Origin of the sequence: Ornithinibacillus xuwenensis, assembly GCF_039614845.1 — a bacterium.
GTDB lineage: Bacteria > Bacillota > Bacilli > Bacillales > Amphibacillaceae > Ornithinibacillus > Ornithinibacillus xuwenensis.
The window spans coordinates 173,015-224,329 of sequence record NZ_JBDIML010000005.1; the positions used below are offsets into that span (position 1 = coordinate 173,015).

General features: G+C 36.9%; 48 protein-coding genes and 1 tRNA gene (1 of these 49 running past the window's edge). 7 read left to right on the forward strand and 42 right to left on the reverse strand.

What is annotated here, in order from left to right; translation table 11 throughout:
* From rnr to secG, 3 genes are all read right to left on the reverse strand, one after another.
* Positions 1 to 1,642, reverse strand: the 5' portion of a protein-coding gene (gene rnr, locus ABC228_RS15000; RefSeq protein WP_427902237.1) for a ribonuclease R. The gene continues 632 nt to the left of window position 1, outside the view; the window shows 1,642 of its 2,274 coding nt (coding positions 1-1,642); it begins with the start codon at positions 1,640 to 1,642; its stop codon lies off the left edge, out of view.
* 49 nt (positions 1,643 to 1,691) lie between these two features.
* Positions 1,692 to 2,438 carry an alpha/beta hydrolase gene (locus ABC228_RS15005; protein ID WP_345825970.1) on the reverse strand — a complete coding sequence of 249 codons (747 nt, stop codon included), beginning with the start codon at positions 2,436 to 2,438 and terminating at the stop codon, positions 1,692 to 1,694.
* A 109-nt stretch (positions 2,439 to 2,547) separates the two neighbouring features.
* Positions 2,548 to 2,781, reverse strand: a complete 234-nt coding sequence (secG, locus tag ABC228_RS15010) for a preprotein translocase subunit SecG (RefSeq protein WP_345825971.1) — start codon at positions 2,779 to 2,781, stop codon at positions 2,548 to 2,550.
* 191 nt (positions 2,782 to 2,972) lie between these two features.
* Here secG and ABC228_RS15015 point away from each other — a divergent pair, with 191 nt between their 5' ends.
* Positions 2,973 to 3,890 carry an alpha/beta hydrolase gene (locus ABC228_RS15015; RefSeq protein ID WP_345825972.1) on the forward strand — a complete coding sequence of 306 codons (918 nt, stop codon included), beginning with the start codon at positions 2,973 to 2,975 and terminating at the stop codon, positions 3,888 to 3,890.
* A gap of 130 nt (positions 3,891 to 4,020) precedes the next feature.
* Complete coding sequence (gene ptsP / locus ABC228_RS15020) at positions 4,021 to 5,733, forward strand: phosphoenolpyruvate--protein phosphotransferase (RefSeq protein WP_345825973.1); 1,713 nt, start codon at positions 4,021 to 4,023, stop codon at positions 5,731 to 5,733.
* A gap of 98 nt (positions 5,734 to 5,831) precedes the next feature.
* Here ptsP and ABC228_RS15025 read toward each other — a convergent pair whose 3' ends face one another.
* The 10 genes from ABC228_RS15025 to ABC228_RS15070 form a co-directional block, all read right to left on the reverse strand.
* On the reverse strand, positions 5,832 to 6,410 hold the full coding sequence (locus tag ABC228_RS15025; protein ID WP_345825974.1) for a nitroreductase family protein: 579 nt from the start codon (positions 6,408 to 6,410) through the stop codon (positions 5,832 to 5,834).
* A 71-nt stretch (positions 6,411 to 6,481) separates the two neighbouring features.
* Positions 6,482 to 7,456, reverse strand: coding sequence for a nucleoside hydrolase (locus ABC228_RS15030; protein WP_345826020.1), 975 nt, complete (start codon positions 7,454 to 7,456; stop codon positions 6,482 to 6,484).
* Between the two features lie 244 nt (positions 7,457 to 7,700).
* The gene (eno, locus tag ABC228_RS15035) at positions 7,701 to 8,987 is read right to left on the reverse strand and encodes a phosphopyruvate hydratase (protein ID WP_345825975.1); all 1,287 of its coding nucleotides are present in this window, start codon (positions 8,985 to 8,987) and stop codon (positions 7,701 to 7,703) included.
* 16 nt (positions 8,988 to 9,003) lie between these two features.
* A complete protein-coding gene (gpmI, locus tag ABC228_RS15040) occupies positions 9,004 to 10,542 on the reverse strand; it encodes a 2,3-bisphosphoglycerate-independent phosphoglycerate mutase (protein ID WP_345825976.1) in 1,539 nt (512 codons plus the stop codon).
* Positions 10,539 to 11,297 (reverse strand): triose-phosphate isomerase, encoded by a 759-nt coding sequence (gene tpiA / locus ABC228_RS15045; RefSeq protein WP_345825977.1) that lies wholly within the window; start codon positions 11,295 to 11,297, stop codon positions 10,539 to 10,541. The genes gpmI and tpiA overlap by 4 nt, the downstream gene beginning before the upstream one ends.
* 184 nt (positions 11,298 to 11,481) lie before the next feature.
* The gene (locus ABC228_RS15050) at positions 11,482 to 12,663 is read right to left on the reverse strand and encodes a phosphoglycerate kinase (protein ID WP_345825978.1); all 1,182 of its coding nucleotides are present in this window, start codon (positions 12,661 to 12,663) and stop codon (positions 11,482 to 11,484) included.
* A gap of 187 nt (positions 12,664 to 12,850) precedes the next feature.
* On the reverse strand, positions 12,851 to 13,858 hold the full coding sequence (gene gap / locus ABC228_RS15055; protein ID WP_345825979.1) for a type I glyceraldehyde-3-phosphate dehydrogenase: 1,008 nt from the start codon (positions 13,856 to 13,858) through the stop codon (positions 12,851 to 12,853).
* 39 nt (positions 13,859 to 13,897) lie between these two features.
* On the reverse strand, positions 13,898 to 14,926 hold the full coding sequence (locus ABC228_RS15060) for a sugar-binding transcriptional regulator (protein WP_345825980.1): 1,029 nt from the start codon (positions 14,924 to 14,926) through the stop codon (positions 13,898 to 13,900).
* Positions 14,927 to 15,063: 137 nt separating this feature from the next.
* A complete protein-coding gene (locus tag ABC228_RS15065) occupies positions 15,064 to 15,324 on the reverse strand; it encodes a glutaredoxin family protein (RefSeq protein ID WP_345825981.1) in 261 nt (86 codons plus the stop codon).
* Between the two features lie 75 nt (positions 15,325 to 15,399).
* A complete protein-coding gene (locus ABC228_RS15070) occupies positions 15,400 to 15,615 on the reverse strand; it encodes a hypothetical protein (RefSeq protein ID WP_345825982.1) in 216 nt (71 codons plus the stop codon).
* Positions 15,616 to 15,747: 132 nt separating this feature from the next.
* Between ABC228_RS15070 and ABC228_RS15075 the strand changes: the two genes are divergently transcribed.
* Positions 15,748 to 15,963: a hypothetical protein gene (locus tag ABC228_RS15075; RefSeq protein WP_345825983.1), complete on the forward strand. Its 216-nt coding sequence runs from the start codon at positions 15,748 to 15,750 to the stop codon at positions 15,961 to 15,963.
* Between the two features lie 39 nt (positions 15,964 to 16,002).
* Here the strand turns inward: ABC228_RS15075 and glpT are convergent, their stop codons facing one another.
* Positions 16,003 to 17,367, reverse strand: a complete 1,365-nt coding sequence (gene glpT, locus ABC228_RS15080) for a glycerol-3-phosphate transporter (RefSeq protein WP_345825984.1) — start codon at positions 17,365 to 17,367, stop codon at positions 16,003 to 16,005.
* 797 nt (positions 17,368 to 18,164) lie between these two features.
* Here glpT and ABC228_RS15085 point away from each other — a divergent pair.
* Together ABC228_RS15085 and ABC228_RS15090 are read left to right on the forward strand one after the other, a co-directional pair.
* Positions 18,165 to 18,344: a hypothetical protein gene (locus ABC228_RS15085; RefSeq protein ID WP_345825985.1), complete on the forward strand. Its 180-nt coding sequence runs from the start codon at positions 18,165 to 18,167 to the stop codon at positions 18,342 to 18,344.
* Between the two features lie 74 nt (positions 18,345 to 18,418).
* Complete coding sequence (locus tag ABC228_RS15090; protein ID WP_345825986.1) at positions 18,419 to 19,435, forward strand: acyltransferase family protein; 1,017 nt, start codon at positions 18,419 to 18,421, stop codon at positions 19,433 to 19,435.
* Between the two features lie 458 nt (positions 19,436 to 19,893).
* Here ABC228_RS15090 and ABC228_RS15095 read toward each other — a convergent pair whose 3' ends face one another.
* The 3 genes from ABC228_RS15095 to ABC228_RS15105 form a co-directional block, all read right to left on the reverse strand.
* A complete protein-coding gene (locus tag ABC228_RS15095) occupies positions 19,894 to 20,913 on the reverse strand; it encodes an acyltransferase (protein ID WP_345825987.1) in 1,020 nt (339 codons plus the stop codon).
* Between the two features lie 530 nt (positions 20,914 to 21,443).
* Positions 21,444 to 21,950, reverse strand: coding sequence for a hypothetical protein (locus tag ABC228_RS15100; protein ID WP_345825988.1), 507 nt, complete (start codon positions 21,948 to 21,950; stop codon positions 21,444 to 21,446).
* A 198-nt stretch (positions 21,951 to 22,148) separates the two neighbouring features.
* Positions 22,149 to 22,224 (reverse strand) — tRNA-Arg (locus tag ABC228_RS15105).
* Between the two features lie 262 nt (positions 22,225 to 22,486).
* On the opposite strand from ABC228_RS15105, the gene clpP reads away from it, so the two are divergent.
* Positions 22,487 to 23,074, forward strand: a complete 588-nt coding sequence (gene clpP, locus ABC228_RS15110) for an ATP-dependent Clp endopeptidase proteolytic subunit ClpP (protein ID WP_345825989.1) — start codon at positions 22,487 to 22,489, stop codon at positions 23,072 to 23,074.
* Between the two features lie 77 nt (positions 23,075 to 23,151).
* Here clpP and ABC228_RS15115 read toward each other — a convergent pair whose 3' ends face one another.
* The 19 genes from ABC228_RS15115 to ABC228_RS15205 form a co-directional block, all read right to left on the reverse strand.
* Positions 23,152 to 23,406: an HPr family phosphocarrier protein gene (locus tag ABC228_RS15115; RefSeq protein ID WP_345825990.1), complete on the reverse strand. Its 255-nt coding sequence runs from the start codon at positions 23,404 to 23,406 to the stop codon at positions 23,152 to 23,154.
* A gap of 127 nt (positions 23,407 to 23,533) precedes the next feature.
* Positions 23,534 to 24,481 (reverse strand): DNA-binding protein WhiA, encoded by a 948-nt coding sequence (whiA, locus tag ABC228_RS15120; RefSeq protein WP_345825991.1) that lies wholly within the window; start codon positions 24,479 to 24,481, stop codon positions 23,534 to 23,536.
* A 12-nt stretch (positions 24,482 to 24,493) separates the two neighbouring features.
* Entirely contained in the window at positions 24,494 to 25,459 is a 966-nt protein-coding gene (locus ABC228_RS15125) for a gluconeogenesis factor YvcK family protein (RefSeq protein ID WP_345826021.1), read from the reverse strand.
* Positions 25,460 to 25,462: 3 nt separating this feature from the next.
* Positions 25,463 to 26,347: an RNase adapter RapZ gene (gene rapZ / locus ABC228_RS15130; RefSeq protein WP_345825992.1), complete on the reverse strand. Its 885-nt coding sequence runs from the start codon at positions 26,345 to 26,347 to the stop codon at positions 25,463 to 25,465.
* A 425-nt stretch (positions 26,348 to 26,772) separates the two neighbouring features.
* A complete protein-coding gene (gene trxB / locus ABC228_RS15135; RefSeq protein ID WP_345825993.1) occupies positions 26,773 to 27,729 on the reverse strand; it encodes a thioredoxin-disulfide reductase in 957 nt (318 codons plus the stop codon).
* A gap of 84 nt (positions 27,730 to 27,813) precedes the next feature.
* Positions 27,814 to 28,821, reverse strand: coding sequence for a tetratricopeptide repeat protein (locus ABC228_RS15140; protein WP_345825995.1), 1,008 nt, complete (start codon positions 28,819 to 28,821; stop codon positions 27,814 to 27,816).
* Positions 28,822 to 28,944: 123 nt separating this feature from the next.
* Positions 28,945 to 30,603 (reverse strand): glycerol-3-phosphate dehydrogenase/oxidase, encoded by a 1,659-nt coding sequence (locus ABC228_RS15145; RefSeq protein WP_345825996.1) that lies wholly within the window; start codon positions 30,601 to 30,603, stop codon positions 28,945 to 28,947.
* A gap of 236 nt (positions 30,604 to 30,839) precedes the next feature.
* Positions 30,840 to 31,391, reverse strand: coding sequence for a glycerol-3-phosphate responsive antiterminator (locus tag ABC228_RS15150; protein WP_345825997.1), 552 nt, complete (start codon positions 31,389 to 31,391; stop codon positions 30,840 to 30,842).
* 12 nt (positions 31,392 to 31,403) lie between these two features.
* Complete coding sequence (locus ABC228_RS15155) at positions 31,404 to 31,931, reverse strand: acyltransferase (protein ID WP_345825998.1); 528 nt, start codon at positions 31,929 to 31,931, stop codon at positions 31,404 to 31,406.
* Positions 31,932 to 31,934: 3 nt separating this feature from the next.
* Positions 31,935 to 32,570, reverse strand: coding sequence for a pyrophosphatase PpaX (ppaX, locus tag ABC228_RS15160; RefSeq protein WP_345825999.1), 636 nt, complete (start codon positions 32,568 to 32,570; stop codon positions 31,935 to 31,937).
* Positions 32,545 to 33,504, reverse strand: coding sequence for a nucleoside recognition domain-containing protein (locus ABC228_RS15165; protein ID WP_345826000.1), 960 nt, complete (start codon positions 33,502 to 33,504; stop codon positions 32,545 to 32,547). Before ABC228_RS15165 ends, ppaX begins: the two co-directional genes overlap by 26 nt.
* A gap of 25 nt (positions 33,505 to 33,529) precedes the next feature.
* Positions 33,530 to 34,390: a prolipoprotein diacylglyceryl transferase gene (lgt, locus tag ABC228_RS15170; protein ID WP_345826001.1), complete on the reverse strand. Its 861-nt coding sequence runs from the start codon at positions 34,388 to 34,390 to the stop codon at positions 33,530 to 33,532.
* Between the two features lie 12 nt (positions 34,391 to 34,402).
* On the reverse strand, positions 34,403 to 35,341 hold the full coding sequence (gene hprK / locus ABC228_RS15175) for an HPr(Ser) kinase/phosphatase (protein WP_345826002.1): 939 nt from the start codon (positions 35,339 to 35,341) through the stop codon (positions 34,403 to 34,405).
* Positions 35,342 to 35,481: 140 nt separating this feature from the next.
* The gene (locus ABC228_RS15180) at positions 35,482 to 35,844 is read right to left on the reverse strand and encodes a phage holin family protein (protein ID WP_345826022.1); all 363 of its coding nucleotides are present in this window, start codon (positions 35,842 to 35,844) and stop codon (positions 35,482 to 35,484) included.
* Positions 35,845 to 36,069: 225 nt separating this feature from the next.
* On the reverse strand, positions 36,070 to 36,735 hold the full coding sequence (gene bshB2, locus ABC228_RS15185) for a bacillithiol biosynthesis deacetylase BshB2 (RefSeq protein ID WP_345826023.1): 666 nt from the start codon (positions 36,733 to 36,735) through the stop codon (positions 36,070 to 36,072).
* A gap of 26 nt (positions 36,736 to 36,761) precedes the next feature.
* Positions 36,762 to 37,115: a YojF family protein gene (locus tag ABC228_RS15190; protein ID WP_345826003.1), complete on the reverse strand. Its 354-nt coding sequence runs from the start codon at positions 37,113 to 37,115 to the stop codon at positions 36,762 to 36,764.
* Positions 37,116 to 37,229: 114 nt separating this feature from the next.
* The gene (gene uvrA / locus ABC228_RS15195) at positions 37,230 to 40,103 is read right to left on the reverse strand and encodes an excinuclease ABC subunit UvrA (protein ID WP_345826004.1); all 2,874 of its coding nucleotides are present in this window, start codon (positions 40,101 to 40,103) and stop codon (positions 37,230 to 37,232) included.
* Positions 40,104 to 40,110: 7 nt separating this feature from the next.
* On the reverse strand, positions 40,111 to 42,096 hold the full coding sequence (uvrB, locus tag ABC228_RS15200) for an excinuclease ABC subunit UvrB (RefSeq protein WP_345826005.1): 1,986 nt from the start codon (positions 42,094 to 42,096) through the stop codon (positions 40,111 to 40,113).
* Between the two features lie 166 nt (positions 42,097 to 42,262).
* Positions 42,263 to 43,378: an MGDG synthase family glycosyltransferase gene (locus ABC228_RS15205; RefSeq protein ID WP_345826006.1), complete on the reverse strand. Its 1,116-nt coding sequence runs from the start codon at positions 43,376 to 43,378 to the stop codon at positions 42,263 to 42,265.
* Positions 43,379 to 43,475: 97 nt separating this feature from the next.
* Between ABC228_RS15205 and ABC228_RS15210 the strand changes: the two genes are divergently transcribed.
* Entirely contained in the window at positions 43,476 to 44,291 is an 816-nt protein-coding gene (locus ABC228_RS15210) for a metallophosphoesterase (RefSeq protein WP_345826007.1), read from the forward strand.
* Positions 44,292 to 44,301: 10 nt separating this feature from the next.
* Here the strand turns inward: ABC228_RS15210 and ABC228_RS15215 are convergent, their stop codons facing one another.
* The 6 genes from ABC228_RS15215 to ftsE all read right to left on the reverse strand — a co-directional run bounded on the left by ABC228_RS15215 (position 44,302) and on the right by ftsE (position 50,976).
* A complete protein-coding gene (locus ABC228_RS15215) occupies positions 44,302 to 44,844 on the reverse strand; it encodes a YkoP family protein (protein WP_345826008.1) in 543 nt (180 codons plus the stop codon).
* A gap of 138 nt (positions 44,845 to 44,982) precedes the next feature.
* A complete protein-coding gene (locus ABC228_RS15220; RefSeq protein WP_345826009.1) occupies positions 44,983 to 46,155 on the reverse strand; it encodes a PDZ domain-containing protein in 1,173 nt (390 codons plus the stop codon).
* Positions 46,156 to 46,321: 166 nt separating this feature from the next.
* Complete coding sequence (locus ABC228_RS15225) at positions 46,322 to 47,797, reverse strand: S41 family peptidase (protein WP_345826010.1); 1,476 nt, start codon at positions 47,795 to 47,797, stop codon at positions 46,322 to 46,324.
* A gap of 231 nt (positions 47,798 to 48,028) precedes the next feature.
* Positions 48,029 to 49,354: a murein hydrolase activator EnvC family protein gene (locus tag ABC228_RS15230; protein ID WP_345826011.1), complete on the reverse strand. Its 1,326-nt coding sequence runs from the start codon at positions 49,352 to 49,354 to the stop codon at positions 48,029 to 48,031.
* 52 nt (positions 49,355 to 49,406) lie between these two features.
* Positions 49,407 to 50,300, reverse strand: coding sequence for a permease-like cell division protein FtsX (gene ftsX / locus ABC228_RS15235; RefSeq protein ID WP_345826012.1), 894 nt, complete (start codon positions 50,298 to 50,300; stop codon positions 49,407 to 49,409).
* Complete coding sequence (gene ftsE / locus ABC228_RS15240) at positions 50,290 to 50,976, reverse strand: cell division ATP-binding protein FtsE (RefSeq protein WP_345826013.1); 687 nt, start codon at positions 50,974 to 50,976, stop codon at positions 50,290 to 50,292. Before ftsE ends, ftsX begins: the two co-directional genes overlap by 11 nt.
* Positions 50,977 to 51,315: the final 339 nt, after the last annotated feature.

A 51,315-nucleotide genomic window follows, 5' to 3' on the forward strand; every position in this document is an offset into this window, starting at 1 on the left:
CAAAGTGGCCAATACCTTGTGGATCATATTTTGCCTGCTTCATCGAACGTAGCATTAGCTTCGAGATAATCATTTCCTCCGGCTTACCTTCTGCATCCTCCAAAACGGTCTGCAAACTTTGCGGATGTATTTCGTTCGAAGTCCCCTTCACTTTATAGCCTAATCCAGCTAAAAATTCAAAGAAATGCTGCAGCTTACTTTGATCTGGGTCCTCGTGAATACGGTGGATAAATGGCACATCCATCCAATGGAAATGCTCTGCTACCGTCTCATTAGCCGCAAGCATAAATTCCTCAATTAATCGTTCTGCTACAGAACGTTCGCGAATCACTACATCTGTTGCTTTTCCGTTATCGTCCACAAGAACCTTAGCTTCTTTAAAATCAAAGTCTATTGCCCCTCGTCCCATCCGCTTTGAACGTAAAATGGATGCGAGTTTCTCCATTTCTTCAAACATCGGTACTAATGGCTCGTATTTTTCACGTAGGGCTTCATCCTTCTCAACTAAAATCCGATTTACATCATGATAAGTCATTCGTTCTGTTGTCTTGATTACACTTTGGAATATTTCATGATTAACAACTTTTCCAGTAGCGTCTATTTCCATTTCACAGCTCAAGGTTAATCGGTCTACCTTAGGATTTAACGAACAGATCCCATTTGATAATCGATGTGGAATCATTGGAATTACTCGGTCTACTAGGTATACACTGGTTCCCCGTTCTAATGCTTCCTTATCAATTGGTGAACCTTCTGTTACATAATAACTAACATCTGCAATATAAACTCCTAGCTTATAGTTACCATTATCCAGCTTTTTCACCGTCACCGCATCATCAAGGTCTTTTGCGTCAGCACCATCTATCGTTACGATTACTTCATCTCGCAAATCTCTTCTATTTTCTATTTCTGATTCCGCAATTGTATCTGGCGTACTCATAGCTTGATCTAATACCTCAGAGGGAAAATCCATCTTGATTCCATGTTTATAAATAATGGAAATAATATCGATACCAGGATCATTTTTATGTCCTAAGATTTGCGTAATTTCGCCTTCAGCACTCATTCTATTCTCAGGATACTTCGTAATCTTGGCAATAACCTTATGCCCACTAACTGCACCATTTATTTTTCCCTTTGGTATGAAGATATCATTAGGAATTCGTTTATCATCTGCTACAACAAACCCAAACGCCTTATTGTCCTCAAAGGTTCCAACTACTTCTGTAATCGAGCGCTCAAGGATTCTAATTACCGTTCCTTCTGGTCGACTACCAGCAGCATCTCGCTTTTCAATTCGAACAAGCACTTTATCATTATTCATAGCTGAAGCTAAATCGGAATGATGGATATACACATCTGTTTCATTCTCATCATCTGGTATAAGAAACGCAAATCCCTTTGCGTGCATTTGAATCTTTCCTCGAATTAAGTTCATTTTTTCAGGTAAGCCGAAACGATTCTTTCTCGTTCGAACTAGTTCACCATTATGCTCCATTTCATTTAACGCTTTAATTAATTCTTTAAATTCTACTACATCGGTAATTTCTAATATTTCCTCTAGCTCATCAACTGCTAATGGTTTTGAATCATATGTCTTAAAAAACTCTCTTACCTTATCAATCATTACTTCACTCATGATTACACCTTCTTTCTCTTTTTCTAATACTTGACCGAGTATTGTTATAATATTATTTTTCCCAATCTAATGATTCTAAAAACGCATAAATGTCTTCGTGAAGCTGTTCTTTTTCTTTATCTAAGGTAATAACATGGCCAGACTCTTCATACCATTTTATATCTTTACGATCCGATTCCACATTATCATAAATATATGTAGCACTCTCTGTATTGATCATTTTATCCAATCTAGCTTGCACAACCATTGTTGGTGTGTAGATGGTATCTATATTTTGTTTTACCGTTTTAATGAGTTTCCCTAGTTCTGTAAACATTGGAGTTGAATTTTCCATTAGCGCTGTAACTTCTTCTGTAATGGTTTCGTCATCTTTTCCTTCTAATTGCTTGTATTCCTTCGAAAAGACTTGAAAGCCGGATGTCAGCTGCTTTTCATTATCAAAGAACATTGGCGCACACATCGGGATAACTGCTTTAATATTTTCAGAATACGATAGCTTTAACCCAAGAACACCACCAAGAGATAAGCCAGCTACTGCAATTTCATCGTATCCTAAATCTTTTAAATGCAAAAAGGCATGCTGAACATCTTCCCACCACTCATCTGGTCTTGTGTTAATTAATTCTTCTGGTGGTGCCCCATGTCCGCGATAGATTGGTGCATGAGATGTATACCCCTTTTTCTCAAGGAAACGGCCTAACATTCTAACATCTGCTGAATGACCAGTAAAACCATGTAATAACAGAACCGCCCGAGGACCAGCTTCAAACGTAAACGGTTTTGGTTGAATGACTCTCATCTATTAAAACTCCTTTTCCTACTATATACTGTACCCTTTATACACTAAACTACACAAAAATCACAATAAAAAACCCTTACCACTAGTTTGTGATAAGGGCTATTCTAGACTATTGTAATACATATGCACTAAGGAAAGTTAAGACAAAGAAGAGGACACCTGTTACGATTGTTGCTCGGTGTAAAACTAAATCAATCCCTCTAGCTTTTTGTTTCCCAAATAATTGCTCAGCGCCACCGGAGATAGCTCCTGATAAGCCGGCACTCTTACCGCTTTGTAATAGAACTAAAATTATCATAATGATTGCATCAAGCACTAGTAGTACGTTTACAAAACTAGCCATGTTTCCATGACACCTCCTGAACATATACAGACAAATAACTATTCATACTGTAGCATAATTTCGAATACTTTATCAAGCTATTTTTCGAAAAACTCTATTATCCGATAGATTTATTCAACTTCATTCGCATTTTAAACCGCTTTCGACTATGATAAAAGTATAAATAGATAGATGTTTGGAGCGTGAAATAAGTGAAGACAACCTTTTGGATGGAATCAAAAGATAATGTACAAATCTATGTTGAAAAATGGTATGACAAAGATAAGCAGCCAAAAGCAGTTATTCAGTTAGCCCACGGAATGGTGGAGCATTTTCAGCGTTATCATCATTTTGCCCAGTATTTACTAGAGCATGATATCTTTATTTACGGAAACGATCATCGTGGCCATGGGAAGACAGGTGAAAAACAAGGGATAATGGGGTATCTATCAGACAAGGATGGATTTCAAAAAACAACAGATGATCTATTTGCAATTACACAACATATTAAACAAGACTATCCAAATACGCCTGTTTTCTTGCTTGGACATAGTATGGGATCTTTTCTTGCGAGACACTATATACAAGAGCATAGTGAAGCCATTGAAGGCGTTATTTTGTCTGGGACTGGATTTTATCCAAAAGCAACTACAATTTTCGGAAAAGCACTAGCAGCAAGACTCTCTCCAAGAAAGAAATCACCACTAATGAACAAGCTTGCATTTGGTGCATTTAATCGGAAAATAACAAACCCTCACACACGATTTGATTGGATATCTAGAGACAAACAAATCGTAGAGGCATATCTACAAGACCGATTCTCAGGCTATATACCAACGGCAAGATTTTTCTATGACCTTATGTCTGGAATACAATCGATACATAATCAAAAGCAGAATCAGAATATCCGAAAAGATTTACCCATGCTTTTCATTAGTGGTGACGCAGATCCTGTAGGGAATTACGGAAAAGGCGTCTGGAAAACTACTTCCTTATATAAGAATGTTGGTATTGAAAAGATTACAACGACATTATACGAAGGAGCTCGCCACGAAGTATTAAATGAAATCAATAAGGAAGAAGTCTATCAGTTTGTAGAAAAGTGGATTTCACAGCATTTACCATCATAATTTTCATTAAAACGTTTTCAATGTGAACAATTTGTATCATAGAGTAGAATTGCTTGAATCCATTAGTGTTAACGGGTAACATAGTATAGTAATAAAAGATTATATATTATTGAAGGGTTGGTACTATCGTATGACAAACATCCAAGGAATCGCGGCATCTTCTGGAATTGCAATTGCAAAGGCTTACCAGCTTGTTACGCCAGACTTAACATATACGAACAAACAGGTGGAAGATACAGCGAAAGAAGTAGAGCGATTAGAGCAAGCACTTGAGATTTCCAAACAAGAATTAGAGAAAATTAAAGCACATACGCTTAAGGAATTAGGAGCAGAGCATGCAGAAATCTTTTCCGCTCACTTATTAGTTCTTGGTGATCCTGAACTCGTTAATCCGATTAAGGACAAAATCCAAAACGAAAATACAATGGCCGAAGCTGCACTAGAAGAAACTGCTAATATGTTTATTCAAATGTTCGAAAGCATGGATAACGAATACATGAGAGAACGTGCTGCAGACATTCGTGACGTTACGAAGCGTGTATTAGCACATTTACTTGGCGTTTCCTTTCCAAATCCTGCACTAATTGATGAAGAGGTTATTGTCATTGCAAGTGACTTAACACCATCTGATACTGCACAGTTAAATCGTCAATTTGTAAAAGGATTTGCTACCGACATTGGTGGAAGAACTTCTCACTCTGCCATTATGGCAAGATCACTTGAAATCCCAGCAGTTGTTGGTACAAAAGAAGTTACCAAAACTGTTTCTAAAGGTGACCTTGTGATCATCGATGGTATTGATGGAAATGTTCTTATTAATCCATCAGATGAAGAAGTTAAGAAGTATGAAGAAAAACAAGCGAACTTCGCAAAGCAACAAGCGCTTTGGGCAGAGCTAAAGGACGAGCCTACGTTCTCTTCTGATGGTGAGCAAGTAGAGCTTGTGGCTAATATTGGTACTCCTGATGATGTAGCTGGTGTTATCAATAATGGTGGTGAAGGAGTTGGACTTTACCGTACAGAATTCTTATATATGGGTAAAAACGAACTTCCATCTGAAGATGAGCAATACGAGGCATATAAATCTGTATTAGAACAAATGGGCGATAAGCCTGTTGTTGTTCGTACCCTTGATGTTGGTGGAGATAAAGAGCTACCATATCTTGATCTACCAAAGGAATTGAATCCATTCTTAGGATTTAGAGCAATTCGTTTCTGCCTTGAAAATGAGCATGTATTCCGTCCGCAACTACGTGCGTTACTTCGTGCAAGTGTTTACGGAAACCTAAAAATTATGTTCCCAATGATTGCGACACTAGAAGAGTTCCGCAAGGCAAAAGAAATCTTACTGGAAGAAAAAGATAACTTAAGAAACGAAGGACATAAAGTATCTGATAATATAGAAGTTGGTATCATGGTTGAAATTCCGTCAACTGCCGTAATCGCAAAACAATTTGCAAAAGAAGTTGATTTCTTCAGTATTGGTACAAACGATTTAATTCAATATACGATGGCTGCTGACCGTATGAATGAGCAAGTGTCCTACTTATATCAACCATACCACCCAGCTATCTTAAGCTTAGTGAATAACGTAATTGAAGCTGCACATAGTGAAGGAAAATGGGCTGGAATGTGTGGAGAAATGGCTGGTGACCCTATTGCTATTCCAATTTTACTTGGATTAGGACTCGATGAATTCAGCATGAGTGCTACGTCAATTCTACCAGCACGTACACAGCTTAAAGGAATCTCGAAAAAGGAAATGGCATCTTATAAAGAGAAACTACTTTCTATGTCAACAGCTGAAGAAGTTGAAGCATTTGTAAAGGAAAAAACAGAATAACAGATAAAAGGCTGAGACCCGTCTAGGATCTCAGCCTTTTTGTTATAAATGACTTATATAAGATAGCTTATCATTCTTACAAGCTAAACACTTACTAATTACTTGATTATCTCCAGCTTTTCGTCTATTGGTGTTCTTCCCTTTGCAGAAGGTATTTTTTTAGGATAACCAATCTGCATAACCGCTGCAATCTTTTTATCCTCCGGATCTAAACCAATATCCTTGTAAAAGGTAGAATCATGCATATAAGGAGTAATCGTCCATAGCATCCCTACGCCATATTCCCAAGCAGCCAGCTGACAATTCTGAACGAAGGCACACACTGCAGCGTATTCTTCTTCATAGCGAACAGGGTCTTCCTCTCTTTCAAAGTAAATAACCGCATGGTGTGGAATAGCAAGAAGAAATGATCGCATCGAATCCATCATTTTTACTGTTTTCGGTTCTTGATTGTTTGGGATCATTCCAATACGTTGATAGCTTTTCATAATCGCATCGATTAATAAATCCTTCCCCTCACCTTGATAAAGCTTAATTTCCCAAGGCTCCTTCATATAATGAGAGGGTGCATAGCTTCCATATGTAAAGATTTCTTTCAATATATCGATTTCAACTTCTTTTTCATGAAATGAATGGATGCTTCTACGTGCCTTAATCGTATCTAACAAAGTAATCATCCCCAACCTTTTTCTGCTTTATCCCATTATAACAAGAAAAAAGAGTGCTGAATATTTAGCACCCCAGAAATTTACGTAAACTGTTGTCCTGTCATCGTGCTCAAAAAGTCTCGAAAAAACTTTGGGTATTCAAAATCAAATGCAATTCGATGTCGCTTTATTTCTTTCTCCGTTTCTTCCTCTAAGCTTCCAAAGGGTCTTATATCCGCGATGCTTTGTCCTCTCTCCGTTCCCCGTGTTGCCTGCACAACATGAACCGGTAATTTTCGATAAGTAAACATATCCTCCCGATTCACAGCCATCAATGTTAACACATCATGTAAGGGACTTCCTTGAACATTGGGATTTCGCTTTTTATAAAAATCATAATAATAATCGATCATTGGTTTTACAATTTTTATGGAATCTACCTGGTCAATATAATTCACCATTTCCGGGGTTGCAATAGCTCGTTCCGTTACATTTAATGGGATAATCGTGACATTATCAGCATAGGTCAATACAATTTGTGCAGCTACTGGATCGCCATGGAAATTAGCTTCTGAAACGGCAGTAACATTTCCTGGTACCCAAAAAGCTCCGCCCATTATATAAATCTCCTTTACCTTTTCCATCCGATTCGGATATAGAAGGAATAACGTAGCTAATGACGTTAATCTACCAATATTGACGATGATTAGCTCGTCTTCGTATTGCTCAATAATTTCACTGATTTCATAGAAATTTTCTAGCTCTGGTAATTGATCATTGGAATTACTCGGTATGATTGGACCTAATCCATATTCTCCATGAATTTCTGGCACAAATTCCGGTACTTCCGCTGTCATTGGGTTTTCTGCGCCAGCAATTATTTTTGCTTGCTGTGCTTCTGCAGACTTAAAAATCGTTTTTAAATACCGCACTGTTTTAAGAGCATTCTCTCTAGGAATATTGCCGTAATCTGTTACGACACCTACTATGTCAATATCATCATTCAGATAGCCATATATAAGTGCGATAATATCATCAATACCAATATCTCCAAATACTAATACCTTCTTTCCCACCATCTATCTTCCCTTCAAGAATATATTGTTTGTATACCATATTAATAATCTTGTTAATACGTGAAATATCATGTATTTTACATATTTCTATTTGCTACTAATTTATAGTATTCCTGTAATTGGTCTTGTTATAGAGAGGGATTAGGAAATGAGAAGAAAGAGGTAACATTACTTATTGCATAGTAATTTTCCAAGCTAATAAAAACGAATGGAGACTGCGCTTAACAGTCTCCTTCATTTTTACTTATTTTTTTAAATTGTAGAATGCATTTAATCCAGCATATTCACCCATGCCAGCTAATTCATCTTCAATACGTAGTAATTGATTATATTTTGCTACACGATCTGTACGAGATGGTGCACCAGTTTTGATTTGACCAGCATTTGTTGCAACTGCAATATCCGCAATTGTTGCATCTTCTGTTTCACCAGAACGGTGAGAAATTACTGCTGTGTAACCAGCGCGTTTTGCCATTTCAATTGCATCAAAAGTTTCTGTTAATGTACCGATTTGGTTTACTTTAACTAGAATTGAGTTACCAACACCTTGTTCAATTCCTTGTGCAAGTTTCTTCGTATTCGTAACGAATAAGTCATCACCAACAAGCTGTACTCTGTCTCCTAGACGCTCTGTAAGTAGTTTATGACCTTCCCAATCATTTTCATCTAATCCATCTTCAATCGAGATGATTGGATATTTGTTAACCATTTCCTCGTACCAATCTACCATTTCTTGAGAAGTACGTGTAACGCCTTCACCTTTTAGCACATATTTACCATCTTTGTATAATTCAGAAGATGCAACATCCATTGCAAGCTTCACTTCTTCACCTGGCTTATAACCAGCAGCTTCAATTGCTTCAATGATAGTTTGTAGTGCTTCTTCGTTTGAGCCTAAGTTTGGAGCAAATCCACCTTCATCTCCAACTGCAGTGTTGTAGCCTTTAGACTTCAATACACTTTTTAAAGAATGGAAAATTTCTGCACCAGTACGTAGTGCTTCTTTAAATGTAGGAGCAGCAACAGGCATAACCATGAATTCTTGAATATCAACGTTATTATCTGCATGCTCTCCACCATTAATGATGTTCATCATTGGTGTTGGTAACGTTTTACCATTGAATCCACCTAAGTAGTTGTATAATGGTACTTCTAGGAAGTTTGCTGCTGCATGTGCAACTGCCATGGATACTCCAAGAATTGCGTTTGCACCTAATTTACCTTTGTTTTCAGTTCCATCAAGTTCAATCATCATGGAATCAATGATGTTTTGGCGTGTAACGTCAAGACCCATTAATTCTGGAGCAATGATTTCGTTCACATTGTGTACTGCTTTTTCTACACCTTTACCTAGGTAACGGCTTTCATCACCGTCACGTAATTCTACTGCTTCGTATTCTCCAGTTGATGCTCCACTTGGAACAAGTGCAGAACCGAAAGCTCCTGATTCTGTGTATACTTCTACTTCAATTGTTGGGTTACCACGAGAATCTAATACTTCACGTGCATATACGTCTGTAATGTATGGCATGAAAAAATCTCTCCTTTTATTTTCTTATTAATGACTTTCCTGTCATTTCTTTTGGTTTTTCAACATCTAATAGATCAAGTAATGTCGGAGCTAAATCAGCTAATTTACCGCCATCACGTAGCTCAATATCGTCTTTTGTTACAATAACTGGAACAGGGTTTGTTGTATGAGCCGTCATTGGGGTACCCTCAAGTGTGACGACTTCATCTGAGTTCCCGTGATCAGCAGTAATAATCGCATTTCCGCCTAACTCGATTATTTTATCCACTATTTTTCCTAGACATTCATCAACAGCTTCTATTGCATCAATCGTAGGCTGTAGCATACCTGAGTGTCCAACCATATCAGGGTTTGCGAAGTTTAGAATTATCGCATTCACATCTTTAGCATCTAATTCTTTTAGCAAGGCGTCCGTTACTTCATAGGCACTCATCTCTGGTTTCAAGTCATACGTTGCAACCTTAGGCGAATCAATTAATACGCGCTTTTCTCCAGGAAATTCTTGTTCACGCCCTCCACTCATAAAGAACGTTACATGTGGATATTTTTCTGTTTCTGCAATACGAAGCTGTTTTAAATTATTTTGTGAAAGAACTTCTCCAACCGTGTTATCAAGATTCACTGGTTTATACGCAACAAATCCATCAACCGTTTCACTAAATTGGGTAAGCATCACAAAATCTAAGTCCTTTGGAACATTCGAACCACGATCAAAGTCTCGGAAATCTTCATTTGCAAAGGTACGAGAAATCTGAATAGCGCGATCCGGGCGGAAGTTATAGAAAATAACGGAATCTTCACTTTCCACTTTTCCTACCGCTCCACCATTTTCATCCGTTATAACAGAAGGGATAACGAACTCATCAAAGATGCCATTTTCGTAAGAATCTTCTACAACTTCTATTGCATGCTTGTAGCTAGGGCCTTCACCATAAACCATTGCATCATATGCTTTTTTCACACGATCCCAGCGTTTATCACGATCCATGGAATAATAACGACCAGAAACTGTGGCAATTTTACCAATACCAAGTTCCTTCATTTTTGCTTCAGTTTGTTCAATATATGCCTTTGCTGTCTGTGGGCCAACATCTCGACCATCTAAGAATGCATGAACATAAACCTCTTCTAAATTCTGATCCTTTGCAAGCTTTAATAGTGCAAATAGGTGCTCAATATGGCTATGAACACCACCATCTGATAGTAGTCCCATGATATGTAATGCCTTATTTTTTTCCTTTGCACGATTGATAGATTTTAGAAAGGCTTGGTTTTCGAAAAAATCACCTTCACGAATGGACAAGTTCACACGCGTTAGGCTTTGATAAACAATACGTCCAGCACCAATGTTTAAATGTCCTACTTCTGAATTACCCATTTGTCCAGCTGGTAGGCCTACTGCTTCTCCACTCGCTTCGAGTTGATTGTGCGCATATGCTTCCCAGTAACGATCAAAATTTGGCTTTTTCGCTTGCTTTACTGCGTTTCCCATTACTTCATCACGGATGGCAAATCCATCTAAGATGATTAACGCAGCTAATTTGTTTTGACTCATTTTGCTCCTGCCTCCACAAGCTGTAAGAAAGAATCAGCTTCCAAGCTAGCGCCACCTACTAATGCACCATCAATATCTGATTGTGCTAAAAGCTCATCCACATTAGCTGGTTTAACACTTCCACCATATTGAATGACCACAGCTTCAGAAGTAGCTTCATCGGTAACGGATTTTACAACCTTGCGAATATGTGCACATACTTCATTAGCATCTTCACTAGAAGCTGTTTTTCCAGTACCAATTGCCCAAACTGGCTCATAAGCAATAATCGTTTTTGTTACTTGCTCATTTGAAAGACCTTCTAAAGCCTTTTTTACTTGTGTCTCTACTAATGACATTGTTTCATTTGCTTCACGTTGCTCTAATGTTTCTCCAACACATACGATTGGCGTTAATCCATGAGCAAAAGCAGCGTGAGTTTTCTTGTTAACTGTTTCGTCTGTTTCTGCAAAATATTCACGACGTTCTGAGTGTCCTAACACAACATGAGTAACACCTAAGTCCTTCAACATAACTGGGCTAACTTCACCAGTAAATGCACCATTCTCTTCAAAGTGCATGTTTTGTGCACTTACTTTTAAGTTTGTTCCTTTTGTTTTTTCCACTAGAGAAACTAAAAAAGGAAATGGTGCACAAACAATTGCTTCGACTCTGTCATCAGCAGGAATGCTGTTCACAACGTCATCCACAAATTGATTCGCTTCCGCAATTGTTTTATTCATTTTCCAGTTACCTGCAATTACTTTTTTACGCATGGTTTCACCTCTTTAAGATTTTTACTACCTTGGCTATCTTCGTGATTTGAGCGATTCGCTGATATATACTGGTTATTCGCCGATATAATTGTCGAACCGCTGATTTATGGGTGCGTTTCGCTTATATAATCCAGAAATCGCCGAATTATATGCTAGAAGCGCTAATAAAGTGATTCCTCAACTCTTACTTATCAGTTAACGCAGCAACACCAGGTAATACTTTACCCTCCATAAACTCAAGAGACGCTCCGCCACCGGTTGATACGTGATCCATCTTGTCCGCTAAATCAAATTTTTCAACCGCAGCTGCTGAGTCTCCGCCTCCGATTACGGTATATCCGTCTGTGCTTGCTAGTGCTTCAGCAACAGCTTTTGTACCATTTGCAAATACATTTAATTCGAATACACCCATCGGTCCATTCCAAATAATAAGCTTTGATTCAGATACAATGTTGCTATAGATTTCACGAGTTTTTGGACCGATATCAAGTGCTTCCCAATCCGCTGGTATTTCAGAAATCGGAACTACTTTCGTATTAGCATCTTCCGAGAAGTCATCTGCAACAACTACATCCTCTGGTAAGACAAAATTAACACCTTTTTCTTCGGCTTTTTTCATAAATTCTTTCGCTAAGTCAATTTTATCTTCTTCTAAAAGCGATTTTCCAATTTCATGTCCTTGCGCTTTTACAAATGTATACGCTAAGCCGCCACCAACAATTAGGTTATCAACCTTATCTAATAGGTTTTCAATAACACCAATTTTATCTTTAACCTTTGCTCCACCAATGATAGCAGTGAATGGTCGATCTGGATTTTCTAAAGCTTTACCAAGAACAGAGATTTCTTTCTCCATTAAGAAGCCCGCCGCAGAAGGAAGCTTCTCAGCAATACCTGCAGTTGATGCATGTGCACGGTGAGCTGCACCAAATGCATCATTGACATAAAGATCGGCCATGCTTGCAAATGCTTCTGCTAAAGCTGCATCATTCTTCTCTTCACCCGCTTCAAAGCGAACATTTTCAATTAATAAAAGGTCGCCATCTGCTAATTGATCGATAGCTTCTTCTACTTCAGTTCCATATACTGCATCTGTTTTTACGACTTCTTTACCAATCAGGTCGCTTAAACGCTTCGCTACTGGATCAAGGCGTAATTCTTCCACAGCCTGACCTTTAGGACGACCAAGATGGCTAGCTAAAATCACCTTTGCACCCTGCTCAGAAAGATACGCAATAGTAGGTAATGCAGCTCTAATTCTAGTATCGTCTGTAACTTCTCCATCCTTCATTGGAACGTTGAAATCAACACGACAAAATACTTTTTTACCTTGTAATGAAAGGTCTTTAATCGTTTTCTTGTTCATTTGGTTACCCTCCCAAAATGTATGTAAGCATTATACAGTAGGTTTCCCTTAGTCTTTCATCATTACTCATTTTACAGGAAGCTTGAAAGGAAACAAAGCTAATCACAATTTATTTAGATTATTTTACATGAGAAAAGGAGGAGAATGTAATCCTCCACCTTCTCATGTATATTCATTAAAGCTTTTCTTATAGTCCTTTTTGTCCCATGTATGCAACTAAGTCTACAACACGAGTTGAGTAACCCATTTCGTTGTCATACCAAGAAAGAACTTTTACCATGTTATCTTCAAGAACCATAGTAGATAGTCCGTCAAGAATAGATGAATGTGTGTTACCAACGATATCACGAGATACAAGTGGAGCTTCACTGTATTCTAGAACACCTTTTAGTTCACCTTCAGCAGCTTCCTTGAATGCTTGGTTTACTTCTTCAGCTGTTACATTTTTTTCTAATTCTGCAACTAAGTCTACCATAGATCCGTCTGGAACTGGTACACGTACTGCCATGCCATTTAATTTACCTTTTAATTCAGGTAATACTAATGCAACTGCTTTTGCAGCACCAGTAGTTGTCGGGATGATGTTTTCAGCTGCTGCACGAGCACGACGATAGTCTTTATGTGGTAAGTCAAGAATTTGTTGGTCATTTGTATAAGCGTGAACAGTAGTCATTAAACCACGTTTTACACCAAAATTATCGTTAAGCACTTTTGCAAATGGAGCTAAACAGTTTGTTGTACAAGAAGCGTTTGATACGATATGGTGTTGACTTGGATCGTATTGATCATGGTTAACACCCATTACAACTGTTAGGTCTTCATTTTTTGCAGGAGCAGAAATGATAACTTTCTTCGCACCAGCATCAATATGTTTTTGAGAAGAATCACGGTCTACGAAACGTCCAGTAGATTCCACTACTACTTCAATACCAAGGTCACCCCAAGGTAGGTTTGCTGGGTCACGCTCAGCAAGTACTTTAATTTCTTTTCCGCCAACAACAATATTAGAACCGTTAACAGTTACTTCCTCTTCTAATACACCGTGAACAGAATCATATTTTAATAGGTGTGCAAGCATGTTTGCATCTGTTAAATCGTTAACTGCTACTACTTCTACATCATCTCTTTTTAACGCTTGACGGAATACGTTACGTCCAATACGTCCAAAACCATTAATACCAATTTTTACTGCCATTGTATATTCCTCCTAATTACCTTCATGAATTATATTTATTTAAAGGGAAGAATCCCTTAAAATCTGTTCTGCTGCAGCCTCATCCGTAATCAGCATATTACTTTTCCCATGCTTGAAATACGACTCGATTGCTTTTGCTTTTGATTTACCACCAGCAACGGTGATAACATATTCCATTGTTTCCAAATCCTCTAATTGTAGTCCCACTGTTCGTACCTTGTGTACAACATTACCTTCTTGATCAAAATAATAACCGAAGGCTTCACTAACAGCTTTCTTATCCCTCAGAATGCCCATTACTTCACTCGAAGTCTTTCTTCTTTCAGCCATTGTAAGTGCGTCACCAATACCGTGTAAAACGATGTTTGCATTTTTGATTAGCTGTAAGATTTCAATAATAGAAGGCTCCTGAATAATATTCTGATAAGATATTTCACTTAGTGGATCAGGAACATATAGGAGGCGATAATCGCCTTCTGCTTCTCGAGACATTTTGGCGGCAATCGTATTGGCCTGATTTTCTACCTTTTCGCCAATACCGCCACGAGCTGGTACAAATAAATAATTGTCTGCTTTTTCTAGCGGTGTCATTACATTCGCTACCGAAGCCATGGTTGTTCCACCAGTTACAGCAATGGTTGCATTTGACTGAGTGACTTTCTTCAGGAAGGAAACACAAGCTTTACCCATTTCCTGCTTTACCCATTCATAATCATCACTATTACCAGGGACAACAACAACATTCTCTACTTGTAATTTATCCTTAATTCCTTTTTCTAAAACACTTAACCCCATAATTTCACCCATGAATTGGGTTAACTGTTCTAGCACCAGTTTTCCTTGCTCTGTAATAAGCATACCCTTCGTCGTGACTTCTAATAATCCTTGTTCATGCAATAAATCAATTTCGCTACGAACTTGTCTTTCCGTCAGGTTACTACTATCAGCAAGCCCCCTTCTCCCAATTGGTTGATAAAGGTTCACACTATGCAAAAGAGAATATCTTGCTTGCAGCACATCTAACAAGTCTGGTATTAGCTTTTTTTGTATGTCGATTAATGCCCTCATGACATTACTCCTTTGAATCGGGAACAAAAATGTCCCGAGTGCATCTAAACTGTCCCACGTGTCTCAAAAAAATACACATAGAATTCTATGTACATTATTATCATACCATAATAACTAAAATATACAAATAAAATTACTTATTTTTGGGCTTCTCTCGGAAGGTATGTTTTTAACGTCTCTTCTACCGTACCAAAATCCATTTGCTCACAGTTAAGCTGTATTCCTTTTATGTCCACAACAGGAATTAATAGATGATAGGCTTCAAGCCAAGCATCATTCGTATAAATGTCTCGCTTGTCAATTTCAAAAGCGTAATCCTGTTGAAATAATTCCAATAAGGATTCTGCATCGTCACAAAGGGAACAGTTCTCCTTGGTATAAAATATTACTTTTTCCATCGCTACACCTTCTATATAAATATTGTACGAACATATATAGTATACAAAAACTGTATAACAGTAGCAAAGTTATGATTACGCTCCGACTTTTTTCTGTAAAGATCCTGCTGAGAGTATATTATCTAGTTTAAAGGTTCGTAATTTCTTTCTCCAATAGCAATAAGCCACAAGAGATTGATCCTGTATGCTGATTACACGGATATATCTCTGTGTCACTTGGTGATTTCGATCCATATAAAAGATAACAATTTTTTCTTTTCGATCAATTGAACGAAGAAATAAACCTCTCATCTTTAACACCTCACAGAACATTTGTTCTTATTTTATCATAAACGAAGCGTATGAGCAATCACACTGGATAGAATAAAAAAGATATTATTAGCTTAATCTAAGATGGACAAAACATTCATAAGGGGTAAATAAATGAAAAATTTAAATCATAAACAGGTGTTAGAACAACTTAAAACCTTATTAAATGAAGATATTACCGAAGTGTTTCATAAAGAGCAAAAGATTGCCGGAGAACATGGGGAACCAACCTTTACGGTAACGGGTAGCCAGGGTAGGAGCATCGAAGTTGGAGTGGATTGGGATAAAGAAGCTGATGAATTAATGTACGTTATCTACCAAGAAAACTAAAAAACTTCCACTCCTGATGAAGTGGAAGTTTTACTACGGTTAACCGTTTTTCACTACTTCTTGACCACGAACATTCCATGTAAATGCAAATAGAATTGTTGCAAGTAGACATGAACCAGTTAATAATGTGAATCCTGCATTCCAGCCAGCACCTTCTACAACGAATCCCATGATTGCGTTAGCTGCAACAGATCCACCTAAATAACCAAATAGACCAGTTAATCCAGCTGCTGTTCCAGCTGCTTTTTTCGGTACCATATCAAGTGCTTGTAGACCAATTAACATAACAGGACCATAAATTAAGAAACCAATAGCAATTAAGGCAATGTTATCAACTAATGGATTTCCTGCAGGGTTTAACCAATAAACTAAAACGGCAACGAATACCCCTAGCATAAAGACAAAACCAGCTGGTCCACGACGACCCTTAAACAATTTATCTGAAATATAGCCACATAATAGTGTTCCTGGAATACCAGCCCATTCATATAAGAAGTACGCTAAACCAGACTCACTCATATCAAAGCCTTTTTCTTCACTTAAATAGGTTGGCGCCCAGTCAAGTACTCCGTAACGTACGAAATAAACAAAAATATTGGCAACAGCAATGATCCAAACCCATTTATTATTTAATACATATTTGAAAAGTATTTCTTTCGTAGTTAATTCTGTTTCAAATGATTGTTTTGACTTACTAGGATAATCATTACGATGCTCCTCAATTGGTGGTAAACCAACAGATTGAGGCGTATCACGAATTAAGAAGAATGCAATTATTGCAATAACAATTGCAACTAAACCAGGTAAAATAAATACACCTTCATAGCCTATAAACCTTGCACCAAAATAGGTTGTTGTGAGTGATACACCTGCAATAGCTAGAGGTGCCATTAATCCTCCACCGACATTGTGCGCAACGTTCCAAATTGCCGTTTTTCCTCCCCTTTCACTAACACTAAACCAGTGAACGAGAACACGACCAGACGGCGGCCAGCCCATACCTTGAACCCAACCATTTAGGAATAACATAACAAACATAATAGCAACAGTAGAGGTAAAGAATGGAACAAATCCCATTAATAAATTAATAATCGCAGATAAAATTAATCCCGTTGCTAAAAAGATCCTGGCGTTACTCCTATCCGAAACAGTACCCATTACAAATTTACTTATACCGTATGCGATGGATATAGCGGATAGCGCTAGACCTAACTCACCCTTTGAAAAACCTTCTTCGGTTAAGTAAGGCATTGCCATTGAAAAGTTCTTACGAATTAAGTAGTAGCCTGCATACCCGATAAAGATACCGAGAAATACCTGAAGTCGAAGCTTTTTGTACTCAGAATTAGCCTTTTCCTCCGGTAATCTCTCCACTGCTGGAGCAGGTTTAAAAAAGTTTAACATACAAATCCCCCTAAATATGTGTAACATCTTCGTTCAATACTTCTAATTAGGTGGATTTCTCTTTTTTTGAGAAAACCACTATCAAACTTGTAATAACGATCCCCCTTTACCGTTAGTTAGATGTTTCATACTAATAGATTGACCAATATAGAAAGGCTTCCTATTCTGCTTATCATGTATACTAAGGCTCGATTTTGATTCAATCATAGTATGTGGAAAAAAGCATATTCTTCCCCTTCTAAAAAAGGCCAACTTTTAAATATTAACTGGTTGTGAAGCTATTTGTCTATTCCTAGTAGAAAGATAAAAAACTAACACCAGCTAAATGAGATAGAAGCTAATGATAGCGTACGGATTGAATACGTTTTCTATTTTTTCAAAACAACACAAAAAGACCAACTAAAAGAGACACCTTTCAATTCATGAAAAGTGTACATTTAGTTGGTCTCCTAATCTCCGCACATCAACTATTAACTTAATTTCATAATAACGCTTTCTTTCTATAAAGTCAATTTCTTAATTTAAATTCAATCTAATTTTAATAGATGATAGATTGTGTCGGGATATTTAATATATCAGCCCACACCCTATTAGTACCTCAACAAGGGAGAATCTAAATCGAACTAATAACTCTGTTTGCCAAAAAATGCTCATATTGTAATACTACATAAATATCAACGCTTATTTTCTAAACCTTTTTCCTACTCATTCCGATATTCTTATTGAAGATAAAATTTTGTCTTTAGTTATATTGGCTTATTTGAGCTTAAATCTACAACCTTTGGAGGAAAACAACTATGGAAATTATGACATTACTCCCACTTTTTATTTTTTCAATAATCCCTCTAGCTTTTTTAGGAATCGCAATTTGGTTTACAATAAGCAATTTAAACGCTCAAAAAGAACGTAATGCGATACTTAAAGAAATCGCAAAGAGATTAGTGGTTCACGAGAATAGTAAAAAGGAAGAGTTATAAACTCTTCTTTTTTCTGTATAGGAAGATGGACTATAAAAATACAATTTATCTACAAAATAAAAGGAGTTTAATAAATGTCATCATCTCGTCAAGATTGGATAGATATCGCCAAAGGAATCGGAATTATAGCAGTTGTTTTAGGACATGCAGGCTTTGTAATGGGGCATCATTATACTTATTGGTTTCATATGCCTTTATTTTTCATCTTAAGTGGACTACTATACAAACCAGTATCAAACTACAAACAACTTAAACAATGGTTAATTAAAAGAATGAAGCAATTCCTCATCCCGTATCTAAGTTTTGGATTACTAATCTTACTGTATAAAGCAATTATGCATAACACTTATTACTTCGACTATAACGTCAATAGCTTTCTTCAGGAATTATATCGTTTAGCATTTGGTGGTATGATGTTAAGAGGTATTATGACAGTATTTTGGTTTATTACTTGTTTGCTACTAACGCAAATTTTATTCGCACTATTACATTTATTTATTAAATTTACATTCACTCAAATATTTATTATTTTTATTTCCTATCTTTTCGCACATTATTATTCTATACATATTGCAAATCCTTTTGAAAACCCAGTACCTTGGAGTGCAGATGTAGTTCTAATCGCATTAGCATATTATGCATTTGGGTATTATATAAAACAACATATACAGCTTTTAATAAATATCTTTACATCTTTGATTTCCTTGACGTTTATCTTTTTATTCACCATATATGACTTTAAAAATGAGTTCTTTTACACCTTAGATCTAAAGCCAAACATTTATAATCATATTCTTTTAGATTCTATTGTTCCTATATCTATTTTTGTGATAATTGCTTACATCAGCAAACTGCTATCAAAAGTTACTCTTAGCGACATATTAATCAAGTTGGGAATGGCATCACTTACAATCATGTACCTTCATCGTGTAACAAATGAAATATTAGGAAGGTATTTAGAGTATGGCTACATATGGTACACAATAGTAGGAATTATTATCCCGCTACTATTTCATGTATTATTTGAAAAGATTAAAATAACACAGATTATTTTTTTAGGAAGAACGAATATATTAAATAAACTAAAATGAAATCATATATTAAAAAGTAAGTATAGACCTTATGATAATTAAGTTGAAAAGCTCAACTGTTTTAGCAGTTGGACTTTTTTACTTGTTATAATAGAGTGAATAATAATACTATCAGATATATAGGATGCACTTAAATAAGCAAATCATTCCAGATTCGCTATAGTGAGGTTCCTATTCTGTTCATAAATTATTATATCTTTCTCTAAATACAGAGCCATTCTTCCATTTTCTACTCGAGTATACTCTCTCAGAAAATCAGCATGTCGAGTTTTCCAGTTACTCACCACTTTTCGAGTAGTCCCCCATCTACATTGATATAGATACCCCAAAGAAGTATTGGAATAGCTAATATAAATTCTACCACATTATCAATAAATCCTTTAGTGTCTAACATCGCAACACCATTCATTTACTTGCACAAAAAAGACACCTCATTTCTGAAATGTCTTGAATAATGGTTATATTAGTTTCTTTAATCCAATAGCTCTAAATAAATACTGCCTTAGAATATCAATCATGATACATACTATAAAGGTTATCACTACAGTTATTATTAAATGTCCGATATATAGTAACCCACTATTCCAAAATCTATGAGTTTCCAATATATTGTTATATACATAGTTTCGAATTGATATATCCGTATGAATCAAATAAATAGGAAACGTAAAGCCTGCCAGATAATTTATTATTCTAGATTTGATTTTAATATTGGAAAAGAACATAAACAAGAAGAATGTACTCATTACATTAAAAATCGTGTTATAAGAGAAAAATGACCCGTGGCCGATAACCTTTAATGCTAATACAAACGTTATGGTTGTTGAAAATAGATAGCCAAGCAAGAATAACCATTTTTTATTTACCTTTAAAGGATACTTCCTTAAATAACCTCCAATGGCATAAAACATGATAAAGCTTAATACACCATAGCCTCTATCATTATAGCTAATATAATAAAAGATAGTTGGTGTAATTGAAAATAGAATTATATAGATAACTAAGAACCTTAAATACTGCTTCTTTGTTAATGATTTAAGAACCTTATTAATATAAGGAGTTAATAAGTACAAGGCAATATAAGAACCCACAAACCATTTAGCATCATAAACCGGACTAATTGCATGGGATAATGTATCTAAATTAAACCAATTACTTCCTACTTGATTGTTTATTATTCCGTTAATAACTAAAAACAATATACCATAGAACACGGTTATTACCACTAGGTTAGTTACTTTTCTAAATCTAATACTCTCTTTAACAATTAAAAAATATCCGGTAATCATGATAAAGCAATTAACCGCAATTATACTTAAACTCTCAACATAATACATAAAATAATTATTGAAAGTACCGTCATTTACATTACCAAAACCTCCACCCATTCTCGAGTTAAAATAATGTAATACGATTACCATTAAAATTGAGATTATCTTTAGTAACTCAAACTTACTCTCATGCTGACTTCTATTCATTCTGCTTATCCTCTCAATTATCATACTGCATTTATTTGTACAAAAGTATTAATGTTTAATGCCTCATATACTCCTCCGGAATAATGCTCATTTCGTTATTTCGACGAATCTTCTTGCGAATAGCTTAACAAAACGATACTACAGTAGCAGTATTTGCTCTTGCATTGAGATACTTAGAAACTTCAAGAGTGAACTCTTTTTCTTTAATCTAATCACTTGAGCACCCGAACCTGATCCACTAAGTCTTGAAATATCTATTCTCTCCTCTATTAATTAACCTACTCTTCAAATCCTACTCACCAAGCCTAGTGGAATTATCTTGCAGCAACTTAAATCAACCAATTCAAAGTCTATTCCGCTACTAACCTTTAATTCCGTTCGGATATGGTTGAAATAATTCAATTTAGTTCCCAATGGTATAATAACAATTTTTAATCCAAAAACAGCGATTCAATCTATTAATAAAATAAATAAGTTCCTGTAAAATCACTAAAATGTTCCTTCTCTATACTGCGCCATAAAAAAGAACCCTAATTGGATTCTCTAATTTGTTTTGCTTCATTTACTAAATCTATAACGCTTTGATAATCAGCAGTTAATAGCGCCTGTTCTACTTCCCTTAATTTATTAAAATATGCTTCATTGTCTATATGTTGGCTAACCTCATTAATAAATTGGTCGAGGTATATTGCAAATCCTTTAACGCTTTTTTCTTTCCTTTGTGCTAATTGTTCATTTCCTTCATCATCTCTACTAGCATCCTCAATTAAATCCCTTTCTAATGCTTCTGCGTCTGAAAACAAATATACTATTTCGCCTTCTGTTTGATACTCTGTTATCAAATTCGTTGCAAAATGTTGCCAAGGATAATTTGGTCCTGTATCTACAGTTCTTTCCGTAGGTATCACATCCTTAACGTCTTCATTTTCTATACTTGAAGATTCAGCACTTACATCCTCAACTTCGGGCTCATATTCCTGTGAACTTAATCCACACCCTGTTAGAAAGACAATACCTATTAATATTAACCTTTTCATATAGTTAAATCCTCCTACCAAATTTCGCTAAAAGTATAGCTGGATTTTACTGAATAGTGAATTTCCTTAACAATATTGATCAATTTAATATATCTTTCGAATCCTATAATTTACAATTGGTTTGCAAAACGTATTTATTTACAGAAAAAAACAAGGGAATGAAAATTTTCAAACCCTTGCCACTACCGACTTTCAAAACGCGCCCAGAGGGATTCGAACCCCCGGCAAACCTGGTACCGGAAACCAGTGCTCTATCCAGCTGAGCTATGGGCGCATATAACATTAGTATGCCCAATAAATCGGACACATAGGCTATTATAACGCCTGAATCCTGATTAAACAAGTATTTTTCGTAATGATGGGTTTAATCATTGGGCTATAGGGGTATGATGGAATATGTATTTTAGATGCTTGGACAAACTGCAATTATTGTCAAACGTTTTTGTTTGACCTTAATTGACCAATAGTATATGATGAAAATATCCAAGGATTGGATATATCCATAGAATATGAAAATGCATGAAGGAGGAATTCCAATGAATTTAATACCTACAGTTATTGAACAGACAAACCGTGGTGAACGCGCATATGATATTTATTCCCGCTTATTAAAGGACAGAATTATTATGCTAGGAAGTGCAATTGATGACAATGTTGCCAATTCAATTGTTGCTCAATTATTATTCCTAGAAGCTGAAGATCCAGGTAAAGATATTTCTCTATATATCAACTCTCCTGGTGGATCAATTACAGCAGGGATGGCAATTTACGATACAATGCAGTTCATTAAATCAGATGTTTCTACCATCTGTACTGGTATGGCTGCATCCATGGGTGCATTTTTACTAGCCGCTGGTGAGAAGGGTAAGCGTTTTGCATTACCAAACAGTGAAGTAATGATTCACCAACCATTAGGTGGTACACAAGGTCAAGCAACAGATATTGAAATTCACGCGAAACGTATTCTACAGATGAGAGAGAACCTAAACAAAATTCTTTCTGATCGTACTGGTCAACCAATCGAGGTAATTAACCGCGATACAGAACGTGATAATTTCATGACAGCTGCAGATGCAGTTGAATACGGCTTGATTGATAAAGTAATGGAACGTAAACCCGATTAATAAAAGCGAAAAGAGGAAGAATCAAATTTGATTCTTCCTCTTTATTGTTATTATATTCACATATTACACTAGAAAATTTACTTTTTTGAAACAAATGATGTTAAATGGTTTAATGCAACGTCTTCATCCGATCCATCTGCGATTAGCTTAATAGATTCTCCAGTTGTAATAGCCAAACTCATTAAGCCCATAATGCTTTTCGCATTTACACGTTTTCCTTCTTTTTCAAGAAATAAATGTGCCGTATAGCGGTTAGCTTCTTGAACAAATTGCGCAGCAGGTCTTGCTTGTAAACCAGTCTCCAGCTCAACTGTAACAACTCTCTCAACCAATTATCTCATCCTCCCCTAAACGTAAGCGGTACCATACTATAATAAAAATTTTTTTACACTTCAAAAAGTATAAAAAAATATCCATGATAGCCTATTATATCATGGATATAGAAAATATTAAATGAAGTTATGATAAAATTTCACCTTGTTTAATTTTTTCTGCAAATTCGTCAATTTTCTTTAATCGATGATTTATACCAGACTTTGAAATCTTTCCACTTGATACGAGTTCACCTAATTCCTTTAGGGAAACATCCTCATGCTGCACTCGTAATATAGCTACCTCTCGCAGCTTTTCGGGTAATGCATCCAATCCAACTGTACTCTCTATCAGCTTAATATTTTCAATCTGACGAAATGCCGCACCAATTGTTTTATTCAGGTTGGCAGTTTCACAATTTACTAGGCGATTAACAGAATTTCGCATATCTCGAACAATACGTACATCTTCAAACTTAAACAATGCATTGTGCGCACCGATAATGCTTAGAAATTCTGTTATACGCTCCGCTTCCTTCATATAAACAATGTATCCTTTTTTCCGCTCTAGTACACGTGCGTGTAAACGGTAAGAATTTAGTAGCTCACATAAGGCCTCATTATGCTCCTCATGTGTATTATAAATTTCTAAATGATAGGAGGAAGTCTCTGGATTATTAATGGAACCACCTGCTAGGAAAGCTCCTCGTAAATATGCTCGTTTACAGCAATCCTTCTGTAGGTACTGATCAGATACCTCTCGCACAAATGTATAGGAATCCTTCATGATGCCAAGCTCCGTTAGCATTTCATGTACGTCCTCTTTTAGGCGAACGATATACACATTATTCTTCTTTAATTTCATTTTTTTCCGGACCAGGAGCTCAACTGGAAGTGGAGAAAAGCTAGCCTTTATTAACGTATAAATACGCCTTGCAATAGCTGCATTTTCTGTTTGGACATCCAATGTATAATTCATTTGGGAAAATGAAAGAGTCCCGTTCATTCGTATTAATGCTGCCAGCTCTGCGTAGGAACAACAATCACTAATTTCAGATGAGGTCAGTTCCTTCTTGATTTCTGAAGCAAAGGACATTTTATCCCTCCTTTACCTATTGTCTTCAATTAACGTAAATAAAAGCTTTGATATTTTATTTGTATCATGGCGAATCATCGATTTATTGTGGTCAATAATATCCCCTTCAATAATCTGTAATCCCATTTCTAATAACCGATCTGTATCATAAACAACTGGCTCTGCATTTTCTCCTGCATACGCCACACGAATCTTCGGATCAATAGCTTCACTATGCACAATAATGGCATCGATGAAATTATCACCCACATGATTCATTATAGCCTGTACATGATCACTAGCAGAAAAACCAGTGGTTTCGCCTTCTTGCGTCATCACATTACATACATATACTACCTTGGCCTTTGTGTTACGAAGTGCAGCATCAATTTGAGGGATGATTAAATTAGGTAAGATACTGGTAAACAAACTACCTGGCGAAATCACAACTAAATCCGCTTTTTCAATAGCCTTAATTGCATTTGGCAATGGCGTGACATCTTCTGGATTTAGACTGATTCGTTTAATTTGTTTGTTCACTAATGGAATGTTCGATTCCCCTTCGACAATCGTTCCATCAATCATTTCGGCACGAAGTGAAATATTTTCATTTGATATCGGGTAAATTTTCCCCTTAACATTGAATACTCTAGAGATTTCTTTAATACCCGTATAGAAATCTCCTGTAATGGAAGTCATGGCAGCTAATAATAAATTTCCCATGGAATGACCAGACAGATCATTACCATCTGAGAAACGATGTTGAAACAGCTGCACAATCATTGGCTCAACTTCGGACATTGCCGCAATGACATTGCGAATATCGCCTGGTGCTGGAATCGCCATCTCATTTCGTAATCTACCAGTACTGCCTCCATCATCTGCAACGGTAACCAAAGCAGTTAGTTGTACAGGAAAATTCTTTAATCCGCGAAGCAAAACTGGCATACCAGTTCCACCGCCGATAACCACTATCCGTGGTTCCTTCTGCTCTGTCATCATTTAATGGCCCTTTCTTTTTTCAATATCTCGGTGACTTACATGGGTAATATAATTTGCTGAAAGCTTCTTCGCAAAAAATTCAGCTAATGCTACAGAACGGTGTTGTCCACCAGTACAACCAATTCCAACAACTAATTGGGACTTCCCTTCCTTCTTATATTGAGGAAGCATAAATTGTAAAAGATCCAATACTTTATCTTGGAATTTTTGCGTTTCAGACCATTTAAATACATAGGAGGAAACATCTTGGTTTAGTCCTGTTAAGGGTTGTAAATGTGCTACATAATGCGGGTTTGGAAGAAAACGCACATCAAACACAAGGTCGGCATCAATTGGAATACCATATTTAAATCCAAACGACACCATATTGACGGAGAATATCTCTTGTTTTTCCTCCGTATAAAAGTTTAGAATTTTTTCCCGTAATTCTCTTGGCTTTATGTTTGTTGTATCAATTACGCGGTGCGCCCGTCCTCGCATTTCGTCTAGTATTTTTCGTTCTTGTTTAATACCTTTTAGTGGTAAATCGCCAACAGCTAATGGATGGGAACGTCTTGTCTCTTTATATCTCGTAACGAGTTTCTCATCTTTCGCATCTAAGAATAAGATATGCTCATCGAGCCACTCTTCATCACTTAAAAGATCAAGTGCCTCAAATAATGAATCAAAAAATTCCCGCCCACGAAGATCCATTACGAGTGCAACTTTGTGTATATTATTTGTTGAATCTCGCATTAGCTCTAAAAATTTCGGCAATAATGCAGGAGGCAAATTATCTACACAGTAATATCCTAAATCTTCAAAGCTTTGAATTGCGACGGTTTTACCAGCACCAGACATACCAGTGATGATAACCATCTTTGTCTCTTGCTCTAATTCTGTCATGTCATTCACCCCTTAAGGTTGTGTATGGAAGCAGAGATACCTTTTATGATACCTTTCTAAAAACATCCATATTTAGAAAGTAATTATAGCTTTCACTACTATATCTATTATACCTTGAAGTATTTTAATGCCACAAGGAAATGATTAATTTTCCTTTTCGCATAATAGTATTCAGATATAAATGCAATAGGGTATCAATTTCCAAAAAAAATGCGCAGATGATAACATCTGCGCCAAAAACTAATCTATCTATTAAAAAGGGGGTCAATTAGTTATCCTTATTGTAACTTAATTATGTTTCGTGCGTGTTACAGCCACGTTAAGATGCCTTTACTTTACGAAATTTTTTTAGAAAATCGTCGTGTAGTAATGCAAGCTTCACCAATTGCACGTGGCTCCCCTTTTTGATGTTCCACTATTAGTCTTTACTTCGAATTAGCAGCCTTTAATTTTTCATCTAATTCTTCTACATAAGCTTGGGCAGCCTGTGCTGCAATACTACCATCGCCTGTTGCTGTGACAATTTGTCTTAGCTTTTTATCACGAATATCGCCTGCAGCATAAATTCCTGGAATACTTGTTTCCATATTTTCATTTGTTAATACATATCCATCTTCATTGGTAATACCGAGTGATTGAAACGGTTCACTTAGAGGTACCATTCCAATATAGATAAATGCACCATCAGCTTGCTTCTCGTAGGTTTCACCAGTTTCAACATCCTTCAGTGTTACACTACTTACTTTACCTTCTGGTCCATTAATTTTTTCAACGGTTGTATCCCAAATGAACTCAACCTTTTCATTGTCAAAAGCTCGTTGTTGAAGGATTTTTTGTGCGCGTAGTGAGTCACGACGGTGAACAATCGTTACTTTACTAGCAAATTTCGTTAAATAAACGCCCTCTTCAACAGCCGAGTCACCGCCGCCGACAACAATTAATTCTTTCTCTTTAAAGAAAGCACCATCACAAACCGCACAATAAGACACGCCTCGACCACTGAGCTCTTCTTCACCAGGTATACCTAGTTTTTTATACTGTGCTCCAGTAGTGATGATAAGTGCTTTTGTCTTATATTCCTTATTTCCAGCGATGACTGTTTTCAAATCACCATGATCTTCTACTTGTTTAATATCCCCGTATGCGTACTCAGCGCCAAATTTCTTGGCATGTTCAAACATTTTATTAGATAAATCCGGTCCTAATATATTATCAAATCCCGGGTAGTTTTCTACATCCTCTGTGTTCGCCATTTGTCCACCAGGAATTCCACGTTCAAGCATTAGCGTATCTAAGTTCGCTCGAGATGCATATACCGCTGCAGTCATTCCAGCTGGGCCTGCGCCGGCAATTATCACATCATATATTTTGTCTTCGGACATCGTTAACGCCCCTTCCTAAAGCAATTAATATCTTCTAAATTTAGCGTATAGGATTCGCTTGATTTCGTCTAATTATCTGCTCATCTACATCCAAGGTCCTGTTTCTTCGGATAACAGGGGATGTCTGCGACAGCCTTCCTCCCACAATGATAGTGCTTTAGAAGGTTCTCCTAAACGATAAGCGGTCATACTATACCATCTATAATAGGATATATGACTAATCACTGCGGATTTATCAAGCATACGAAAACGTGTATATGCTTCCTCTAAAAAACCAGTTCTTGCGAAAGTCGTCGCAATCCGCAATTTTTGTTGTTCGTGTATTGGATATATATTTAGTAATGCTCGAATATGCTTTTGATATTCTATCTCAGACTTAGTCTCAAAATAAAATAATGCTAAGTTCGTATGGCTATATAAGTTATTTGGATCTTCTTCTAATAACTCTAATTCCCTTTGGATTGCTTCTTCTTGCTTTCCAGAAAAGAACAAAGCATGCGTGTATTCATGCTGTGCGGTTTTATGTTCAGGAAATAGTACAATCATTTCCTCTAATAACGTTATGGCTTTATCCCATTCCTTGTTTTCCAAGTGATGAAAAACGGTTTCTTGATAGACAATGAGTTCATCTTCATCCTCAAAATCCCAATCCTCATCATCATCATAATCATCTATATCTATTAATTGTAATAATGACTTTGCATCCTCGCTAAAATCACCATTTGGCTCTTTATCAAGATAGGAAACTGCAAATTTCTTCGCATCATTTAAAAGTCCCAAATGTGCATAATTATTTGCAAGTAAGTAATAGCAATCGACGTATTGATCTCCAGTAGCTTGTAATACCTTGGTCAATATTTGATTTGCCTTATGGAAAGCACCTGTCTCCGTATAAATGATTGACATTTGACATTGGTACAATGGATTATTGGGTGCAGTTTCAACAGCTTTGTTTAGCCATTTTAGTGCACGATCAAATTTTCTTTTGCGAAATGACTCAACACCCTTCGCAAAGTAAAAATCACCTGTTGGAATAAAAGGGATAACATTATTAGTCTTTGCAATATTTTCTTTTTTTTCAACGTGTTGCATGCATATCCCCCTATTTTTTCACATATCGAACAAAGTATACCATAATTAATAGTAGAATGACATAGCTTTCTTTACGCAATAACAAGAGCCTCAATCCATTTCGGATCAAGGCTCAAAGACATTTTATTCAACTGGCTGAACAGCTTCTTCTAAAAGGGTATTTAACTCTTGTACATAATCTTGTTTTTGTACCGCATTCCAATTCAATTGCTTGCTCATATATGTCACAACACTATCTTTATGTTGTTTCACCCAATCAATATTAAAAAATAGTGCTCCTGTTCTGCGAATGAAGAAATCCGTAGGCTTATAGATGAGTTCATGTTCCAATCCATAGGATAGTTGAGCAAATACAAGCTGATCGATGTTCGCTTGTTCCGCTTCTTCCTTTCTGGTTTGGTATAGCTCCATTACCTTTGAAACGTTTCCGCCATATCGTTGAACTAATCTTTCGGCTTCTTTTTCTTCCATACCAAGATTCATACCTTCTACTACGCTTACTTTCTGAAATTCGACAAATCCTGTTGAACCACCTACATCACCACCAGATATAGGAAGGTGTTTCGTATCGGATTCTGAATAAATAATCCCTTCTTCATTCTTCAGCTGTTGAACAACGGTATTAACGGCTTGCTCAGCCATTTTTCGATAACCAGTCAACTTTCCTCCTGCCATGGATATGAGGCCAGATTTAGAAACAAAAATTTCATCTTTTCTAGATATTTCACCTGGCTTCTTCCCATCCTCAGCAATTAACGGTCGTAAACCTGCCCAGCTGGACTCTACATCATCTGCTGTAATATGAAGTGATGGGAACATATAATTGATGGAATCGATAATATAGTCTCGATCTTCTCTTGTCATAGTTGGATGGGAGATATTCCCCTTGTAAGTTGTGTCCGTTGTACCTACATAGGTTTTGTTCTCACGTGGAATCGCGAATACCATTCTTCCATCTGGCGTGTCAAAATATATTGCTTGCTCTAGCGGGAATCTTTCTTTATCGAAAACAAGATGAACACCCTTCGTTAAATGTAAATGCTTCCCGTACTTGGAACCATCTATTTCACGTAAATCATCGACCCAAGGTCCACCTGCATTAATTATCTTCTTGGCAAAGATCTCATGCTTTTCCCCAGTTGTTTGGTCTTCTACAATTACCCCAACTAATTTCTCTTCTTCATAAATAAAATCTACCACTTTTGTATAATTGATAGCATGTGCGCCTTTTTCTACTGCTTTTTTCATCACCTCAATTGTTAAACGAGCATCATCTGTTTTATATTCCACATAATAACCTGCACCTTTAAGCCCTTCCTTCTTGATTAAAGGCTCCATATGCAGTGCTTTTTCAGGTGAGAGCATTTTTCTACGCTCACTGCGTTTTACACCTGCTAAGAAATCATATACTCGTAGCCCTATATTGGTTGTGAATGGTCCAAACGTTCCACCTTTGTGAAATGGAAGAAGCATCCACTCTGGTGTCGTCACATGTGGTCCATTTTCATAAACAATTGCACGCTCTTTCCCAACCTCGGCAACCATTTTCACTTCAAATTGCTTCAAATATCGAAGTCCACCATGTACTAGCTTTGTTGATCGACTTGAAGTCCCTGCAGCAAAGTCTTGCATCTCTACTAATCCTGTTTTTAACCCTCTTGTGACTGCATCAAGTGCAATACCTGATCCGGTAATTCCGCCACCAATTACAAGCAAATCTAACTTCTCATGTTTCATTTGGTTGATTATCTCTTCTCTTTTATAGCTTGAAAAGACCCCCATTATGTTACCTCCCCAAATATCTTTGTTATTATTAATACTATTTGTAAGTCAATAAATTTTAGAATTGATTTCTAGGAAAATGGCGTTATTTTTATCAATCACTACTATTATAACAACAAAAAAACCGCAAACAGTCTAATGCTCAATACATTAGAATGATTGCGGTTCTCCATTTCTCCGTCCGAAATTATTAACTTGTATTCATTGTACCATAACTTCCTAACAAGTTCAATAAATTACCTAGCGTAATTCCAAAGGTCCTTATTGGAAGTAGATACGGCAACAGCGCCCGCGTCAATGACCTGCGTTATTTCATCCTCGGTTGCGATCAATCCACCAGCGATAATTGGCAATCCTGATTTTTGATGAATTTTCTCTATGACACTAGGGATTAATCCTGGTAGTACTTCAATACAATCAGGCCTTGAACGCTCCAACAATCTCAAGCTATTGTCTAAGGACAAGCTATCCAATAGGAATACACGTTGTATGGCAAGTAGGTTATTCTTTTTGGCTAAGTTGATCACATTAGCCCTTGTTGATAAAATACCATCCGGTTTTATTTCTCGTAGTAAAAATTCCATGCCATATTCATCAGCTCGTAAACCTTGAATTAAATCGATATGAATAAACACTTTTCTCTTGGCACGTTTCGCATAGGTAACAATATTTTTCAATTGGGATAATCTAGTTTCTAAGAGAACTAACGTATGATGATCTGTTTCCAGTACTCGTTCAAAATCCTTCATATTTCGTATAGCTGGCAATACACCAGTTGGTATTTCCATTTTTTCATTCACCTATTCTTGATCTGTGATTTGAAGATGCTCTCGTTCCTGCATCTCCTCTTTGGTGTATATAAGCTTCATTGGATTACCGCCTACAAAAGCACCCTCTGGTACATCCTTATGCACCAAAGTACCTGCAGATATTATTGCGCCATCCCCTATCGTCACACCAGGTAAAATGGTACTATTGGCACCAATCAGCACCTCATCTCCAATTACCACAGCACCTAGACGGTATTCCTTTATTAAGTATTCATGTGCAAGAATAGTCGTATTATAGCCAATGACAGTGTTATCGCCTACTTTTATTTTCTCAGGAAACATAATGTCTGGCATCACCATTAAAGCAAATGACGTTTTGTTCCCTACCTTCATCCGTAAAAATGTACGATATAACCAGTTTTTCACACGTAAGAACGGGGTGTATCTTGCAACTTGTATAACCATAAAGTTTTTCATAACCTTCCAAAAGGATACCGTTTTATAGATATGCCATAGAGAATTCGCATCTTTTACAGGATAGCGCTCTGTTTTCCGCATAGCTTACACCTCAATAATTTTAAGTAAATCCTGCATATCGTCCAGCATATAGGTAGGGTGATAGGATTGCAATAACGTTTTTCCCTTTAGTGACCAAGCTACACCTGCCGTTTTAACTCCTGCATTCTGACCTGATTCAATATCATGCGAGTTGTCACCGACCATCAATGTTGTCTCCACTTCTGCACCGATTTCCTGCATCGCATTTAATACTGGTTCCGGGTGTGGCTTTGCATGTGTAACATCGTCTAAGGCAATAATCGTATCAAAATAAGTATCAATACCCGTTATTTTCATACCTCTTATTGCTGTTTGACGCATTTTCGTTGTGACTATACCAAGCTTTATCCCATTTTCTTTCAAAAGCTTTAACGTTTCTTTTACATTGGGAAATACCTTTACATAATCATCATGATGTGCAAGATTATGTTCTCGATAAGTAGTGACCATTGCCTCTGCTTTATCCAAATCAATCTTTTCAAACGTTTCTTTTAAAGGAGGTCCATTAAAAGCCAGAATCTCATCATGTGTAAAGGTTAATCCATAATGCTTAAACGTATGGTAAAAGGATTCATTGATTAGTTCATTTGTATCAATTAATGTTCCATCTAAGTCAAATAGTATTGTACGAATGTTCATTGGTGTGTTCCTTCTTTCTTCGACGTTCCACCCGTCTCCAAATATAGGCAACTGCCATTGTTAGCAGGATTGCCGTTAGTAGACGAATGAATAGTAATGGCCAAACAGGGATACCAAGCGGTATGAAGATCAATGTGTCCTCAACAACAGCATGGCATGACACGAGGAATAATAACGCAAGTGTCATATCTCTTTTGGATACGCCATCCTCTTTCACTGCTTGAATCATTAATCCTGCACCATATGCTAGCCCAATGGTAAGCCCCGCAACTAATGTCATAGAAGTGTTCTTCTCCATTCCTAAGGCTTTAGTAAATGGTGCAATGCTATTGGATAATTTTGTTAGCATTCCTTTTTCACGTAGATATTGCATCATAACCATTAAAGGAATAACAATGAGTGCTAATTGTATGACAGCAATGATTGCCGTTTGTAGCCCATGTAACGTAATTTCTCCCCAACCTGTTAAAGCTGTGGACTCTTTTGAAATCAAACCATATTGTGCAAGCTCTGCGCCACCATTCCATACGAGATTAATAATCGTTGCTGAAAGCAATGCCAGACCTACACGCACGCTAATAATTAACCACCATTTAATTCCTACTTTTGAAGCAACTGCAGACTCGATAAATAGGTTGTGAGAGAAAGAAAGCATGATTGCCATGATGAATACTTCTTTTACTGTAAAATCAAAGGAAATAATGGCCGCAATACCTGCATAAAGATTCAATGTATTACCTAGAACTAGTGGTACTGCTGCCTCACCAGATAATCCAATTAACCCCATTAAAGGACTGATTTTTTCAATCAACCAAGGTAAAACAGGTGTATACTGCAGGATTGTCACAAGTAATGTAATTGGAAAAATTACTTTACCTAATGTCCACGTTGTGTGAAGCCCTTGACGTAGTCCTCTTATGAAAATACCCGACATTTTTTGTTTCCCTCTCTCCACGCTGCTATTTTTTCTTCTTTGTATTTTTCTTACCGGTCTTTTTCGATTTATCAGTACTTTCATAGCGTTCTACAACTGTTTTACGACGGTACATTATTAGTAGAGTCGCACCGACGATTAATAGGATAGAAACAACCTGTGCCGTTCTTAATCCCCCGCCATATAAGCTATCTGTACGCATTCCTTCTATAAAGAAGCGACCTACTGAATACGCTGCTAAATAGGTTAAGAATACTGTTCCGCGAATTGGATTTTTTCTCCGTAACCATAATAGTAGAATAAGCACTAGAATATTCCATAGTGATTCGTATAAAAATGTTGGATAGTATACTGTACCCTTTATACACATTTGGTTCATGATAAAGTCAGGTAGTAACGCATGATGCAAATCTAACATCCCTTGATCGGTAATCGCAACACCATGTGCTTCCTGATTCATAAAGTTTCCCCAACGACCAATAGCTTGACCGAGAATTAAGCTTGGTGCAGCAACATCAGCCAACTTCCAAAATGGAACTTTTTTAACACGGGCAAATACGATTGCGGTTAACACAGAACCAATTAGCGCACCGTGAATCGCAATTCCACCTTCCCACACAGCAAAAACCTTCCACCATGGGCCACCTGCATATCGGTCCCATTCAAAGGTTACGTAATAGATTCTTGCACTGAGTATCGCAATCGGTATTGCAAATACAACTAAATCGACAAATAAATCCTTTTTTAATCCAATTCGGTCTGCTTCCTTCATTGCAATATAAAGGCCCAGAAAAGCCCCAGTTGCAATGATGACACCGTACCAGTAAATTGGTAGCGTACCAATTTGGAGGAACACACGATTGAGTTCAGGCGCAGCACAACTCATAAAACTTCACTCCTATTCCATTTCATCTTTTTCTTGTATAATCATATTCGATAATCTTTCTGAAAACTCTTCCGCAGCATTAACACCCATCCGTTTTAATCGGAAATTCATTGCGGCAACCTCAATAATAACTGCTAAGTTACGACCTGGACGAACAGGAATCGTTGCTTTCGGAATCTCTACGTCCATAATTTTCATTTTATCTTCATCAAGACCTAAACGATCATATTGCTTTTTGGAATCCCATATTTCTAGATTAATGATCATTGATATTTTCTTATGACTTCGCACAGATCCTGCACCAAATAAAGTCATAACATTGATAATTCCTAAACCACGAATTTCAAGCAAATGCTCAATTAACGGAGGAGAATTACCAATTAACGTATCATAATCCTCCTGCCTAATCTCGACACTATCATCCGCAACAAGGCGATGTCCTCTTTTCACAAGCTCAAGAGCCGTCTCACTCTTACCAACCCCGCTCTGGCCTGTTATAAGCACACCGACACCGTATATATCCACTAGAACCCCATGAATTGCTGTAAACGGAGCAAATTTTGCTTCCAAATAGTTTGTCAGCCTACTAATAACCCTAGTTGTTTTTCTAGGTGAATGAAGAATTGGTACTCCAGAATTATTGGCAGCATCAATCATGACCTGAGGAATCGCCATCCCTCTTGTAATCACTATTCCAGGAGTAACATCCGTACATAAGCTAGTAATTCTAGCTAATTGCTCCGCAGGACTTAAATCTAAGAAATAAGTCATTTCTGTCTTTCCAATTAACTGAAGACGTTCTTTCGGGTAATATTTAAAATATCCTGTCATCTCAATCCCAGGGCGGGATATATCACTTGTTGTAATTTCTCTATGTATGCCTTCCTCACCAGCTACTAACTCTAAATTGAAATTTTCTAGTAAATCCTTGGTACGTACGATTGTTGTCATTTAATTTTTCCCTCCATACCAGCCTAACTGCTTCATATTGTAGCACACTTTTATAGTAGGAAGGAAAAAAGATGACCTTCCCTAAATCTCCACAATATTAAAAAGCATAGACATAAAATGCCTATGCTAACGGTTGCATACTATTTGGATGTCAATGTATCCTTTACCAGCTTATTTAGTAATAAATTTAAGATGGCGAGAATAACAGCGGCAAGTATAGCAGTTCCAAATCCATCAATTACAAAGGAATCCCCAATAAGAGCCTGTGTAATCATTAGCGTTACCGCATTTATTACAAATAAGAACAGTCCTAATGTAAAAATTGTTAACGGTAGTGTCAGTATAATTAAGATTGGTTTCACAATTAGGTTAAGAACCGACAATATAAGACTTGCAAGCAACGCTGTACCAAAACCATCTAGCTGAAAGGAATCAAATAACTGCGCAACTGTAATTAAAGCCACCGCATTTAATACAATGGTTAAAATACCTCGTAGTAGCATCATTCCACCACCTTTCTGATTTAGGTCTATTATTTATTAATTCGACATTCTTTTAGGTTCTCCTGCTTAGGTTGTCCTTTTCCATATTGTATTTGAATAACGTGTGAAAGATTCCAAGGGAAATTTAGGAGGAGCATATACAAGTGTTTCGTGAATAAAACCTCCATTTGCTTACTGGGTGAACGTAATAAAACTCCCTGCACGTAAGATGTACAGGGAGCTTTATTAATAGTTCCAAATATAAAACTGCTCGTTGCCTAAACGTTGTTTAGCTTGTTCTTTTAAATCATCTGGAATACCATCGCTTTGGTTCCAGCTGCGAATTACTCCGTTTGCCTGCGATTTATGGCAAAGGATTGCTTCCATCTTTTTATCAAAAGCTTCCGTTACATCATTTACAATATCAGGATTGCCAAGCACTTCTGGATAGTTATTACTTATTGCCTGTGCCCAAACGGTCGGACGATGCTCCGGATTCATTAAGCGTACCGCTTCTATTGCAGCAGCTCCCAGTGCATTATGATCTGGATGGACGGCATGATCAGGATAATGTGTAATGACTAAGCTTGGATTAATTTCTTCTAAAATACCTTTTAAATGTTCGGCAACTTCCGTACGATCCTCATATTCCAATGTTTTATCCCGATATCCAAGTAAACGAAGCTCCATATCAAGAACGTTACAAGCTTCCGTTATTTCTTTCTTACGAATGTCAGGGAGTGTTTCACGGTTGGCAAAGGTTGGGGATCCCATATTTCTTCCCATTTCACCTAATGTCCCACACAAGTAGGTTACCGGAACTCCTTGCTCACGAAACTTCACAATCGTACCTGCTGCTCCAAATGATTCATCATCCGGATGTGGGTAAATAACTACAACATGCTTTTCCATCATCTTCACCTTTCTTTCCATCCATTCTAGTAATGAAATGGCGTTTCACTGATTTGTAAAGCAACCATTAAGCGGCCTTCACGGTCATGTCCTGCCATTAATAGTTTTTCATCCTCAAAGATTTCCCAATCAGTTAGGCCTTCCGCATAAATCCAACCCATTTCCATCTTTAAGCCTGCGCGATATGACTTACCATCCCCAACGATTTTAGCTTGTGAAAAACGTACCTTTGTATTGCGAATATATACTCCAACATTATATGCTTTTTCATTGACGTGACTTGCGTATGCACCATTTGTCGTCTCCAAATGAACGTAGACATCTTTATTTATAAAGCGCGCCAGATATTCTTGGACTTTTTCTAGCTCAATCGGTTTCATCTGTCTTCCTCCTTCATCTTCTACTTTTACATTACATAATGAAAGCTATTGCGTCAAAACTTTGAACCTAAGAAAGGCAGCAAGAAATAATTTCTTGCTGCCTTTTAAATCTCATTAGGAACCTACTTTTTCCTTTGCTTTTAGGGCATCCTTCTGTCTCTTTGTATCACGCTCTAAAAGCGGTTTTAAATATTTTCCAGTATAGGATATTTCATGTGCCGCTATTTTCTCAGGTGTTCCTGTGGCTATAATCTGTCCACCACGTGACCCACCTTCTGGCCCAAGGTCAATAATATTATCAGCTGTTTTAATCACATCAAGATTATGTTCAATAATAAGGACCGTATCCCCATTCTCTACAAGGCGCTGAAGAACTTTTAACAGTCTGCTTATATCATCCACATGTAAACCAGTTGTTGGTTCATCTAAAATATACAATGACTTACCATTAGAACGACGATGTAATTCACTTGCAAGCTTCACACGTTGTGCCTCACCACCAGATAGTGTAGTTGCTGGTTGACCTAGCTTCACATAGCCTAATCCAACATCAAATATGGTTTGAAGCTTTCGTTTTATTTTCGGGATATTTGCAAAGAAATCCAATGATTCTTCAATCGTCATCTCGAGCACATCTGCAATGCTTTTCCCCTTGTATTTCACATCTAGTGTTTCACGATTATATCGCTTTCCATGGCAAACTTCACACGGAACATAGACATCAGGTAGGAAATGCATTTCAATTTTTATTATTCCATCACCACGACATGCCTCACAGCGTCCACCCTTGACATTAAAGCTAAATCGACCTTTTTTATAGCCGCGAACTTTTGCTTCATTTGTTGATGCAAAGACATCACGTATATCATCAAATACTCCAGTATAGGTTGCTGGATTCGATCGTGGTGTACGACCAATTGGCGATTGGTCGATATCAATGACTTTCTCAATATGTTCTATACCTTTAATTTGCTTATGCTGTCCTGGACGGTGTTTGCCACGATAAAGCTCCTTCGCCAAGCCTTTATAAATGATTTCATTTACTAATGTACTTTTTCCAGAGCCCGATACCCCCGTTACAACAGTCATCAGACCAACTGGTATTTTGGCAGAAACATTTTTTAGGTTATTTTCTGATGCTCCAATGACTTCAATAAACCGTTTGTCTGCCTTTCTTCGTTTTGTTGGGAGAGGAATATATTTTTTGCCGGATAAATACTGGCCAGTAAGAGATTTTTCATCCTTCATAACCTCTTCCGGTGTTCCACTTGCAACTATTTGACCACCATGTTCTCCTGCACCAGGTCCAATATCAATTAGCCAGTCTGCAGCAAGCATCGTATCTTCATCATGCTCGACAACGATAAGGGAGTTATCTAAATCTCGCATATTTTTCAGCGTATCAATTAAACGATCATTATCACGTTGATGCAGCCCAATGGAAGGCTCATCAAGTACATATAAAACCCCAGTTAATGCAGAGCCTATTTGGGTAGCTAGTCTTATTCGCTGTGCTTCACCGCCTGAGAGAGTTCCTGCTGCACGAGCTAATGTTAAGTAATCTAGTCCAACATTATATAGAAATTCTAGTCGATTATTAATCTCTTTTAAAATTAATCGTGCGATTTGCTCTTCCTTCTCGGTTAGGCTTAAGCCTTGAAAGAAGCTCATGGCTTCTGTTATTGAAAACTCTGTCACCTGACTAATATGATGCTTATCAATCAGTACTGCTAGTGCTTCCTCTTTTAAGCGATATCCTTTACAGGCAGGGCAATTTTTTTGAGACATATATTTTTCTAGATTCTCACGAATGAAATCAGAGGTCGTTTCTTTGTAACGACGAGCTACATTATTTAATACTCCTTCAAATTCAATCATATTATCTCGTATATTTCCAAATTCATTTTCATAATGGAAATGAATCTTCTCTTTGCCACTTCCATGTAACAGCTTATCCATTTGTCCCTTCGGAATGTCCTTTACCGGAATATCCATATTAATTCCATAATGCTCACAAACACTTTTTAATAATTGTGGATAGTATTGTGAGCTAATTGGTTCCCATGGCGCTATTGCATGTTCATTTAACGTCTTATCCCAATCAGGAATGACTAAGTCAGGATCCACGACTAGGTTCGTTCCTAATCCATCACATGTTGGACAAGCTCCAAATGGACTGTTAAAAGAAAATAACCTCGGCTCTAGTTCACCGATGGAAAATCCACAAATTGGGCAAGCATGATTTTCACTGAATACTAACTCCTCTTGATCAATCACATCTACAATGATTTTTCCTTCGCCTAATTCAAGAGCCGTTTCTATTGAATCACTAAGACGTCCCGCAACACCGTCTTTCACCACGATTCTATCAACAACCACTTCAATGGAATGCTTTTTATTCTTTTCTAGCTTAATATCTTCTGTTACCTCTCGCATTTCCTTATCAACACGGATACGGACATAACCTTCTTGTCTTAGTTTTTCAAAAACCTTAACATGCTCACCCTTCCTCCCCGAAACTACCGGAGCAAGAATTTGTAGCTTTGTTCTCTCCGGGAATTCTAAAATCCTATCAACCATTTGTTGAACTGTTTGAGAGGAGATTTCAATCCCATGTGTTGGACAAGTAGGTCTACCGACTCTTGCAAATAGCAATCTTAAATAATCGTAAATTTCTGTTACTGTTCCAACTGTCGAGCGCGGATTTCTACTTGTAGTTTTTTGATCAATTGAAATGGCTGGTGATAAGCCATCAATCGTGTCCACATCAGGCTTATCCATTTGCCCAAGAAATTGACGAGCATAGGCAGACAAAGACTCTACATAACGTCTTTGTCCCTCTGCATAAATGGTATCAAATGCTAAAGAAGATTTACCTGAACCAGATAATCCAGTTAGGACAACTAGTTTATTTTTTGGTATTGAGATATCAATATTTTTTAAATTATGTGCACGAGCACCTTTTATATTTATCATTTTACTTGGCATATACAGGTCATCCTTCCGCTTTAAGTTCAAATAGAACATCACGTAGCTCTGCTGCTTTCTCAAAATCAAGCGCTTTTGCAGCTTCTCGCATTTCTTTTTCCATTTGCTCGATTACTTTTTCTCTTTCCTTTTTCGTTAGCTTTGTAATACGCTTTGTATCGTCAGCGTATTCTTCCTTTTCTTCCGCTGCGATTGTTGCTCTTATAACATCACGTACATCCTTCTTAATCGTTTTCGGTATAATGTTATGTTCTGTATTATAGGCCATCTGTTTTTCACGACGACGATTCGTTTCATCAATAGCACGCTCCATTGAATCTGTGATTTTATCAGCGTACATAATAACACGACCATTTTCATTACGTGCTGCACGACCCATTGTTTGAATAAGTGACCGTTCAGACCGTAAAAAACCTTCCTTATCTGCATCTAATATAGTTACTAATGATACTTCTGGAATATCAAGGCCTTCTCTTAATAGATTGATTCCGACAAGCACATCATATTTTCCAACACGAAGGTCCCGAATTACTTCAATCCGTTCTAATGTTTTAATCTCTGAATGTAGGTATGCAATCTTAATTCCAACCTCTTTTAAGTAATCCGTGAGGTCCTCAGACATTTTCTTCGTTAATGTGGTTACAAGTACCCGTTCATTACGATCAACACGCTTATTGATTTCGCCGATTAAATCATCAATTTGCCCCTCTATTGGACGCACTTCTACTTCTGGATCTAATAATCCGGTTGGTCGAATGATTTGTTCAGTCATCTCCGGAGTATGTTCTAACTCATATGGTCCAGGTGTTGCAGACACATAAATAATTTGACTTATCTTCTTTTCGAATTCCTCAAACTTCAATGGACGATTATCAAGCGCAGAAGGTAAACGGAACCCATGATCGACAAGAACTTGTTTCCTTGCCTGGTCTCCATTATACATACCTCTAATCTGCGGCAGAGTAACATGTGATTCATCCACTACCACTAAGAAATCTTCTGGAAAGAAGTCTATTAACGTATATGGCGTTGCTCCCGCTTCACGTAATGTCAAATGTCTAGAATAGTTTTCAATGCCCGAACAAAATCCCATTTCTCGCATCATCTCTAAATCATAATTAGTTCGTTGCTCTAATCGTTGAGCCTCTAATAGTTTATTATTACTTCGGAGCTCCTCTAATCGCTCCTCTAATTCTTTTTCAATATTAGCAATCGCAAGCTTCATCTTTTCTTCACGAGTAACAAAGTGAGATGCTGGAAATATTGCAACATGCTCTCGATCACCTATTATCTCACCAGTTAGGGCATCAACCTCACGAATTCTGTCAATTTCATCACCAAAGAATTCAACGCGAATACAATGCTCTTCATGGGAAGCAGGAATGATCTCAACGGAATCTCCACGTACCCGAAACGTTCCACGTTGGAAATTGATATCATTACGCGCATACTGAATGTCTACTAAATCGCGCAAGAGCTGATCCCGGTCTTTTTCCATTCCCATTCGTAACGATAATACTTGGCTACGATATTCTTCCGGTGAACCTAACCCATATATACAAGATACACTCGCTACAATTAGAACATCATTTCGTTCAAAGAGTGCTGATGTTGCTGAGTGTCTTAACTTATCAATTTCATCATTAATGCTGGCATCTTTTTCAATAAATGTATCGGTGGAAGGCACATATGCTTCTGGCTGATAATAATCATAATAGCTTACAAAATATTCCACAGCATTATTCGGGAAGAATTCCTTAAACTCACTATATAATTGACCAGCTAATGTCTTGTTATGGGCAATTACTAATGTAGGTCGATTTATCTCTCTCACCACATTCGATACGGTGAATGTTTTCCCTGTACCTGTTGCACCCAACAATGTTTGATGGCGTTGACCAGCTAAAACTTTTTCTACCAGTTCTGCTATTGCTTTTGGTTGATCACCACGAGGCTCATATTTTGACACGAGCTCGAAAGTATTATTTTCCAAAGCCTTCCCTCCGTTCCAGTTACTGCTAATAGTGTACCATAAATCTAAACCTATTTTAACATAAATGCGAACGAACATTCGATTTTTTTGACTAAAAAAACTATTATTTATTGTACCCTATCTAATGAATGGAATAGACCCAAAAAATAAAAAACAACTGCTGACATTATTCAGCAGTTGAACAAATCTCTTGTAGAATAGCCGATAACGGTCTATTCTCCAAATGGTTATGATAGGTCTCTAACTTTTCTCGATAGTTTTTTTGGAGCATTTCATCCTCGAAAAAATCAATTACCTGCTTCTCAATTGATTCGTTAAACGTATCCATTGTCAAAATTACCCCAAGCTCCTTTAGTTGTCTTTCATTTACCTTTTCTTGGCCTGGTAAAGCGTTACCTGTAAATACTGGAATATGCTTCATCAAACATTCACTAATCGTCACACCCCCAGGCTTTGTGATGACGGCATCTGCTTGATTATAAATTTCATTCATTTCCACTTTACTACTAACATAGGGTATCGGGTTAATGGATGGATGATTTCGTCGCCTTAAATTATGGTACAGTCTTTCATTTTTCCCACATAACACAGAATACTTTACAGTTGGATTCTCAGGAATGAGCTTCTCAATAGACCCTACTCCTAGACTTCCACCTGTAATCAATACATGGATTTGATTTGTTGGTAATGATAGAGGTTTTGGTTTAAGAAATACGGGATGAACAGGAATTCCCGTGACATATATGGTTGATTCATCGACTCCCAATTCCAAAAGAAATTTCTTAACAGTTATAGAAGGAACAAAATGATAATCAATTCCTTCAATTCCCCAAACACGGTTTATAAAGAAATCGGTGTAGACATTCACCGTATTGGCTCGAAGCTTATTTTTACACTTTAAGATACTCGAAATATTAGACGGCAAGGCATGCGTACAAAACAGAATTCTTGGCTCATTTTCATTGATTAATCGTTTGAAATACGGTGTGAACATTGCCTCATACAAAAGCTGTCTTGAACGTTTCGTTTGATTTTTCACTGCTAAATAATTGTATAGCCAGTCATAGGCTTTAGGCATTTTTTTTATCCATGATAAATAGGTCGCCGAAACAAGTCTTTCCATTTTCCCATAACTGTAGGAAAGTATATCTACCTTTTCACAATTAAAGGTTTCAATCGCCAGCTGTAGCTCCTCAATAACTGCATCTGCCACGTGATGATGACCGGTTGGGATTTGCATAAATGGTAGAAATAATGCTTCGTCCTTTGGCTTAGTATCCATTTACTTCACTCCATCATACAGTACAATTGAATCCCTTCATTTACCAATGCCACCGACTGAAGAAGCATGATATAATCCTGTTCGGGGAGGAATTCAAATGATCTATATTATTTCTACAATACTACTAATTATCATTAGTTATTTCATATATAAAGCAAATCAAAACACAAAAGATATAAAAATTAATAAAGTACAAATTACAACAAAACAGCCAGCCAAACAATCCAATATATCTATCCTACACTTATCTGATCTACACTTAGAAAACATCTCCATTTCACCACTGGAATTAGCAGCAAAGTTACAAAACGAAAAACCAGATCTTATCGCATTAACTGGTGATTTCCTAGACCGAAAAAGAAGCATTCCGAAGTTAGTTCCATATTTAGAGGTTTTGCAAGCTATGCAGCCGAAATACGGAATTTATGCAGTTCTCGGTAATCATGACTATGTTTTAAGAGATAAGAACTTATTACGATTAAAGGATCTTTTAATTCAATATGGATGCATTGTCATGCAGAATACAAGTGAGACCTTCTATATGAATAATCAAGCGATTAATATTATTGGAATTGATGACTACAGTACAAATCGAAGCGATCTTCCAAAATCCTTTCAAGATGTTAAAGATGGCATTAACATTGTATTAACCCATGATCCAAATGTCGTGCTAGAAATGGATGAATACCGATTCGATTATTTACTAGCTGGGCATTTCCATGGTGGTCAAATCCTTTATCCAAAAGCTTATCACCTAGTGAAAATGGGTAAGCTCCCACGACTTAACGTTGTTAAGGGATTGCATATGCACAATGATTCGCCATTTTATATTAGTGAAGGTCTTGGCCAAACGGGTGTAAATATCCGTGTGGGTAGTCGACCAGAAATAACGATGCATGATGTAGCCATTTAAGTGATTTAAGTTAACTTAGATGATATCTAGTGATTAGCTCATCCTTGGACATGAATAGATAAACAGGTTTTGCATGTCCGGATGAGCTAGCTAGATAATTAATTGGTGCAAAAGTAAGACGTTTATAATTACGATAAAATGGGTTATCAATCGATACACATTCAAATCCTAATCGACTAGAACCTTTATGCAAGGTCGTTATCCCAATTATCCCCTTTATCTCCGGATATCGTGTATGGTTTCGTACATAATTCGCAAGCATCGGTAAAGAACGTTTTATCATATGATAAATATACACTGCCCGCTTTGTATCACTTGACACCGTAAAGAGCTCATTCATTATTTTTACATTGTGAAGGTGAATCTTAATTAACAAATCCTCCTTGTTAATCACTGTACCATCCTTTAATACCGTACGCTTCCCCTTATATCTAGTTAAACGAACCCGAAACAATGTTCTACGCTCATCTGAATCTGAAACATATCGCAATCTAGTACAGGTGTAATATACAGGGTCTAGTGCGTTCCAAACCCCTAATAAATAGCTTTTCATTCATATAATTATCCTTTCTGTAAATATTTTGCATTTTATAGTTTGCATGAAAAGAAAAAAAATATGAGAAGTTCCCCCATCCATTTTAGTCTTAGTATGCTAAAAAATCCGCATCACATAATCGTGATACGGATTTTTTTAACTATTTTTTCGATGAGGCTCTCCAGCAAATACAAGCCCTAATTCATGATGGTCACCTTCATATAAGGCACTTTGGACAAATCGGATTTCACCATTTGTATCCAGTAGCTCTATTTTAAAGAAGGAACCGGTTTGTTGAAGCGCTTCATATATATCATCTTCTTTATAAATCCTATTCCCATTAACCTTTGATACAGTCTCACCAATCAAGATATTTAACCGATCTGCAGGAGAACCGGGAATGATACCCAATACTTTTAATCCATCGTTTGTATGATTAAAATAAGGTCTTTTCGTGTGGTCCTTCATTCGGGATCGATAATTAATAATTTCTCTTCCGAGTATCGCTAATAACACAGCAATAATAGAGAGCCACGGAACAAAAATGCTTCCTATCGCAAACCCTAAAACCACTATTGCTAGCCAAAATATTGCTTTTGCTAAATGTTGTGCCGTAACATGTGGTAATGTTCCTTTTACTGCATGTTCAAATCCCAGCATAAAGGGAATAAGAACCAACGCATAGTTTTCTTCACCGATTGCTAAGTATGGCCAATAAGGTGCAAAAGGTTCAATTAAGCCTGCTGGAATAAGTACGAAAAATGGAATAATTGCTACTTTCTTTATAATATGTCTCCCAATCCAGCTACCTCGTTCCCCTAATATCAAACTAGGATATGTTTCATTTTGCCTTGTTCTACTGAATAACTGTGCTTCCACAAATAAAAATAAGCCTAGTAAAATGGTCAGTGCTGTAAAATTCGTATCAAAGTCAAGATTGATAGTCGTAACATACTCCGATAAATAAGGTAGGCCAAGTAAAACAAAGTAGGAGATTCCAATGGTATAGCTAGGTGATAGCAAAGTAAACCGTAGTAACATGCTAGAAATTATCATGACAATACTCAAGACGATAATCGTTTCATAGGTAAAAACAAAACCAATTCCAACCGTCATAACAGAAAACAATAAACCAATTAAGATGGATATTCCAATTGTATCTCGCCATTCCGAGAATATATCAAATATCTTTGTTCCAAAGTTGCTTCTTTCTCGCTTAACCCTTCTAATTCCTACAATAATTATAAAGGCAAACGACCAGTATAAAAGTGGATTTAGAAACAATTTGCCGATTCCTTTTCCAATTTCCAATAACCAATCCTGTATCATGTCGTCATCACCTTCCCCATGCAATGCTGTCGATTACATCTATTCTAATTATAACCTTATATATTCGCCATTTGTCGAATTTTTTCCTGCTTTTGCTTACCAAAACATTATTTTCTTAATCAAGATAAAAGGAATCCGCGAATGAATTTCACGGATTCCATGATACTTACTTATACAATTCCTCTAACGCCCTATCAAGCTGCACATCATCTTCACCGCTGCGAATCTTTTCAACAACCTTCAGCTCAAGTGCACTTGCAGTTTCCTGGTCCACAACACCAGTAGCTTCTAAATCGTTTTCCTGTTGAAAGGCGATAACAGCCTCTTCCGTAACTTTATTAAAGTAACCATCTGTACGATCCGTCTCATACCCTAATCCATTAAGCATGATTTGGACGTTAGCAATTTTCACATCAGACTGGTCATAAGCAAGAGGCTCTTCAATTTGAACTGGATTTGTATAGAAATATTCTGGTTGTTCCACCTCTACTGTTGGCTCTACTCCAGTCTCATGAATCCAAGTTCCCTCTGGTGACAGCCATTTATAGAATGTTAATTTTATTGTACTTCCGTCTCCCAATGGAACTGCTTGTTGTACAGTTCCTTTACCGAAGCTAGTAGTACCTACTATATCATAGCCTATTTCTTTTAATGCTACTGCCAAGATTTCCGATGCCGAAGCACTTCCTTCATTGACTACAACACTAATTGGATAGTCTTTCTTTTCCTTCAGCTTAGAATAGTAAGGTGTTTTTTTACCTTCTTGATCCTCAATCTGAACGTATGGGACATCCTCTGGTACAAAATTCATTAAAATTTCTTCAACCGAATTTAGAAGTCCACCAGGATTACCACGAACATCAATAATCAAGCCTTCAATTCCCTCATCCTCTAAGGCTTGTAACTGTGTATTAAAGTCTTGTGAAGTTGTTTCTGCAAAGTTTGTGAGTTCAATAATTCCTGTTTTCTTACCATCGATTGTCTTCGTTTCTGAGTATACAGTCTCAATTGGAATAGTATCGCGTACTATTGTCATTTCGAACGGCTCTGCAGTTCCTTCTCGTAGAATTGTCAGAACAACCTCTGAACCTTTTTCACCACGTATTTTTGCTACTGCTTCATTTAAATCAAGCCCTTCAAGCGATTCACCATCAACTTCAAGCACTTGGTCGTTCGGTCTTAACCCAGCTTTTTCTGCAGGAGAGTCCTTAATTGGGGAAACGATGGTAACCATGCCATTCACCATGCTAACCTCTGCACCAATTCCTTCAAAGGAGGACTCAATTTGCTCGTTAAACTGCTTCATGGTTTCGACATCCATGTATGTACTGTAAGGATCACCTAATGTTGCTAGCATTCCCTCAATTGCACCTTCAATTAATTGCTGTTCATCTGCACCCTCTAAATAATTATCCTTAATTAAATTATATGCCTGTGTTACCTTTGACCATTGTTCTGGTATTTCTGACTGATTTTCGGTAGCATTCTCTCCATTTGTATCATTATCAGCAGTTTCATTCTCCTCAACTTGCTGATCAGCTTGGTCCGGTTTTGCCAACGTCATTCCAAGATAAGCTCCAGCAAAACCTAATAGTAATGCACCAACTAATATAAGTACGATATGGACTTTATGTAATTTCATTTCATCACCTCAGTATTATTTATATGTTAAGTCTGTCTTCAAAAAGCTTAAAAATGCAAAAAAGTAATGTTTAAACGACATTTATTAAAATGTTTATTCAAACTAGTTATTCTATAATCATATCGAAAAAATCCATAATAAGCCAAACTTTTTCACTTTAAGAAGAAATTTATTAAATAAGTTTTGAAAGAAAAAGACATTACACCTATGTGTAATGCCTCTTCACTATTCTTATGGCAGGTAATTTAATGGATTCACGACATTCGAGTTCGGAGGATAGAAACCAATCCAACCACCCTTATGTACTTCAAAATGTAAGTGTGGTCCGGTACTATTTCCGGTGCTGCCTATATAACCAATAAGATCACCTTGTTGAACTACTTGTCCATCACTTATTGCATAGCCGCTTAAATGTGCATATAACGTAGTGTAATTATCATTCACGACTAGTATATGATTCCCATATGTCCAGGATAGGTTTCCTTTTACAGCTATACCAGAAGTTGCTGCATAAACTGGTGTTCCAGTTCCGCCAGCAATATCAATACCGAGGTGAAAATCACCAGGAACCCCTGTTACTGGATCCACTCGATAACTATATCCAGAGGATAGTCTTCCATTTGCTGGCCATATTAAATCTGTACCTGATGGAGATGGTTGAGATAGAAGCTCTAACTCACTCTCGGCTAGTTGCTTTGCCTTTTCCTTCGCTTGTGCTTGCAGATTTAACATTGCTTGTTCATCTTCTAGTGTAAACATGTACTCTTCAAGATGGTTATGTTCTTCCTCAAGCTGTGCCATTAAGGTTTCTTTTTCAGCTACTTGTTGGTCGAGCTGGTCCTGTAGTGCTACTAATTCTTGTTTTTGACCTTCCAGTGCTAGCTTTTTATCTTCCACTTCTGATTTCTTGTTTTCAACTTCAGTTTTATTATCTTCTACAGCTACTTTTTTCGCTTCTACTTCTTTTTTATCATTGGCCAATTTTTCCATAATGGTTTTATCTTGATCCATCATGATGTTAACTGCAGCTGTTCTAGTAATGAAATCAGAAAAACTAGATGAACCTAGAAGTACTTCTAAGTACATCATTTTTCCACCGCTTTTTTGAATCGAACGAAGACGGTCAGCAAGTAATGCCTCGCGTTCTTCGATTCGATCCAACAAAGCTTCAATATCAGATTTTAATTGTTCAATTTCTTGTTTTAGCTCCTCTATTTTTCCAGTGAGCTCATTAATCTCGTTATTCGTAGCATCAATTTCATTTTCCTTTGATTCAATTGAGGCTCTTGTTTCGTCCAATTTTTGATCAAGTGAATCTATTTGTTCTTGTACAGTAGCTTGTTGATCTAAATTTTCGTCAATCTTCTCTTGTGTTTCACTTTGAGAGTCTTGTAATTCTTCTTTTTCCTCTTCAAGCTGTAGCTGTTCTTTTTCTAAATTCTCAATCTCCTGTTGAATATCTTCAGCAGTTTGAGCAGAAACAGTGTCCCAGTCTACATATAGAGAGCTTATTAACAAAAGACCAATCAACAAACCTATTCCAAATTTTTTCTTCATCGATTATCCCCTGCCCTTCAAACAAACTATCTATCTAAAAAACTTGCATGCCTTAAACCTTTAAGAATTTACGAACACTCATAAGACTTCCCCAAATTCCAATTCCTGCACCAACAGCTAAAATAATTAGCGCAAGCTGCCATGCAAACGGATTGAATGGTAACATCTCTACGAATCCAATTGAACTTATTCCACCAACACTATTTTCAATTAGTTTATAGCCTGCAAGTACTGTTACAACTGGAATAATCGACCCTAATAGGCCTAATAGTAATCCCTCAATAAAGAAAGGCCCGCGAATAAAACCATTCGTTGCTCCTACTAATTTCATGATTCCAATCTCTGTGCTTCTAGCCATAATGGTTAATTTAATCGTATTAGAGATCAAGAAGATTGCTGTTAATACGAGTCCTGCAATGAGGACTATTCCTATTGTTCTTGCATAGCTCGTAAATTTAAATAGATTTTGAGCAACTTCCTGTCCATATGTTACTGAATCTACATACTCAAGATTTGCTACTTCATCAGCAATCATTTGCGTATCTTGTGGATCGACTGCTTTCAAAATATACGCATGATTTAATGGGTTTTCTTGCTCGAATAATTCCCAGGCTGCTCCACCCTCACCCATGCTTTCAATTAGGCTATCTAATTCCTCATCCTTTGAGGAGAATACCACTGATTCAATACCTTCGATTTTTTCAATTTCTTCTTTCAGTGTAATGACTTGTTCATCATTAGCGGTTAAATCAATCAACACTTTCACTACGACATCATCTTCAATTTTGTTGGCCATGTGATTAAGGTTTAAGATTAATCCAAGAAATGCACCAACTAATATCAAAGTCATGGTTACTGCACCGACAGATGCAACTGTCATCCAACCATTACGAAATATGTTCTTTCCGCCTTCTCGAAAATGTCTCTTAATTGTTCTAGCCTTCATAACCATAATCACCTCGATGTTCATCTCTCACAATTAGACCATCTTCTATTGCAATGACACGTTTTTTAATTGTATTTACAATTTCCTTACTATGAGTAGCCATAATAATAGTCGTTCCACTATTATTGATTTCTTCAAACACGCGCATAATATCCCATGACGTTTCTGGATCAAGGTTACCTGTAGGCTCGTCCGCAATAACAATTTTCGGATGATTCACGATAGCACGAGCAATTGACACACGTTGTTGCTCTCCACCAGATAGCTCTCTTGGGAAAAATCTTGCTTTATTTTTAAGACCAACTAAATCTAATACTTCCATTACACGCTTACGAATATTACGAGGAGTCTCTTCAATTACTTCCAACGCAAATGCTACGTTTTCATAGACTGATAGCTTTGGTAGTAGACGGAAGTCTTGGAAGATAACACCAATATTTCTACGTAATAGAGGGACTTCTTTCTCCGCTATTTGATTAACCTCTTTATTGTTAATGAAAAGTGTTCCTTTTGAAGGTTTAATTTCGCGGTACATCAATTTAATAAATGAGGACTTACCCGCACCACTTGGACCAACAATATAGACAAATTCACCTTGGTTAATTTCAACATTGATGCCATTAAGTGCCGTTACACCATTATCATACGTCTTATATACGTCTTTCATTAGAATCATATTTAATCACCTTTATCATAAAATAGTCAAAAAGTCTTATATTACTCATCTTTCTTATACATTATAACATCAATCGGCAACTTTTTTTGACAAAAAAATATTACATTTATATTTCAATCGTAAAAAACGATAATTACTTTGTAGAATTTTGTCGTTTTTAAAAGAAAACTAGTACATTGGTAGGGTGTCTCGAGGAGTAAGAAAAAACATACAAAAGAGGCTGGGACAAAACCCCAGTAAAATAAAAAGTGGTGTTCACCAAAACCGGTGAATACCACTTTTTTTGCACACAAAAAGGACACCTTTTGATAAAATTAAAGTAACCACACAATAATTTAC

What these genes read in the sequence shown, in the direction of transcription:
- ABC228_RS15005 (WP_345825970.1), bottom strand. Translation starts at nt 2,438, where the DNA reads ATGAGAGTCATTCAACCAAAACCGTTTACGTTTGAAGCTGGTCCTCGG.
- secG (WP_345825971.1), bottom strand. Translation starts at nt 2,781, where the DNA reads ATGGCTAGTTTTGTAAACGTACTACTAGTGCTTGATGCAATCATTATG.
- ptsP (WP_345825973.1), top strand. Translation starts at nt 4,021, where the DNA reads ATGACAAACATCCAAGGAATCGCGGCATCTTCTGGAATTGCAATTGCA.
- ABC228_RS15025 (WP_345825974.1), bottom strand. Translation starts at nt 6,410, where the DNA reads ATGATTACTTTGTTAGATACGATTAAGGCACGTAGAAGCATCCATTCA.
- eno (WP_345825975.1), bottom strand. Translation starts at nt 8,987, where the DNA reads ATGCCATACATTACAGACGTATATGCACGTGAAGTATTAGATTCTCGT.
- gpmI (WP_345825976.1), bottom strand. Translation starts at nt 10,542, where the DNA reads ATGAGTCAAAACAAATTAGCTGCGTTAATCATCTTAGATGGATTTGCC.
- tpiA (WP_345825977.1), bottom strand. Translation starts at nt 11,297, where the DNA reads ATGCGTAAAAAAGTAATTGCAGGTAACTGGAAAATGAATAAAACAATT.
- ABC228_RS15050 (WP_345825978.1), bottom strand. Translation starts at nt 12,663, where the DNA reads ATGAACAAGAAAACGATTAAAGACCTTTCATTACAAGGTAAAAAAGTA.
- gap (WP_345825979.1), bottom strand. Translation starts at nt 13,858, where the DNA reads ATGGCAGTAAAAATTGGTATTAATGGTTTTGGACGTATTGGACGTAAC.
- ABC228_RS15060 (WP_345825980.1), bottom strand. Translation starts at nt 14,926, where the DNA reads ATGAGGGCATTAATCGACATACAAAAAAAGCTAATACCAGACTTGTTA.
- ABC228_RS15065 (WP_345825981.1), bottom strand. Translation starts at nt 15,324, where the DNA reads ATGGAAAAAGTAATATTTTATACCAAGGAGAACTGTTCCCTTTGTGAC.
- ABC228_RS15070 (WP_345825982.1), bottom strand. Translation starts at nt 15,615, where the DNA reads ATGAGAGGTTTATTTCTTCGTTCAATTGATCGAAAAGAAAAAATTGTT.
- ABC228_RS15075 (WP_345825983.1), top strand. Translation starts at nt 15,748, where the DNA reads ATGAAAAATTTAAATCATAAACAGGTGTTAGAACAACTTAAAACCTTA.
- glpT (WP_345825984.1), bottom strand. Translation starts at nt 17,367, where the DNA reads ATGTTAAACTTTTTTAAACCTGCTCCAGCAGTGGAGAGATTACCGGAG.
- ABC228_RS15085 (WP_345825985.1), top strand. Translation starts at nt 18,165, where the DNA reads ATGGAAATTATGACATTACTCCCACTTTTTATTTTTTCAATAATCCCT.
- ABC228_RS15090 (WP_345825986.1), top strand. Translation starts at nt 18,419, where the DNA reads ATGTCATCATCTCGTCAAGATTGGATAGATATCGCCAAAGGAATCGGA.
- ABC228_RS15095 (WP_345825987.1), bottom strand. Translation starts at nt 20,913, where the DNA reads ATGAATAGAAGTCAGCATGAGAGTAAGTTTGAGTTACTAAAGATAATC.
- ABC228_RS15100 (WP_345825988.1), bottom strand. Translation starts at nt 21,950, where the DNA reads ATGAAAAGGTTAATATTAATAGGTATTGTCTTTCTAACAGGGTGTGGA.
- clpP (WP_345825989.1), top strand. Translation starts at nt 22,487, where the DNA reads ATGAATTTAATACCTACAGTTATTGAACAGACAAACCGTGGTGAACGC.
- whiA (WP_345825991.1), bottom strand. Translation starts at nt 24,481, where the DNA reads ATGTCCTTTGCTTCAGAAATCAAGAAGGAACTGACCTCATCTGAAATT.
- ABC228_RS15125 (WP_345826021.1), bottom strand. Translation starts at nt 25,459, where the DNA reads ATGACAGAGCAGAAGGAACCACGGATAGTGGTTATCGGCGGTGGAACT.
- rapZ (WP_345825992.1), bottom strand. Translation starts at nt 26,347, where the DNA reads ATGACAGAATTAGAGCAAGAGACAAAGATGGTTATCATCACTGGTATG.
- trxB (WP_345825993.1), bottom strand. Translation starts at nt 27,729, where the DNA reads ATGTCCGAAGACAAAATATATGATGTGATAATTGCCGGCGCAGGCCCA.
- ABC228_RS15140 (WP_345825995.1), bottom strand. Translation starts at nt 28,821, where the DNA reads ATGCAACACGTTGAAAAAAAAGAAAATATTGCAAAGACTAATAATGTT.
- ABC228_RS15145 (WP_345825996.1), bottom strand. Translation starts at nt 30,603, where the DNA reads ATGGGGGTCTTTTCAAGCTATAAAAGAGAAGAGATAATCAACCAAATG.
- ABC228_RS15150 (WP_345825997.1), bottom strand. Translation starts at nt 31,391, where the DNA reads ATGGAAATACCAACTGGTGTATTGCCAGCTATACGAAATATGAAGGAT.
- ABC228_RS15155 (WP_345825998.1), bottom strand. Translation starts at nt 31,931, where the DNA reads ATGCGGAAAACAGAGCGCTATCCTGTAAAAGATGCGAATTCTCTATGG.
- ppaX (WP_345825999.1), bottom strand. Translation starts at nt 32,570, where the DNA reads ATGAACATTCGTACAATACTATTTGACTTAGATGGAACATTAATTGAT.
- ABC228_RS15165 (WP_345826000.1), bottom strand. Translation starts at nt 33,504, where the DNA reads ATGTCGGGTATTTTCATAAGAGGACTACGTCAAGGGCTTCACACAACG.
- lgt (WP_345826001.1), bottom strand. Translation starts at nt 34,390, where the DNA reads ATGAGTTGTGCTGCGCCTGAACTCAATCGTGTGTTCCTCCAAATTGGT.
- hprK (WP_345826002.1), bottom strand. Translation starts at nt 35,341, where the DNA reads ATGACAACAATCGTACGTACCAAGGATTTACTAGAAAATTTCAATTTA.
- ABC228_RS15180 (WP_345826022.1), bottom strand. Translation starts at nt 35,844, where the DNA reads ATGCTACTACGAGGTATTTTAACCATTGTATTAAATGCGGTGGCTTTA.
- bshB2 (WP_345826023.1), bottom strand. Translation starts at nt 36,735, where the DNA reads ATGGAAAAGCATGTTGTAGTTATTTACCCACATCCGGATGATGAATCA.
- ABC228_RS15190 (WP_345826003.1), bottom strand. Translation starts at nt 37,115, where the DNA reads ATGAAACCGATTGAGCTAGAAAAAGTCCAAGAATATCTGGCGCGCTTT.
- uvrA (WP_345826004.1), bottom strand. Translation starts at nt 40,103, where the DNA reads ATGCCAAGTAAAATGATAAATATAAAAGGTGCTCGTGCACATAATTTA.
- ABC228_RS15205 (WP_345826006.1), bottom strand. Translation starts at nt 43,378, where the DNA reads ATGGATACTAAGCCAAAGGACGAAGCATTATTTCTACCATTTATGCAA.
- ABC228_RS15210 (WP_345826007.1), top strand. Translation starts at nt 43,476, where the DNA reads ATGATCTATATTATTTCTACAATACTACTAATTATCATTAGTTATTTC.
- ABC228_RS15215 (WP_345826008.1), bottom strand. Translation starts at nt 44,844, where the DNA reads ATGAAAAGCTATTTATTAGGGGTTTGGAACGCACTAGACCCTGTATAT.
- ABC228_RS15220 (WP_345826009.1), bottom strand. Translation starts at nt 46,155, where the DNA reads ATGATACAGGATTGGTTATTGGAAATTGGAAAAGGAATCGGCAAATTG.
- ABC228_RS15225 (WP_345826010.1), bottom strand. Translation starts at nt 47,797, where the DNA reads ATGAAATTACATAAAGTCCATATCGTACTTATATTAGTTGGTGCATTA.
- ABC228_RS15230 (WP_345826011.1), bottom strand. Translation starts at nt 49,354, where the DNA reads ATGAAGAAAAAATTTGGAATAGGTTTGTTGATTGGTCTTTTGTTAATA.
- ftsX (WP_345826012.1), bottom strand. Translation starts at nt 50,300, where the DNA reads ATGAAGGCTAGAACAATTAAGAGACATTTTCGAGAAGGCGGAAAGAAC.
- ftsE (WP_345826013.1), bottom strand. Translation starts at nt 50,976, where the DNA reads ATGATTCTAATGAAAGACGTATATAAGACGTATGATAATGGTGTAACG.